We start from the raw sequence: 57,671 nt of genomic DNA, 5'->3' as shown, positions 1-57,671 counted from the left end.
GCGGTACCTATAGTAAAACTTAAGAAACCTTTTTTAGTAATATTTCTTTGATAAGTTGATGATAATATATTTGAGCATTTACCTTTTTGCATTGTGTTATTTACGACAAAAGACAAAAAATTAACACTTATATTACCAAAATCGGTATTACCACAACTAGCTGAAATGCCTATAATAAATTTCCGATTTTTAAATTATTACCCCTACTGCTCCATTATTTTTTAAAAATTCAAAATGTCCGCCGCTTGTTAAATAATCATTCATACCAAGCATATAATCAGTATTTAGAATTTATAAGCACTGCTATATATAGTAAAATCTTGTCTTTGAAAACCTGCTTAGTAAGAGAAATGTGAAAGCCCGGAACGTAATAAGCTCGGTGATGCGTAATAAGGAATAGTAATTGTCTACACTTTACCGGTTATATCTTGCGTTTTAACTATTAAATCACCTCTACCGGTGATAACCGGAATATTGGTTATATCAAAATCCCCAATATGAGCTTTAGCATTATATATAGGTATACTATTTGAAAATATCTCTATACTGCTTGGAAGTTCTGATTTCCCTCTAAAATCCAGTAACGGATAGGTAACTAAATTCGGTCTAAATGCAAAGTTAGTAGTATACTGAATACCGGCAAATCTAGTGGAGTTAGACCAAGAAGACACTTTAGTTATGCTATTATCCCCTACCCACCAATTAGTCATCTTATTCACATTCTCATATGTCCAATTTGTGTCTAAACGTGTAAATTTATTTTGGTTTTTTGTGGTATTTGTGATTTTAGAAAAATTTGATTTAACGGCTTCAGTTTGAAATAAGAAACTATAACTATACACCGTGTTCAGTGAAATAATTGAGCTCCTCTACTCCGGCTAAATAATTAATATCATCATTTGGACTAAGAGTCACATCATAGTTTAAATATACCACACTAATAAGTTTAGTATCGACGTTCTTCATAGGACCACCTGAAGCATCAAATGATTGAGGTTGAATTTTTCTGCTGGAAAAGTAATATTTAAATCTAAATTCTCAAAGTTTAAATCATATTTAGTACCCTCAAGCAAATCTAAATTAATATATGCAGTATCATGATAATTCACTAAACCCTGCTTAAGATAATCTTCTTGAACATCAAAATGTTCTATATCTTCAAGAGGAATTAAATAATGACCTTGAGCGTTGCACTATAGTCGGCAATATATCGGTTTCGGTATAATTAACTTCTAACGAAACCATAAATTCACTCTCACCCGCAATTTCATTAGCGCTATTCTCAAATTCTACTGCTAGAGGTAATTGGGGCAATAACCCTAACTCCTAATCCTCATGTACGTTTGTATCCGCTGCGATTCAAGGCGAAGTATCACCAAGAGATTCAGAGATAACTCCACCTGCAAAACTCACCGGTATAAAAAAATAATACCTATGAAAACTGATATTATTGTATTTAAAAAGCACATTGCTTTAATTTATTTAGTTTTAAAGATTTTTAACCTGATATTGTTATAGCTATACTATGCTGAACAACAAGATCTACTGTAGAGGTAACACTATTCTCTAACTTCACTCTACGAGGTAATCCTTTTATAACAATTCTATAGTCTTCTGCTTTAGTAGAATAATTCTGTGTGTTTTTTAAAGCTACCCGTATCAATTGTATTTTACCATCATGTAAGGTAAACGTTACCGGAGTTGCCACTAAATCTTGAGTTTCTTTATATTCATACCATCTTTATATGTACACTTTAAACGAATTAATTGAAACTTTTTAGGTGCATAATCATTATTTTGCACCGTCATAGTCGCTATTCTATTACTATATATTGACAGGTACGATAGTGGCACTGGCAAAAGAATTAAAAGTCAAGAATATAGATAGGATAGGTAGAAATCTTAAAAAATATTTATATCAATATGCCACGATTATTGTAATTGTATCATTATAAGTATCGGAAGGAACATTTGCTCCTTGAGGTATTTTGCCGTATATTGCGAGCGTTTGATCTAGTCCTGTTCCCATTACCCAGTCACCTGATTGATTGCCCCAATTCTGCGTTCTCCCTGCATGGGAGTAAAGATTATAAGGTAAATAACTATTAGTATTAATAAGACCAATCATTTTCGGGTACTAGTTGTAGCAGCAGGTGCAGTACCGGCATTTAATGAAACAGTATAATTAGTACCTAAAGTACACTTTATTATAATTGTATTTGTTTGCAGAGCATCGACAGTTGGAACATACGTACCGAAAGCTAAAGGAGTAGCCGAACTATACAAGACGGTAAAACCATCGTACTAACAAGGAAAAAAAGCATTAGCGGAGGAGGCAAAACTATTGCCCGTACTTATAGTTAAGATAATAAAACCGATAATATTTTGTAGAATCTTAATTTTCATAATTAATTATAAAAATAATTAATTTCTATTATTAATCTTTTACAAAGTTTAACGATTTTACAAGGCTAGTTTAAGAAATGGTTATATTTAAATATGAATTGATGATATGTACCCCACAGAATTTGTTTTGGTTTTTCTTTAAATTTTATTTTTTTACATTAAAATATTATGAATATAACCCAAATTAGCTATAAATAGATTCTTTATATAGAAAAATTACAAACAGATAAAGAATCTATTATAATTACCAAAAGCGATAGGGAAGTAGCACAAATATTACCTATAAATACTAAAAAAATCTCATTATTCGGTATGCTGCAAAACAAAGCCGAGATAAAAGCGGATATATTAGAACCCGTAGAAGAAAAGTGGAATGCAGTACAACCTTTAAATGCACCTCGTCTAGTATAATATCCGACAGTTTTTAAAAATCCCTCTGAGAAAGTGTTGGATTTCTATAAATATACTCACATAACCATTGATTATTTTCTCAATATCCAATAAAATCCTTTTTAAAATTTAAATATAAAAAGTATGCATAATACTGATGTTGTAATAATAGGTGCCGGTCCGGTTGGATTATTTGCAGTTTTTCAAGCAGGAATGCTTGGCATGAAGTGTCATGTTATTGATGCACAAGAAGTTATCGGCGGTCAATGTATTACCCTATATCCTGAAAAGCCTATTTACGATATACCGGCATATCCTAAAATTGTAGCAGAAGAGCTAATAAAACAGTTAGCACTTCAAGCAGCTCCTTTTAACCCTATATATCATTTAAATCAGCAAGCTATAGAGCTAAATAAACAAGATAATTTTTTTGAAATTAAAACCTCAAAAAATACTCTTATTAAAAGCAAAGTTATTATTATTGCAGCAGGAGCAGGTTCATTCGGTCCAAACAAACCGCCCCTTGCGAATATTGAAGATTTTGAAAGCAAGTCAGTTTTTTATTTCATCAATGATAAAAGCAAGTTTGCGGGTAAAAATATAGTTATAGCAGGCGGCGGGGATTCGGCTGTTGACTGGGCTATTTCTCTTTCAGATATTGCAAATAAAATATATTTAGTACATAGGCGGGATAAATTTACGGCAGCTCCTGAAAGCGTAAGGCAATTAAGGCATATTGCAGAAACCGATAAAATCGAGTTAATAACCGGTTATCAATTAAATGCTTTAGATGGTAATAATAGTGAACTTCAATCGGTTATAGTTAAAGATTTACAAAATAATACTCGCAAATTGGATACCAATATATTACTACCTTTTTTTGGGTTAAAACAAGATTTAGGTAGCTTAGCAAATTGGGGGTTAAATGTTAAGCTTCACCATATTGAAGTAGACTCTTCCTATTATCAAACTAATATAGAAGGTATTTACGCCATTGGCGATATTGCTCATTATGTTGGTAAGCTTAAGCTGATTCTTACGGGTTTTGCTGAAGCGGCAAGCAGTCTTCATCATGCTTATAGTAGAGTATTTGACGGTAAGGCTCTACATTTTGAGTATTCTACTACCAAAAATACGGGGAAAAGAAGTAAGAGCGTGACTAAATAAAGAGATCGTCATTGCGAACAACCGTAGAGAACATGACAATCTCATGAAACAATAACAAACTCCTGAGATTGCTTCGTCAATTACTTACGTAATTTCCTTGCAATGACGTTAAAACTGAACGGAGACAAAAATAAGAGTGAATAATATAATTGACGGTAAAGCATTAGCCAATGAGATACTAGCAAACTTAAAGCTAGAAATTCAAGAACTTACAAGCCAAACCAACGCTTCACCAAAGCTTGCTATAGTCCTAGTAGGCGATAATCCGGCAAGCATTATTTATGTAAGAAACAAAATAAAAAATGCACATCAAATAGGAATTTATACTTTATTAATAAATCTATCTGCTACTATTCATACTAATGATTTAATATCAAAAATCAATGAGTTAAACCTTGATAACGAGATTTCAGGAATTATAGTTCAGCTTCCTTTGCCAAGCTCCATAGATAAAAATAAAATTTTATCGGCAGTATCGCCTTCTAAAGATATCGATGGTTTCCACCCTTTAAATGTCGGTTACTTACATAGCAGAATTAGTCAAGGCTTTATTCCCTGCACTGCTCTTGGTTGTCTTGCAGCTATAAAAAAATACGAACCTAATTTAACCGGTAAAAATGTTGTAATTATTGGACGCTCAAATATAGTAGGCAAACCTTTAAGTGCTTTACTGTTAAAAGAAAATTGCAGCGTTACTATTTGTCATTCTAAGACACACAATTTACGCTCTATTACTTCTAAAGCCGATATTGTTGTTGCTGCAATAGGCTCACCTTTAAAATTAACTGCAGAATATTTTAATCCTGAATCTATAGTAATTGATATAGGCATTAATAGAATTAGCAGCAATAAAATTATCGGTGATGTTGATTTTGCAAATGTTCAGTCTAAAGTACGATATATTACTCCCGTCCCAGGCGGCATCGGACCGATGACTATTGCGTTTTTACTTAAAAATACGGTTAAGGCATTTAAGGATTCATTATATACTCTTGATACGTAAAAAGTAGATAGACGACGCCAATTTTTCAAATTAAACGAGTATCTTATAAACATTTGCAAGTTCTACATAATGTCTTACATTATCTTGCATATATTCTAAATCTTGATCGGTTAAATATCTAACAAATTTTGCAGGGGATCCCATCCATAATTCTTGAGATTTAATTATCTGGTTTGGCAGGATAAGACTGCCTGCAGCAATAAAGGCATATTCTTCTATTACTGCATAATCCATTATCGTAGCACTCATACCGATAAAAGCATTATTATGTATTGTACAGGCATGAATAAGAGAGAGATGACCGATAGTTATATTATCGCCTATTTCTACCGGTCCGTTAAACCTTGAAGCATGAATTACACTACCGTCTTGTACGTTAGTATTATTTCCTATTTTTATCGATTCAACGTCGCCTCTAAGAACCGTATTAAACCAAATGCTTGAATTACTACCTATTTCAACATCTCCTATTAAAGAGCTGCTTTCGGCAATATATGCACTTTTATCGATTCTTGGCGTAACTCCTTTGTAAGGGATAATGAGCATTAATTATAATCTACCCAAGAAATATTACCGTCTTTACGATAATAAACTATATTGATACGATCATTATTTATATTTTTAAATACTAATGCAGGTAAATCTTCTAAATCCATTTGCATTACCGCTTCTTTTACTGATAATTTTAATATTTCTACAGGCTTTTCAGCGATAATTGCCGGATTATCATTATCTTCGGCGTTAGAGGTTTCACTATCAGATTGCGGATTAATAATATATTTGGTACCTTCGTAAGCAATTTCTGATATTTTTACTTTACCCGCATGATGATTTTTGAATTTTGATTTATATTTTCTAAGCTGTTTTTCTAGTTTTGACATAGCTTTATCAAAAGCTACATATATATCACTACAACTATCATTACTTTTGACTATATTATGTTTACCGGAGCCATATTTTACTATAATATCACATTTAAAGTTAATTCCTTCTTTTGAAAAATGTATATCTATATTTATTATATCGGTAAAATATTTTTTAACGACTTGCGTAGCCCTCTCTTTTGAATATTCTTGTAAATTATTACCGATAGAAATATGTTGACCTGAAACTGAAATAATCATAAATAACCTTTATAATCTGAAATAATTAATATATAGGCGTTACTAAGTAACACCTATACAATTAATTTATATTTAGAGTAATTTCAAGTTTTATTACAAATTAATTTATTTAAACTTTAGCCGTAGAGTTTAGGACGCTTATCCTTATTTTGTTGAGATTTAATGAGTTTTTTAGCAGTCTTTCTTATATAATTAGGCTCAATTCCAATTTCTAAGCAGGTAGCATTAAAATTTTCATTATTTTCAACAAGCCATTTTTTAGCGTTATATTCTGCTTTTGTTGCCTCTTTCTTGGTAGAAGTATTAGTTGCATCTATTATTGCCTGCATAATAATAGCACTTCTAAGAGCAATATCGGGTATAGAATTATAAAGTGTAATACGCTCAAAAGGAGTAGTTAATTTAATGACATATGGTTTAGTCATATAAAACCTCTAATAATTATTAATAAAGTAAGATTTTATTACAATAAATGTAACTACCAGGTTTTTCTTTTTTAACAAAGGCCTTAAAAAGTATAATAATTTTCAAGGCTTCAACTAGTAGTGACTAATTTGGATTAATAGAGATATCTAGTAATTATAATATTAGGAATAAGCTAGATGTTAGGTTCTGTATATTTTTTGATAAAATACGATATTTTACTCTTGCAGAAATAGAAAAATTGTTATATACATTGTTATCTTTTACGTATACTCAAATGATTTCAAGCATTGAATTTTATTTTGAGATGTGAGTACCCGCAGCCTATACTTAATAGATGAAGATGCAATCCTTGATAAAATGAAAGAGCAATACTTAAAAGCAGGAGAGTATAAGGGGGTGTAGCTCAGTTGGTTAGAGCATCTGCCTGTCACGCAGAAGGCCGCGGGTTCGAGTCCCGTCACTCTCGCCAACCCCTTTCAGGTTTTGGGATTTCCTGTCGTTTTCTAAAAAATTCATATGCTCCTTTTATTCGCCTTTTGTTTTAATTGTTATATTAAACTCTTTTAAATTTTGAATTTTAAAATATTATAAAAAGCTAACTTTGTATATGCCTTAAAGTAACCTCAACTCATTTGTTCACACTTTTAGTTAAATTTCTATTGTATTCTTAAAACTTCTTATTATGATTCTATCTATAAGCTCATTTTTAACAAAATTTATAGAATTTAATAAGAAAATAATTATGTTTAGATGCTTTCAACCCTCAAATCAAGAATTAATAAGAACTATACAGAAAGAAAATACCGCAAAAGCACAAAAATTAATTGCCGCAATAAAATTAATTGCCGCAATGGGTATTACTGAATTAAGTAAAGTTAGGGATATTTATATTAGCATTAGCAGGGCTATTTGCAGCATCCGTACCTATGAGTTACATTACCGTCACCTATAAAATTCAATGTACCGCCTACACCGCCGGTGCTAAGTACTGCTCCATTTGCTCCTACGCTACCGGTTAGCGTAACCCCATCTGCTAAAGCTAAGATAGAGCCATTCTTATTTAAAGCTACGGGAACAAATACATTAGCTGAGAACGTAATGGGGACTGCTCCGATATTTATGAGTTTTAAGCTGCTGCCGTTAGTTCCAATCGTACCGTTAACATTACCGCTTTGTATTGTCAGTGTGCATTGGTTATTTCCTTGGTTATGTGCAGAGGTCGTAACTGAACTTGGTCACACCATTTACTATTAACTCACCATCTGCTCTAAATAATATGTTACCACCCACTCCTAGGTCTAAAACTTGGTTAAATGTTACCTGCTATTCATACTAAGTAACTGCGTAAATACCATATTATCGACTACGACATCACCTGCTTCAGTCTACTATGAAATTCTTAAGGCGATGAGTATTCTATAGTATAAGGTCCACCGTTATTTGCTATGGTTAGGTATTTTGTGATTGCTCCTATTCTCACTATTCCATATTCATCATTGCCAGATTTGTTTAAATTATTATTTTAGCAAATTTACATTCCCATTTGCTGCATCTATTGTATATATCGTATTATCCGCTATTCTAATATCACCTATATCTCCGGCACTTGGATCATTGATTGTTAAATTAGCATTTATTTGTATTTTTGCTTTTATAGCGTTTAATAATGCAACATTGAAATTAATATTAGTAGCTTTTAATATTGTAGAATTAAGGCCGCCCCAAGTAAAACGTTTACTGCGGCTAATGAGCCTATATTACCTATATCGCCTGTTATTATGTTACTACTACCAAGATCATGAGCTAGATTTAGTATCCCGTGACCGTTAACTCCGGTAGTATTATTTATATTACCTGTTAACGTTGTGATATTGCCGTCAAAAAGAGTAAGTATAGAGTTATTGTTAGTAAGATTTATATTTGCAGCATTAATTGTAATATGACCTGCTCCAGACATATAAATCTGTGCTTCCCCGTTTCCTAGATTTATTCCAGCAAAGGAAGAGAGTCTATAATAATAGGTGAGCTCAAGATAGTCAGGAATTAAGCAAGAAAAATCGCATTTTGATTGAAAAGTCAAAAAGAATTACTTTACTATAGCTTATATTAATTTAATATGTGTTGACTATTAACAAATCTCTATTTATTTATCGGTGTTCCTACCAAAGCATGCTTAAGTACTTGATCAATATTTGATACAGATATAATTTCTAGGCTTTCTTTTATATTCGGCGGTATATCTTGCAAATCTTTGACATTTTCTTCAGGAATCAACACGGTTTTAATACCTCCCCTACTTGCAGCAAGTAACTTCTCTTTAAGACCACCTATAGGTAAAACATTGCCTCTTAAAGTAATTTCACCAGTCATTGCTACAGTACGATGTACAGGTATTTTAGTCATCAACGAAACAATAGTCGTAAACAAAGCACAGCCAGCAGACGGTCCATCTTTTGGAATAGCTCCAGCCGGTACGTGAATGTGAATATCACAATCTTTATAATTGTCGTACTTTAATCCAAAATTTGTTGCTCTACTTCTAAAACAACTATAGGCAGCCATTGCCGATTCTTTCATAACATCACCGAGTTTTCCGGTGGTCTTTATTTCACCTTTCCCTGGAAATGCTAAAGCCTCTATAGTTAAAAGCTCTCCGCCTACTTCAGTGTAAGCAAGTCCCGTAGTACTTCCTATTTGATCTTCTTTCTCGGCAAGCCCGAAATTATATTTCTTAGCTCCTAAAAATGCTTCAAGATGATTACTATCTATGGCGATATGCTTAACACTTTTATCTGCTAAAATCTGCTTTAATGCTTTTCTAGTTAATGCCCCTATTTCACGCTCTAAAGCTCTTACACCTGATTCCTTGGTATAATATCTAATTAAATCCAAAATTGCCGCCTCGGATATAGTAATTTCATCTTTTTTGATTTTATGCATTTTAAATTGTTTTGGAACTAAATAATTTCTGGCAATTTGGAGCTTTGTTTCCTCTACATAACCGGAAATATATATTTTTTCCATTCTATCACTTAAAGCTCTAGGTAAATCATGAGAGTTAGCAGTAGCAATAAATATTACATTTGATAGATCATATTCTACTTCTAGATAATGATCAACAAAGTGACTATTCTGCTCAGGGTCTAATACCTCAAGCAAGGCGGATGCCGGATCACCTCTAAAATCAGAACTCATTTTATCGATTTCATCAAGCAGCATTACAGGATTACTAGTCTTAACTTTCTTAAGTTGACCTAAAATTTTACCAGGCATTGATCCAAGGTAAGTTTTTCTATGCCCTCTGATTTCTGCTTCGTCTCTAACACCGCCGAGCGCAAGTTTAGTATATTTTCTGCCCATTCCTTCGGCAATAGATTTTACAAGTGAAGTTTTACCGACCCCTGGTGGACCTATTAAACATAATATAGGTCCTCTAATTTTACTTGAACGCTGTAATACCGCTAAATATTCTATAATTCGTTCTTTAACTTTTTCGAGTCCAAAATGGTCACGATTTAAAATTTTCTCTGCTTGGTTAATATCTATTTTGCTATTATCATACTTACCCCAAGGCAGGCTAAGCAATGTCTCAAGATAGTTACGCGTTACTCCCGACTCCGCTGACATTTGGTTCATAGTACGGAGTTTCTTAAGTTCAGCCTCAGCTTTTTCTTTTGCTTCTTTTGATAATTTTAAACTTTTAATTTTTTTCTCAATATCGGCTAGTTCTGATTTATCTTCATCAAGCTCTTTTTGAATAGCTTTCATTTGTTCGTGCAGATAATAATCACGCTGCGTTTTTTCAATTTGCTTTCTTACTCTTTGCTGCAATGCCTGCTCGGTTTCTGAATTTACTATATTGGAAGTAAGGGTACTAATAACCGTAGTGATACGCTTAAAAGGACTAGTTTCTTCTAATAAATGCTGCTTTGCCTCAAGTGAAGTTATCAAATGTGAGGCTAATATATTTATAATATCTATGAAATTAGTGCTATTACTTGTTTCTTTATTGATAGTTTCAATAATTTCTGCATTAACTTTCTTATCATTAATCGCATATTTACTAAATAGTTGTACTGCATTATCAACGAGTGAACGCATGTTATTAACGTCACATATTTCTTCATCTGGAATAATTTCGTAATTTGCTTCAAAAGCTTCGTCGCCTTTGATATTGCTTAGCTTTACTCTTGCTACTGCTTCTATTAAGATTTTTGCCGTATTATTAGGCAGCTTCACTATTTGGATAATCTTGGCAAGTATAGCTGTGTTATAAAGTTCGTGTGTACTAGGGTTTTCTTGATCAAATTTTTTCTGTAAAGTTACTAAAATATATTTACTATTATCTTCCTCGGAAATGGTAGTATGAGAGAGTGCTTGCAACGATTTTGGCCTACCCACAAAAATAGGAGCAATTACTCCCGGGAATACTACCATATCTCTCAGTGCCATTAACGGAAGGGATTTTTTATGCATCAATTAAAACCTTTTAAAATTTCTAATTATTAACTATATAATATAGTATTAACCTGATTTCAAGCTACCATTATTAATTATATTTATGAATTTATTACTACAACCTCCTCAAAATGTAGCAGCCGCACATAATAGAATAAAACAATATCTACATTTAACTCCGATCGTTCACTCTGAAAGCTTAAATGAGATGCTCGGTCATGAGATTTTTTTTAAGGTTGAATCATTACAAAAAACCGGTGCATTTAAAGTTAGAGGCGTGTTAAATCATTTATTAGAATTAAAAGACCAAGGAAAATTACCTGATAAAATAGTCGGTTATAGTACGGGTAACCATGGAATTGGTCTTGCTTATGCGAGTAAATTATTCGGTATTAAAACAAGGATTTATTTACCGTTAAATACTTCAAAAGTAAAACAGCAAGCAGCTCTTTATTACGGCGGTGAAGTTATATATACATATACTCGACAAGAAGCGGAAGAAAAAGCAAAAGACGATGAAAAGCAAGAATTTTACTATATGCATCCTTCCGATAGTGATTCTACAATAGCAGGAGCAGGCACGTTATGCTATGAAGCATTACAGCAGCTAGGTTTTAGTCCTGATGCTATTTTTGCCTCTTGCGGCGGCGGCGGTTTAATTTCTGGCGCATATCTTGCCAAGGAATTAATATCACCGACAAGCTTGTTAATAGGTTCAGAACCTTTAAATGCCAATGATGCTTATTTATCTATTAAAGATAATAAAATATATAGATTGAACTATGCTCCGAATACTATTGCGGACGGTCTTAAAACCTTGAGTATATCAGCTCGTACATTTGAATATCTGAAAAAACTTGATGATTTTTATTTAGCAGAAGAATATGAAATATATTACTGGACAGCGTGGCTTACTCATTTACTTAAAGTAATATGCGAACCATCAAGTAGTATAAACATGGTTTCAGTGGTAAATTTTTTAAAAACACAATCCAAACCTCAAAAATTACTAGTACTAATCTCAGGCGGTAATATCGATCCTATTCTTTATAATGAATTATGGAAAGAGGCGTATTTAAGCATCTCACCTAAATCTTTCTGTTCTGATGTCATTTCTACGAAAGCAGCAATCTAGTAATATTTCATGTCATACTGCAACTTGATCGCGGTATCTTAGAACTCAGCTGGTGATACAAGACCCCGTGGTCACGCCACGGGGTGACAATAAAAATCTAGATTCCCGCTTTCGCGGGCATGACATAGAAGCAATGTAACAACGCCTCCTCACAATGATGAAGTTATATTAAAATTTAACCCTTTCTTCTTACTGCTTCTTGATTTTTAGTAGAAAGATTAGGAGTGATTTGCGGAGGTTTTATATTAGAACTTCTTAGTTTTATTAAATCTTCAAATATGGTTTTATCAAATGCTATTGGATTGATTTTTCTGAGTTCCGCTAAATTAAAATTATTAATTTGTTGCGGTTGAACTATAATAGGCTCACCCGTAACAGGAATTAAATTTTTAAATTCAGGATTAGTTGCTACTTTATCTTTATTTTCATTTAAAAATTTTGTTAGACCTGCAGCAATGTCAGGATTTGTTAAAGCATTTGAAAAGATTTTATCATTAATTGTCTTCACTACATATTCATCACTCAGAGTAATATATTTATCTACAACTTTTCCTAATCTTTGTTCCAAATAGTTTCTACCGGTAAATATCTGCTTAAATTTTTCCCATAAAGAAGTACCTCTATCATTAATATCTTTTAATTCAGTGGCTATTTTAGTACTATTCTCAGTGAGATAAGTAGAATCTAACTTATTTAACTTCCTTATGATTTCAGGATTCTTTATACCTGATGAGTTAGTAAGTATAATAATTTGTTCTAATTGCTTACTAATTTTATTATTTTTTTCTAATCTATTAATAACCTGCTGTACCGTATAAGTGGCTGCATTTTGTAATGCCTTAAATTCCACTTGAGATAATTGATTTACTCTTGGGATAAACTGCTTACTATTTTTATTAAATTTCTGGTTTTGATCTCCTTGCATAATAAATTTTTCATATTTCTCAAGTTTGTCTGGAGTGTTTTTAGGATCTTGTTTTAAGATTTCTATAGCTTGATCTTTTACAGCCTGTACATATTGCTCTTTAGGTATAGACTTTCCGCTTACGGCTATTAATGCTTCTTTAGTTGCTCTTATAGGATTGGCAAAGATTTCTTCTTCATCTTCTATACCCATCAATGATAATGCATCAAAAGGTCCTCCTGTATTTAGAGGAAGTACAAAACCCTTAAGTGCTGCTTCAGCCCTTGCGACATCAAACTTTAGCTTATCTGCTACACTAGGTATTAGTTTTATATCTTGTCCTAAATTGATATGCAAGTTATCTACTAATTTTTGTATATCTTTATTTTCTACAACTTCACTAATAATTTTACTGGCAAGTACTTCAAGCGTACTAGTGATATATTCTTCAGATTGTAAATATTGTTGAATAGGATCGAGAGTAACAATATTTTTATTCAAAGTATCTAATCTCCTATCTACGTTTTTTATATCAACTATTTTATCTTTTACTGCAGCCAATATCTCAGTCACTTCATCGTTTTTTTTAATAGTATCATCTATATTAGTTATAATCTCTGCCATATAATACTCATTATTAAGTTATTTGATATAATGAACAATTATCAAACTTTTTAAAAATTCGCAACTATATTATCATATAAATCACTACTTACTATGCCCTGACTGTTGCCCACTCTCTCTACTTTTATTAAGGTTTTCAACATGAGATATAGGGGGTGATATAGAAGATTTATAGCCTTGGGGTATTGTTTTATTTTGCTTTACAATATTTGGTGCTTGTTTTTCTCTTTGTGGTGCTTCCGACAAATTTTTCGTTTCTATATGTAAACTATTACTTTTTTCAAAGTTAGCAAATGCTTTATCTATATTTTTTTGAGCATAATCCGTACCGGTAAAAACTGCTACTATTCTTTGGCATAGCTTAGGTTTGGTTACTCTTTGTAATGCTAATGCTATACTTTCTCCCCCCATCCGTGTGTTCCTTAAATATCCAGGATTTAACTCTGCTAATACTCTTTTAATACCGTTAACAAGTGCAGAATTGCTGTTCTCAAGTAATGGGGCAAAATTCTTGATAATTTCTTTACCTTGCTCTATCATTTTTTCAGACGGTAGTTTACTTATCGCTGGTAATAAAGTTTTAATTATATTAGGCTCATTTACTCCTAACTCATTAATAGACGATAAAGCTTTTGCTCCTTTTTCATTTGTTTGAAAAGTAATTTTTAAAAATTCAGCTATCTTTAATGCTGCTTGTGTTAATGCTTCTACTTGTTTTGGATCATTAATTTGCTCTTGTTTATCAAGTTTAGGGATAGTATTTTTAGTAAGAAATTTTCTGTAGTTACCTAATGTTGTTTCTGAAACATTTTCTTTAAGGCTATCTAATGTTTTATCTATTAATTTCTCTCTATATTGTTCTTTAGATATTTTTTGGTTAGCTAATTCTAACATAGCTTTTTCTAATGGTTTTTTAATATCCATCACTTCATCTTCGCTTAAGCCATTATGTTTTTCGTCGTTCATCTGCTCTACTTGAGATTTACTTAAATCTATGGCAAACCAATTTAAAATTTATGAATGAAAATTAATTAAAACTTATAAAAAGAATTGTATTTTTTCATAGAAGAGGTCCTGATCGTAATTTCATCAGGGATTTCAGTTATGAACCTTGAAGGGTAAGAACGGACTATTTCATAAAATATTTTTCTGCTTTCAGCATGAGTAATGTAGAGATCTTTTTTGGCTCTCGTAATACCGACATAAGCAATGCGGCGTTCTTCTTCTAAGCCTTTTTCGCCATCTTCGTCTAGAGATCTTTGAGATGGAAATACCCCCTCTTCCCAGCCCGGTAAAAATACCACGTCAAACTCAAGCCCTTTAGCTGCGTGCAGGGTCATTATAGTAACCGAGCCACCGTAATTGGTTTCAAGCACTTCATTTTCCATAACTAAGCTTGAATGTTCGATAAAATCATGAACATCGTTAAATTCAGCAATAGCTCTAAGCATTTCGTTAATATTTTCGATTCTACCGAATGCTTCTTCGGTTTTTTCTTCTTGAAGCATTTCAAGATAACCGGAATCATCAAGTATTGCTTTAACTACGTTTATTGGAGCATCTATACTAAATCTTTCGTACCAATTATCGATTTTAGTAACCAAATCTTTTAGAGTGTCATATGATTTTGCTTTAATCTCACCTATTTCTAGCATTTCTTTAATGGCTGCGAAATTAGAAATATTTCGCTCAAGTGCATAACCTCTAATTTTACTTAAGCTAGCTGTACCTATTGCCCTTTTTGGCACATTTATAATACGCTCAAGTGCTAGATTGTCATTTTGATTCAAAGATATACGGATATAAGCAAGCACATCTCTTATTTCCATACGTTCATAGAACCGCAAACCGCCTATAATTTTATAAGGCATAGCACTATTTATAAACGCTTCCTCAAAACTTCTTGTTTGAAATCCGGCTCGTACTAATATTGCAATATTGCCGGCATTATACCGGTTTTCTCGCACTAACTTATCTATTTCACCGGCTATATATCTTGCTTCTTCTTTATCACTCCAACACGAGATAATTTTTATCTTTTCACCGTTTTCCCTATCCGTCCATAACGTTTTACCGTGACGGTTTTTATTATTATTGATAACATTGAAAGCAGCAGCAAGTATTGGCAAAGTTGATCTATAATTCTGCTCTAATTTAATAATTGTTGCACCTGCAAAATCTTTTTCAAAACGTAATATATTCCCGACTTCTGCTCCTCGCCAACCATAAATAGATTGATCATCATCCCCTACACAGCAAATATTTTTATATAAACTTGCGAGCATTCTTGCCCATAAATACTGGACAACGTTAGTGTCTTGATATTCATCAATTAAAATATATCGATATTTTTCTTGGTAATATCTTAGTATTTCAGAGTTTTTAATAAAAAGCTCATTATTATAAAGTAGCAAATCTCCAAAATCTAAAACATTAGAAATAAGTAAATTTTTCTGATATTCTTCGTATACAAGTTTTGCAACCCTCTGCAACGGTAAATTAGTATCTGATACTGATAGTTTAGTTGGTAATAATCCTTGATCTTTCCATCTAGAAATTACGATATGTATTAATTTAGGAGCATATTTTTTAGTATCAATATCTTTTAGCTTTACTATATCTTTCACTAGTTTTAATTGATCATCATGACTAATAATAGTAAATCTATTATTTAAACCAAGATTTAAATGCTCAATCTGGTCACGTAATATCCTAGCTGCCATTGAGTGGAAAGTGCCTATATTAAGACCATAGCAATTAATTAGACTATTAACTCTTTCAGCCATTTCTTTAGCAGCTTTATTAGTAAAAGTAACGGCTAGAATATTTTGAGGTGAGGCTAAATTTTGGTGAATAATATTAGCTATTCTTGAGGTAAGTACCTTTGTTTTACCTGTCCCTGCACCTGCAAGCAATAAAAGTGGTCCTTCAGTGTGAAGAACTGCTTTTTGCTGCTCTGGATTTAATGTATTTATGAAATCTTGATTTTGCATTTATTTTAAGGATGTTGTGCTATGGCTCTACTATATCATTGCCGCTTTTGTGGGAATGACATTAAAGCATTAAAATATCACCTTATTCTTCTTAGATTTTTAATAATATACGAAATAGTAATTATCGGACTACAAATAATTATTTTAAATAACCTAAAATAAGAGCTTAAATTTCTATCTTCAATAAACCAATTATATAAATCATTTATAGGTTTAATCTCAGCAGGAATAATATATTGATCTTTAAATAATGCTTTTAAAACTCTTTTTGCCTGTTTTGCTTCTACTTTACGCTCTATTGTTAAGCTTTGATCATGTACTCGGTAGAAATATAAAGATTCCGGTATATGAGCAAATTTCGTAACAAGCCCAAACCTTAGCCAATATTCATAATCATCCACTAACTGTATATTTTCATTATATCCACCTACTTGCCTTGCTAAATCGGCTCTATATAAGAAACATGCACCGACGCAATCTCTAATCGGTAAAAACTCAGGAGGTTCTTGATAAAGTCTTATTCCTACTTTACCGTGGTCATCAATCAAAGTATAATCAGTATATACAAGCCCTATCTCAGGTGAATTATCAAGTATCTTAACCATTTTTTCTAAAGCATTTTCATGGAAAAGATTATCATCTGAAGTCCAAGTAAAATACTCTCCCTTGGCCTCTTTAAAAGCAATATTAAGACTTGCCGGTAATCTTTTATTGGTCTCATTTACTATTACCTTAATACGTGAATCCTGCTCTGCATATGTCCTAGCTACTATAACGCTATTATCTTTTGAGCAATCATCAACAATAATAAGCTCAAAGTCTTTAAAACTTTGATTAAGGCAACTCTCAATAGCAAAAGGTAATAGCTTCTTTCTATTATAAACCGGTAAAACTATTGAGATTTTTGGAAGATTACTATGCATGTCCTCCTAACATATCAAAAGTATTTAAACTATTAATTATATTTTCTATTAGTTCTGATTCTTCAGCTTTACATCCATCTTCAAGGATTAATAATATATTGCTTAAAGCATTATTAAGCATTTTGGGTATTATAGTATTTTGCTCTTCAAACCTTTTAATTAGTTGCATCAAAGGATCAACATATTCAATTGTTAACGATTCTTTATATTGAGCAATAGCTCGGCAAGACAATCAGATACTGCCCATAACAAAAGATCAGCTCCTTCACTATCTATTAAATCAAATACTTCATAAATTTTTTCAAGTTGTACTTCAATATTATCTACAAGCACTAGCATAATTTTTACTATTTAGATTATTATATTTTCTATGTCATTCCCGCTTTCGCGGGAATCCAGAAAAAATAATCTTAATACTGCTACAAAGAATTATATTTTTTATATTCTTTACTAGATTTCTGCTTTCGCAGGAATGACATAAAAGGAACCATGCGGGCATGCTTAATTCTATATATTTAGATATTCAAATATCCCTTCAAATGAGCCTTCAACTCCAAAACCTGAAGCTTTATGTCCTGCAAAAGGTGCTTTTGCATTTGCAGGTAACGGGTCGTTTAATCGATACCATACCAAAATCAAGCTTAGACGCTATCATTTTGTGCCACGGGGATATATTATTTGAATATACATATCCTTGCAAGCCATATTCGGTATTATTTGCATGTTCTATTACTTCATCCAAATCTTTGAATTTATAACAAGCCACTACCGGACCGAAGATTTCTATTCTAAAGATATCCATATTATCCAAACAGTCAATAATAATAGTAGGCTCAATAAAATTATCAACAGTTTTACCGCCGCAAATTAATTTAGCTCCTTTACTTTGTGCATCAGCGAGTAACTTTTGTATTTTTTCTATGGCAGCAGAATTAATTAACGGACCTACATCCGATTCCTTATCAAATTCGTCACCAGCTTTAAGCTTAGTAAATTTAGCCTTTAGAATTTCTATAAATTTTTCATATATAGATTCTTCTATAAATATTCTGTTAGGTGAAGTACAAGACTGTCCACTATTTCTAGTTTTAGCGATTACTAAATCACTTACTACTTTCTCTAAATTATTATCTGCCGTTATAATGAAAGGAGCATTGCCGCCAAGTTCCAAAGATAAACATTTTAGAGTATTTGTGGCATTTTGATATAGAATTTACCGACATTTGTAGCGCCGGTAAATGATAATTTCTGAAGTCTAAAATCTTCACAAAAAGCCTTACCTATAATATCTGAACTACCTGTAATTACATTAAATACTCCGGCAAGCAAACCGGCATCGCTTGCAAATTTCGCAAGTACTAAAGCTGATAGAGGCGTAAGACTTGACGGTTTTAATATAACGCTGCAACCCGCAGCTATTGCAGGTACTACCTTGCAAGCAATCATTGCATTTGGAAAATTCCAAGGAGTTATAGCAGCAGACGGTCCTACAAGCTCATATTGCGTAATAATTTTATGAGTGTTACTATTACCGGGTTTGATAGTCGAATGAATATTATGTATAGCATATGTATACCAATCAATAAAAGAGGCTCCATATAAAATTTCTTTTTTTTGATTCAGCAAGTACTTTACCCTGCTCTAGGGTTAATATATGACTTAACTCCTCAATATTTTCAATTACTAAATTATACCATCTTCTAAGAATTGCTATTCTCGCTTCAAATGCACTTCGTGACCATAAAGAAAAACTAGTCACCGTATTATTAATCGCTGAATTAATTTCAGATAATCCTAAATTCGGAACTGTAGCAATTTCTTTTAAGGTCGCAGGATTAATAACGGATATTTGCTTCCCGAACTCTATAAATTCACCGTTTATATAATTCTTTCCCGTAATGTTTTTAAGTAAGTTCATATATTTTTACCTGCATGGATACTAAAATCGTCATTGCGAGCGAACATTGGTGTTGTTGCATGGCTCGAGACAAGTGTTATAAACTTATCTTAAAATTATACGGCAATACTAGCAAGAAAAATATTTATAATGAATTATTTATACCAAAATCTTCACCACCCATTTGACTTTCTAATACATCATAAGAAATATTTGCCAAATTAGCATGTTTTATAATATTAATGATATCTTCAGGAGCTATTGCATTTAATATAAGATTCAATATTTCTTGAGGAAATTTATATCCAATGTCAGATAATATAGCAGAGTTTTCAGTTATATTATAATAAAGTCATACACCTAGCTTGTTTAAGTCTTCTAGCATATTTTCTCACAATACATTTGATACTTTATCTACCTTTATAGCCTCAGCTATTTTAACCCATAACTCAGAGGGACTTATTTCTTCTTTGCCAAAAGCTATTAAATTCTTGAATGGCTCTAAATAATTACCTTTAACTCCTTTAATATTTGCCCATGCATACTCAATAACCTCAGATGAAATATCAGAGTAATATTTTTTCTTAGGATTTATTAATTGTGACTCTCAAGAGATCACAGCTGAGAGAAATACTTTTTCTAAGTTATTAAATAATCGCCTTTATTAAGATTTATACTTGCTAACAGCCAATCATTTGAGTCATCTCCATTAAAAATCCAATTCTGATGAACATATTGAGTCCAAAGTCAAATTTTTAAATATATTAGTAGTCGTAGGCTTATCTGTAGCTAACCTAAGATCAGGAGCCTTTATCACTTGATCATATCTAACTCCGGTTATTTCTAGCTCTGTAAATTTTTCACTTTGGCTATTTGGATAAAAATGATTTAAGTAAAATTTAATTGCAGAATATATTAAAAATTTTTGTGAAAATGCGGCTTCTGCTAACTCTATTTCTAAATTAGCATTTTTCAATGCTTCTAAATTTTGTATGTTAAAACTACCTCATCCAACTAAAAATTTCATAAGTAATGGATATGTATCAATATTTTGTTTTTGTGGTGGTATACTTGTTCCAAGTCATTATATATTTGTACCTAATTAAATTAATACACAATGACTATAATAAGTATATGTTAATTTACAGCTAAAAAATCTAAATTATTTATTTAGAAATTTTTCAGCCTCAAGAGCCGCCATACAGCCTGTTCCTGCAGCAGTTACTGCTTGTCTATAAATTTTATCCTGAACGTCACCAGCAGCAAAAACACCTTCTACACTAGTTCTAGTAGTGCCTGACTTCGTGATGATATAATTATCGTCATCCATTACAATTTGTCCGGTAAATAGCCCCGTATTCGGTGCATGCCCAATAGCTATAAATACACCGCTACAATTCAATAAACTAATCTCTTTGGTGTGAACATTTTGAATTTTAACTCCAGTAACGGATTTTGGTTTATTGCTACCTACAATCTCATCTACTACATGATCCCAAATTACTGATATTTTAGAATTTTTAAATAATCGATCCTGTAATATTTTCTCAGCTCTAAAACTATCTCTTCTATGCACTATAGTGACTTTGTTAGCATGATTGGTTAAGTATAAAGCTTCTTCTACTGCACTATTTCCTCCCCCTACTACAACTATTTCTTGATTCTTAAAAAAGAAACCATCGCAAGTAGCACATGCCGAAACACCAAAACCACGAAATTTCTGCTCTGAAGCTATACCAAGCCATTTTGCTTCCGCACCGGTACAAATGATTATGCTCTCCGCGTCATATTCATTTCCTGCTCCTGTAAATACTTTAAAAGGTCTTTTTGATAAATCCACCTTTTCTACGTAATCACTAACAATTTCCGTACCGACATTTTTAGCCTGCATATACATCTGCTTCATAAGCCAAGGTCCTTGCACCGTTTCCGCAAATCCTGGATAGTTCTCAACACCGGTGGTAATTGTAAGCTGCCCACCTGGCTGCATACCATTTATTAATATTGGTTTTAAAGCAGCTCTAGCTGTATAAATAGCGGCACTTAAGCCCGCAGGTCCTGAACCTATTATTAGTACTTTAGTAGTAATTTTCATAATTATTATTTATTAATTTAAATGATGCCTATGTCATTCATGCGAAAGCAGGAATCCAGAAAAACATATAAAAAACAGTTTTTTTATATGTTTATTGTATGAAATATGTAATTTTTGTACTAAGGTTAAGGTTATTTTTCTGGATTCCCGTTTCCGCGGGAATGACATCCTGAACGTTCGTACAATACAAGATCATACAATCTAAGACTTCTTTTCTAACCAAGATTTGACATAGTTAATTTCTTCAGGGTTCATTAGAGAAGGAGCATGACCGGCATATTTTATTTCATAAAGATCAAAAATTTTTGTTTCTTTCATCTTTTTAAGAGTAGATTTTGTTAAAATTTGAGATTTCACCCCATGAATTACTAATATTCTACATTTTATTTTATTCCATACAGACCATAGTTTAATATCTTCCTGGTTACTAGCATTTTGCATTCCTTTTGTTATAGCAGGATCATAATTCATTTTATATTTTCCGCCGAATGTAGAAATGACACTATATTTTGTTAAATAATCCCAATCTTCTTCATCTTTAATACCGCTTTGTGCATAAATAAGTTTTAAATGTTCTTTTGCACTAGCCAAATCATCTAAGAGTATCGTTTTTTTAGCATAACCTCCAATTTTAATTAAAGGAGCAGCATCAATAAACGCCCCTATATCATTTAATATTAAGGCTTTAAAAATATTTTTATATTTACTGGCAAGTACCATACCTATAATACCGCCCATTGAAGTACCAAGCCAAATAGGATTTTTGATATTTAGCCTTTTTAAAAAAAATAACGTATCTTTAATATAAGTCGTATAGTTATAATGATTAGCTTTTTTAAAATTTTCGCTATCACCGCGACCGGGATAATTTATTGCAATTACTCTATAATTTTTACTCAACTCTTTAGCTATTTTATCAAAATCATGAGCATTTCTAGTTAAACCGTGAGCACATACTATTATATTTTTATTTTTAGGATCACCGAATTCTAAATAAGAAATTTTATGTTTCGGTATATATTGAAGAGGTAATAAATTAATATAGGGACCAATTTTTATTGAATTAATTTTCATATGAACCTATTAATACCAATTTAGAATAAATTGTAAAAAAAATCATTGTCATCATGTTATTAATTTAAGTCACTTAAAAATATACTGACCATGGTCGGCATATATATCACTACAAAAAGCAAAGATAAAAACACAGTAGCTGCAACTTTTTCAGGGTAAAATTTCTGTAAATTAGCTATAACTATAGTATTTGCTGCGAGTGGTGCCGTAGAAAGTAGTTTTAGGGCATTATAATAATCATTGTTATACCATTTTGTTACAAAATGATCAAACATGATAAATAACCCTACTCCCAAAGGATAGAATAGAAATTTAGCAGCAAAAGTAGCAAGAGTAAATTTGATATCGACTTCAAATTTTTGTAGAGACGAAAGAGCAAGACCCACCATCACCATACCGAGTATCGAAAAAGAGCCTTTCATATTATATATAAAATCATCTAAAAAATCCGGTAAAGTAAAACCGCAAAAACTAAATAAACATCCCAAGAAAAAAGCATTTAAAATTGGTAATTTTACTACTTTTAATATACTATCGGTGGTATTAGCAAAGCTCCTCATACAAATATAAAAGCCGACGGAACATTCGTAAATATTCACTCCTATAACAACCATCATGTAAATACTTAATGTATAATCATCAAAAAGTGCTGTAGCTATAGGCAACATAAAATACCCACCATTTGCCGTACCTGCAGATAAAGCTATAATATTACGTGTATGATCCTGCCAAAATTTACCAAAAAAATAATAAGAAAAGAGCGATAAGAGTGTTGCAATTACAAATGTTACAACCGTAATGCTTAATGCCGCAAGTGTTAAGGTTGTACTAGCAGGTATCATAAAAAATACTATAGGCGATATAAAATAGAATAGTAACGAAGAGATACTATCTCTTTCAACATTTGAATATTTACCTGCTAAAAATCCTATTACTACACTTAATAATACCGAAACGGTTTTAAAAAAAACTATACTAAAGATTATCATGTAATGAGCTAAAGATATAATTACTTATAATAATATGAGGTTTTATTTTTTTCACTAAATTTTGTAAAGATTTTTACTGCATCAGACCAAAATAAATTTCTAATTAAAACTTTATGTGATTTAAGGTATCTAATTTAATATGAAATTTTCATATTTATTGGTATTGCTCGCGTGGATTCATATGTCATTCCTGCTTTTGCAGGAATGACATAAGGAATAACACACGAAGCTACTTCGGAAATTATAGGCATATGTACATTATATTTTTTTATCAAATCCAAAACTAATTTTAATGCTTCTCTTCCCTCTACTAGCTCTTTATATTCCTGTAAAAATTTCTTTTTATCGCTACTAATTCCAAGTTCATAACCAAATTTTGTATTACGTGAACCTAACGAATAACAAGTAAGCACTAAATCGCCTACTACGCCCTCTAGTAAAATATCAGAATTTTTTTGCATACCACCTAACGCTTTCGACAAAATAGCAATTTCTTTTAAGGCAGCTACTATAAGCGTTGCTCTTGCATTTTCGCCCTGCTTTCTTGCTAAATCAATCCCGCTTTTAATAGCAAAAATATTTTTTAAAGCTCCTGCTACCTGTAATGTTACAATATCGCTTGACACATTAGTAGTAAAAATTTTTGAACTTAGGTTATAAGCTATTTTATTTGCTATATCTATATCTAAACTTGCAATACTTGCCGAAGCAGGTAAATTTTTAGCAAGTTCTTTTGCTAGATTCGGACCTACAACAAACGCTGTAGGACTATGCGGTAATAGAGTTTTTAACCTATCTGAAAATAATGCGGTAGGATTACGGGCAAAGCCTTTTGTTGCAATTAGAAGAGTATTGTCTTTAGAAATGCTGTGAGTTTTTAATAATTTTATTGAGTCATCAAAAGCGTAAGACGGCACTGCAATAATAATTAATTCAAAATCCTTAATTATATCTAAGTTTGTAGTAGCCTGTAAATGAGCAGGTAATTTAATATCCCCTAAATATTTTACATTAGTTTTGTTATGTAAAATTTCCTTTGCTATTGCCTCATCACGTAAAAATAAAGTAACGTTATTACAGTTTTGTGCTGCTAAAGAAGCAAGGCTAGTACCAAAACTCCCTCCCCCATAAACCGCAATATTTTTAAATTTGTTCATGTGCTTATTTTCTCTTTGTCACTTGCAGGTTTGTAGGTATCATTGCTTGGCTTGTTTATGTCATTCTCACGAAGGCGGGAATCCAGTAAAACCATATAAAAACAAGTTTTATATGGTTTTTTTATCAAATATGTAACTTCTGTATCAATAGCGAATTTCTCAAGCCATAAAACAATACCTACTCACAATAACAATTTCACTACTCCACAGCTTTTTCAAGATTTACTATTATAACGGGTGACTTATTAATTTCTTGTTTTAAGGTTTTACGGATTGTTCCTTTTATTGCCTCGATTACTTGTTCATCTGACAATGCTTTTTTAGCCTGTTTATTTTGAATGATCACAAGTTCTTTAATGTCGTTTTTAATGAGGTTAACTAATGCCATATCCTCTTTCGGATCAAGCAGCCCGGGCATAGACAGCATTGGGTTTGCAGCAAGCAGTCCTTTTTTATTAATGACTACTGATGCTACCACGATACCCGACTCACGCATACGTCTTCTAGCTTTGAAAATCGGAGATTCAACGGGCAACAAATAATTACCGTCAACAGCTAAATAACCGTTTTCAACCTTTGAAATTACTTTTGCATTATTAGGTTCAAGCAGTACTACACTACCATTTTCAACCTCTACTACCTGTTTTATGCCGTTTTTCTTAGCAAGCTTAACATGTTCATGAATATGTACAGGCTCGCCGTGAACAGGTATACAAATATTCGGTCTAATTAGAGAATACATTTTTTGTAGCTCGTCAATCGATGGATGTCCTGAAACATGTACAAAATGGTCTCGCTCGGTAATAACTTCTACACCGGCTTTAACAAATATATTAAATAGCCTGAATATTTTTTTTTCATTACCCGGAATAATTTTTGAAGAAAAAATCATTGTATCCTTAGGAACAAGCTTTATAGACGGATGAGAATTACTAGCCAGTTTTGCGGTAGCAGCCATAGGCTCACCTTGACAACCGGTAGCAATTACTAATAATTCTTCTCTTCTAAATCTGCTAACATCACGTTCACTAATTAGAGGAGCAATATCTTTCAAATAGCCGCTTTCCTGCGCAGCAAGCATCATACGGTGCAAACTTCTACCAGTTAAGACTACTTTTCTACCCGCAAGCCCTGCAGCATGAATTATTGTATCAAGCCGTGCTAAATTAGAGGCAAAGGTTGAAACTACTACCATTTGAGGACAACCGGCTATAATATCTACTAAACTTTTTCTAACATCCCCCTCAGAACCTGAGCTTCCTTTATTAAATACGTTAGTTGAATCACAAACAAGTGCAAGAACCCCTTCATCTCCGTAAGATTTTAAAAGCTCTTCATCGGCTTTTTTCCCAAGTATCGGATCGTTATCAAATTTCCAATCCCCCGTATGTAAAATATTACCTGCATCCGTACGGATCATAATTGCTTGCATTTCAGGAGCCGAGTGAGTCAGTGGCACCATCTCTAAGGAAAAAGGATCTAGATTTATTTTACTACCGGGTTTTACTTCATGAATTTTTATATTTTTAGCAAAATCATATTCATTTAAACGAATTTTGAGAAAATTTGCTGTAAAAGTAGTAATATAAATAGGACATTTAAGTCTATTCCATAAATATTGGACTCCACCTAAATGATCCTCGTGAGCATGAGTTAAAATCAGACCTACTATATCTTTTTTATATTTCTCGATAAAGCTGCTATCAGCAATTATCATATCAACACCGGGTAAATAATCATCGGCAAAACCGCTACCACAATCAATCATTAACCATTGACCTTGATAATGGTAAAGATTAAGATTCATACCTATTTCATTAGATCCCCCTAGCGGTACAAATAGCAGATCATTTTTATGATTTTTGATGTTGAATGATGACATAATTTAACTTAATATTTATTTTATTATTTTATTCTTATAACTTATTATTAGTTAGGCGTCTATATATTAAAAAAGAAATTCATATAATGAATATAAATAAAATAGCATTGATTTATAACCACAATTCCAAACATTTAGCTATTATAGAGGAAATAAAAAAACTCTATAATTATTGTAAAATAGAGGAAGCGGAGGTCATTATCGTAATAGGCGGGGATGGAGAATTACTACATAATATTCACCACTATATGCATCTTAATATACCTTTTTATGGAGTTAATTTAGGAAGCCTCGGCTTTTTAATGAATCCTTTAGATACCACAAAATTATTACAAAATATACACGAAAGTACGGTTTCTATCCTAAATCCTCTTCTTATGCAAGTCGCAGATACGAGCGGTCAAATATATACGGCACTTGCTATTAACGAAGTATCGATATTTCGTAAAACTAATCAAGCTGCTAAATTTAGAATAGAAGTAAACGGGATAGAGAGAATGAACGAATTAGTAGCAGACGGAGCTTTAGTTGCAACACCTGCTGGAAGTAGTGCTTATAATTTATCTGCCAGCGGTCCTATTTTACCGCTTGAGTCAAACATGTTATGCCTAACCCCTATCTGCTCGTTTAGACCGCGTAGATGGCACGGGGCTTTACTGCTTTCATCTGCTACGATTAAATTTGAAATACTTAATACAAATAAACGACCGGTAAATGCTACTGCCGACTTTCAGGAGTTTAATAATATCACAAATGTTACCATTAAATCTACTAAGGATAAGCCTGTCAAACTGCTCTTTAATAAAAACCATACGCTGGAAGATAGAATTATTAAAGAGCAATTCGGTGGGTAATTATTAAAAAATATTAATAATTTTTTGACTAAGAATTAAACTAATGTATGATGCCTTGTTAAAAATAACTATGCATCATATATGAAATCAAAAAAGTCTTCTATTAACTTTTCTGAAAATACCCATATTTTATGGTTACCACGTGAAGCTCCAATATTACCTTAAATACAGCTATAGAATTGTACTCAGCAATAGTTAAGGATTTTGATATAAAAAATAATTATTTAAGAACTATTGAAGAAATAAAAAATTCAAAATTAGCTTCAGAATTTACTAATTTAGCAATTAAGAAGATAAAAGAGGTAAAAACCCCAAAAAAGCTATTGGAATGTGTATTAAAAAATACAGTTACGAAGAACTTAAGAATCATGAGTTATTTAAAGATTATGAGATTAGTGAATATAATGCTTTAATTAATAAAAATTCTAAAGTAGAAATATTTTTTGAATACAAACCTAGCTCCAATTCTTCTAAACCTATCACTAAGATTATCAACAAATTTATCGCTAAGGAAAATATTTTTCGTTTAGCCGTAGTAGAAAAGAATATTGCATTAATGGAAGAAGTAGCTAAAGATATACTTAAATCAGCACCTATAGTTTTAAATTTACTTAAAACTCAAGGAGAATGGTATCAAAATATCTAAATATTATTATTTGTAAAACCTGAATTTCAACCTGATATTATTAAACAATTAGCAAATATAGAAGATTTTGCTATTCTAGGCTCTTTTTCTGAAATATTGCTTGCTACCAAAAAATATGATGCAATAATAACATTACCTGCACCACGACCAACGAATCTAGTAAACAATGAACAAAAACAGGAAAGTAAATTTATCTATTTTTGCCGTTATAATCTATCAGTAGCCTATAATAATACAGGAAAATTATCATTAGACGAAGAACAAGGATCGACCAAACGATAGTGCTTCATCAAGCTATAGCTTATTTAATATTTATTCACTTCACAAAAGGGCAACAGCAATAACAAGTTTAATCGAAAATGCTCCTACAGATATCAAAATTTTGATAGCAATGAGTTTTAATTTAGCTGAAATTGCTGAAGCTAAATTAAATCTAATTAACCAAGACAATTTATCTAAAGATAATCAAGAACAGTTTCGATGTTTTCAATATATTGCCAAATACAATCAATATTCTGCTGCTGAGAAAATTGTGCATGAAGAAAACCTAAAGGATGCGTGAATCGAAATTAGCAACTCTATTAGTGGTGTTATATTACTATCTACAACAGCCTTATATACCAAAGTAATATGAATTAGCTAAACAATTTATACAAAAAATACCTAAAAATAAAATAACTCCATATCTCAGTAATATCTTCCAGGCAATAGAATTTTTATTCAATCCTGAAGAATATATTAACCAAATTCATAGCGAAGCTCTTGTTAGCAACCTTAATTTTGCACAAGTACAAGCTATAGAAAAAATTAATAAGATTATCACTTGTTTAATCGCAATTAAGCAATACAACTTAGGGTTAAAGCAAGTTGAGGAAATTTTACAATATGATAATAAAAATCAGGAAGATATTGAGATTAGATACGAATCAATATGATAAATTTATAAATACCTTAAAGAAAGATATAATATATAGACAACAGGAGGATAACAGCGTTAAATTTATCGATAAAAAAGTAGTTAACATTAAAATTGATGGTGACCAGCGTTTATGCACAAATATATTACATTCAAACGAACAAGGTGAATTACTGATACATTTTGATCATCAAGGAAATCATAATGATGTAATAAAATTCGCCGGCGAACATCATCTAGAATTTCATCAAGATTCACTATAACTTTAATAAAATTATTAATTTTTACTCAAAAGGTTGGCGTAGGTTAATAGCGGCAGATACGGTACCCTCGTCTAAATAATCAAGTTCACCTCCGATAGGTATACCGCTAGCAAGGCGAGAAATTTTAGCAGGATGCTCTTTTAAATATTCTGTAATAAAATAAGCAGTAGTCTGACCTTCTAAAGTAGAATTAGTAGCAATAATAACTTCTTTAATATTTTCTGCAAAACATCTTGTAAGTAGTTCAGGTAACCGAAGTATGCTAGGGTTTTGTCTACTAGCTGCCGATAAATTATGACCGAGTACATGATATAAACCTTTAAAATTACCGCTACGCTCTATTGCCCATAATTCAGCCACAGTTTCGACAATAGCAATAATTGATTTATCTCTATATTCAGAAGAACAAATACGGCAAATATTTTCCGTATCCAGATTACCGCAAATCCCGCATTTTACTATTTTCTTCTCTATCTCTACAAGATTATTAATCAGGCTTTTTAACCTTACGTCTTTATCTTGCAATAGGTAAAGCGCTATACGCCTTGCCGATCTAATACCAAGACCGGGTAATTTTGAAAAAAGATAAATTAGCTGATCTATATCATTATCATTTGTTTCATTCATAAATATACTCGTTTAATTTGAAAAATGAGCTACATCGTATTATAAGCACTGCGGTACTCACCTATTAAGTGTATATGCTCCACTCCTCGCCTTATATACTCCTTGCTCTTTTCCAAATTAAACTTCGTCTATTACTTAGGAGTATATTTAAGACTTAATAACGACGGTTCCAGCTATTTTATCATGTAATGCTTGTTTTTTAGAAGAAAAAAGTATGAAAAAAATACCGATAGGAAAAGTCATATACCCTAAAAATCTTTTAATTAACTGCTTTAAGGTTGGACGATTTAATGTTACGGCATCTACGATTTTCATACGTAAAAACATTTTACTAAGCGTTGCACCTTTATAATACCAAAGCGTTATGAAATATGAGCCTATTACTAATATATTAGTAGCAAAAATTGAAATATTAAACAAAATATATTTATTAAAATTTCCTGCTTTAAGATATTCATAAAATTCCTGACTCATAACCGAGTTAAACATTTCATTGGGATTATGAAGATTAATGTTATTGCTAAGGAAATAATCATTAAAGAACAACCATAATAAATTAAAAGAACAAAATTGTGATATTGGGATTGCTATGAAGGCAAATACTGATAAATCAAGTGCCGTAGAAAAAATTCGTGCTATAAAATCAGGATAAATAATTTGCTTTTTCATTGCCAGTTACTTTATTTTGGTGTTAGATAGTAAGGGTTATGACAATCTCAGGATTTTGGCATGAGATTGCTTCGTCAAAACTTACAGTTTTTCCTTGCAATGACGATTAATACCCCTAATCAAAATTCAATATATTACATTCATGAATCAATTTAAAGCATATAGTTTATTATTTGTTGATAGTTTTGTCTCAAATCTTATTATAGGTTTTCAGAATGAATTAATATTTCATTCTATGAAAATGTTCGGAGGCTATAATAGTTTAATAATGCTGTTAGTAGCTATTTGTGCTTCTCTTAGCGGTCATACAATCAATTATATTTTTGGAAAAATAGTTTTACATATCTTTTATGCTTCCAAAAATACACAAAATATTTTAAGACATAAAAATTTAACAAAACTATATTATAAATATGAGATATTTATAATTTTCTTAATGGCATTTTCTTTTTGGGGAAGCTGTATTTCTTTATTCTCCGGTTTTTTTAAAACAAAATTTCTAAAATTTTTAGGTATTGGTTGTTTGGCAAAAGCATGCTATTATGCCTTAGAATTGTATATATTTTTTTAACGCATGAAAAAATTAACCAAAACTCATTCTCATAGACAACAAAAATTAGCAAGCATTATAAATGAAGCATTAATAGAAATTCTAAGGCGTGGCAAAATGCTGGATAGCAGACTTTTTGATTGTCCTCTCACTATTACGAAAGTTATAGTTACTACTGATCTCAAAATAGCTAATTGTTATTTCTTGCCTTTTAACACTAAACTAACAATAGATGAAATTATGGATGCATTAAATAATTCTAAAAATGCTATCAGAAATTTTATTACTAATAAAATAAATATGAAATTCTCGCCTGATATAAGATTTCATTACGATCACGGATTTGATAATGCTATAAAAGTGGCACACTTATTAAAAGATCTCTGAATATAAGAATCTAATAATTTATTAAAAAATTATTATTAATAAATTGTTTTAATATTTAGGTTATTGTATCATGCCATATTTTAATCAGTAATGTTATAACTTAAATATGGTATAACAAAATAGATAACTTAAAAGAAATAAAAGGATTAACAGGTTTACGCGGGTATACTGCATTATGGGTATTCTTCTTAATACGCCACATATAATTTGGCCAGATAACTCAATTGGAATGAATATAGCAAGACTTGGCAGTCTTGGGATTGTAATATTTTTTGTGTTATCCGGCTTTATTTTATGTTATGTATATAATACTAGATTTTATACGCATACCGTTAGTTATAAAAGTTTTTTATTTGCACGTATTGCCAGAGTTTATCCCTTACATTTATTTATGCTTTTATAATGTGTTCCTTATTCAAGCATGGGGGTTCACGGATTTAGTATCTTGGAATCAACCTTCATGTGCAATAGTACGGCAATGTTTGCATATTAATTATTTCCTTTTTTAATATCATTGATGCAAAGATTATCAATAATTAAGTTATTGATAATCTTGTTATTTATATCTTATGGGATAATTTCTGCTCCTTATGCTTTTTCAATGGCTGCAGCCCCATATTAGTAACGAAAGAGTACAATTTGCTTACGGTAAAAGCTTAATCATGTTTTTAGGTGTATTTATTTTTGGTTGTATAACATTTTTTATTACAAAATATATAAAATCTTTGAAACTTAATTATATTATTTATAATATTATTACATTTGTAGGAATTGCTGTTTTTGCTTATATTTTTATTATAATTAATGCAGAAACACTGTGGTGGCTTGCAGTTGGCTCATCCTTAATAATTATTGGAAAATCTAATGATTCAGGATTAAGTAAACTTATTTACGGTAATCCAATAACATATTTTCTAGATCAAATTTCATATGCTTTATACCTTTCTGTTTTAACTACAGAATTTTTTGTAGCATATTACTGGATTTATCCAACTCCTTTATGGCTTAAATTTGCTAATTTGATTACAATAGCTACTATTTTGCATTATATAATTGAATTACCAGCTCGCCAGTTCATTCGTCAATTAAAAGTGAATAGATACATAGGTGCTAGGGGATAAACGTAATCATTGAAAACAATAATTACCCGTTATACTAAAAACGCTTAAAAATTAAGCTTTAGTATAACAGCCCCTAGCATAAATGGACTAAAGGCTATAAATAAATGTTTTGCAATGATGGAGTTTAAACATCATTTACAAAACGATAAATATCATAATAATTAAAATAATCAAGATATTTTAGTTATTTTTTAAATTTTAAGTATAACTCAAATAAAAATAAATCCTTATTTTTATTAAATAACTTTAAAAGATTATTTTTTTATATTAAAATATAAAAATAATCTTTTAATAAAAATAAATAGAAAATGTCTCCTCAAATAATAGAGTTATTAATTTTTGCCGTTATTGCCTTTTACATTATCAACAAATTAATTACGACTCTCGGTTCTACTTCAGAAGAGGAACAGACAAAGCAAAAATCTTATTTTGGCGAACCGGTTATTAAGGACGTAACTTACAGTATAGTTAAATCTAATAAAGAAGAAAAAAATATTCCAACAGCTCAAGATATTAAAACTTTTAAAGATATAATAGTAGAACATAATATAACTGCGGTCGTAGATGGAATGGAACAAGTCCATAAACGCCTTTACTCCTTTGATCCGGTTAAATTCATAAATAATGCTAAAACTGCTTTTCAAATGATTATAGAAGCTGCTTATAAAAAAGATGTTAAAGAATTATCTGAGCTGATAGATAAAAGATACTTGGAAGAATTTGAAAAAATAACACCGTCCTATGGTAATTTTTTTGACTCATCGGCTTTAAGTGCAAAATATTCAGAAATTTACATGTTCGGTAATAACATATTTATTAAATTACTATTTCAAGGTAAAAATGTAGTTGACAAAATCGACGATTTAAAAGAAGAATGGACATTTACACGTAATGCTAATACCAAAGAAGTTGATTGGTTTTTAAGCAATATTGAGAGAGTGTAGCAATTATATTTTATGACCTGAATGTCATTGCCGCGGAAGTGGAAATTACATCAAAAGACTATAAAACTAAATAACAAACTATTAGTAATGAGTAAAATTTTCTATATTATAGGCACTATATTAATAATAAGTGTCAGTATTTTTATGTTTCAAACGATAACGGATAACAATCAAATAATCCCCAGAAAAGTTTTATTCGGTAACCCTGATAAAGCAAGGGTTTCTCTAACCCACGACGGCAAATATATTCTATATGTTGCACCGAAAGACGATGTATTAAACATTTGGCTAGCACCCTCAGATGATATTAGTAAAGCAGAAGCCATAACCCATGACAAAGGACGCGGTATTTGGTCTTATGCTAAAGCTTATAATAATAAAAATATTTTATATACCCAAGATTTTAACGGTGATGAAAATGACCGAATTTATAGCTATAACATAGAGACAAAAGAGACAAAATTACTTACTCCTGCAAAAGGAGTTAAAGCCAAAATAGCCGGAGCAAGTCATAAGAAGCCAAATGAGATATTAATATATTTAAATGAGCGTAATCCTGAATATTTTGATATTTACAAATTAAATCTAGATACTCTAGAAAAAGAACTGATTTATAAAAATGATAGATTTACTGATTATGTAACTGATGCAAATTTAAATTTAAGATTCGGTAGCTTACTGGATAAAGACGGAGCTGTTGAATATTATGAATTAAAAGACGGAGAACCAAAGTTATTTACTAAGATATCAATGGAAGATTCTTTTAACACTGCCATACTTGGTTTTGATGCTAGCGGTGAAACTTTATATATGCTAGAGGGACGTAATCGTAATACCTCCGCACTTAAAGCTATAACACTAGCTACAGGTAGTGAAGAAATATTAGCCGAAGATGCAAAAGCCGATATCGGCTTATTTACAGTTCATCCCACAAAGCAAACTCCGCAAGCAGTATATATAGATTATGATAGAGTCTCATATAAAATATTAGATAAAGATATTGAAGATGATATTAAATATTTGCAATCTATTGATCGCGGTGATTTAATTATTAATAGTAGGACGCTAGACGATAAAACTTGGATCGTTGCTTATATGGCTGATAATACACCGGTGAAATATTATAAATATGATAGGACAAATAAAAAAGCTGAGTTTTTATTTACTAATCGCAAAGAACTTGAGCAATATAATCTTGCTAAGATGATACCGATAATTATCAAGTCACGTGACGGGCTTGATTTAGTTAGCTATATCACTTTTCCAAATGATGTAAAGCTCAATAAAAATAATATACCCGATAGAAAAGTACCTCTAATTTTAAATGTCCACGGCGGTCCGTGGGTACGTGATAGCTGGGGATACAATCCTGAGCATCAGTGGCTTGCAAATCGTGGTTACGCAGTTTTAAGTATAAATTACCGTGGTTCTACCGGTTTTGGGAAAGATTTCTTAAACGCCGGTAATTTAGAATATGCCGGTAAAATGCACACCGATTTAATTGATGGTGTTAACTGGGCTATTAAGAATAATATAGTTGATTCTGACAAAGTTTGTATTATGGGTGGAAGCTATGGAGGTTATGCAACGCTTGTAGGTCTTACCATGACGCCTGACGTATTTGCTTGCGGTATTGACGTTGTCGGTATGTCTAATTTATTAACTCATGTGCAATCTAAAGCTCCTTATATTACACCATTGTTAAGTATATATAAAACACGTATAGGACCTTGGGATACTGAAGAAGAAAAAGAATTTTTAAGACAAAGATCACCGATTAATTTTGTTGATAATATCAAAAAGCCTTTATTTATAGCACAAGGTGTTCACGATGTGAGAGTCGTGCAGGCAGAATCAGAACAGATTGTAAACAGCATGCAAGCAAAGCATATACCGATAGTTTATGCACTTTACAAAGATGAAGGTCATGGATTTGCAAAAGCCGGTAATAGAATCTCATATTACGCTCTTGCCGAGCAGTTTTTAGCTAAGGTTTTAAAAGGAAGAGCGGAACATATAGGAGATGACTTAAAGAATGCTAATCTCATTCTGAATGATAAAGAAAAAATTAGCGGTACAGAGGCAGAAAAGATTATAGATACGGCAGTTGGGAATTAAGAAGAAACTGTCATACCATGACGCGGTGTCACCCCGTGGCTTGCCCATGGGATCTAGTTAAAAATACTAATAATTTTAGTATTTTTTATTGTTTTTTAGACTCCTGCTTTTGCAGGCAAATGACACAGAAGAGCAACAATGATATTAAGTAAATTTGAGTACTATCATGCTACTTACAAATACTGAAAATTCTTACTGCTTAATTGCATAACTTTTTCACTGGATCATGAGCATTATAGTTATAGTAATGCTCATTGTCGGTGTCTTAATGGATAATTTCTTAGAACTTCTTTTAAAAGGGCAATTATACGGGATACATGAAGCAACCAGTATAGTTGTTTTATCTTTAGTAATAATAAGGCTTTTATGGAAATTCTATAATGCTAATGTTTTGCTACCGGAATATATGCCGAATTGGCACAAAAAGCCACTAATATTAATATAAATTTGCTATAACTTTTTAATGTTATTAATGCCGATAAGCGGCTTTCTAATAACTATCGTATCAAACCATCATATTGATTTTTATGGTTTGTTTACTATAAATTCTTTTGCTCCAGATTTACAATTTGCCAAAATCTTTAAAAAAATCTATAAAAAGGCTGCTTATTTACTGCTTTAATTATTTTGATATACTAGCTGCATTATATCATCACTTTATTAGGAAAGATAACGTATTAAAAGGATATTAAATGAATAACCTCATTATAAACTTATTGACATATAATAAATTGTGTTTTATATACAAAGTAAGATCAGATCACTTACTATATTAGTATTATGAGTAAAAGTGCCAGAGTAGTAATCTCATCGAAAGGACAGGTAGTTATACCTCAATATATAAGAAATAAACTTGGTTTACATTCAGGCTCTGAGTTAATAATTAACTACAAAAAAAATGAAACATTAGAATTGCTTCCTATAAAAAAAGATATCTATAGCTTTTTTGGTAAAGGTAAACATAAAGCTAAAAACGGTCCGGTGGATGTAGATGAAGCTATTAGTATTGCGGTTATCGAAAATGATAGGAATTGACACTAATGTCTTAACTCGTACTTTTCTTGAAGATGATGAAATACAAGGTAAAGCAGCTCAAAGTTTCTTAAAACATAACATCACTAATAAGATTTTTATTGCATCATATACATTACTTGAATTTGTATGGGTGCTAAAAGTAAATGAATTTACTCGCCAGGAAATTTATGAAGCAGTAATTAATCTTATTGATAATTCCAGCTTTATCATTGGGCATCAAGACATATATCAGCTACTGAGCAATATATTAAAGGTAAAGCAGACTTTGCCGATTATATGATTATTGCAGAAGGAGAAGTCAATAGTGCTAATAAGTTTAGCATTTTTGATAAAGACATAGTAAGAGAAGTTAAAAATGCATCTTATCCATAAAAATTAATAGCACTTTATAAAGTATTTAAAATGAATATTCATGAATATCAAGCAAAAGAGATTTTAAGAAAATACGGCGTACCTACTTCCACCGGGCTAGTTGTTACGAAAACCGAAAAGATTAATGAAACCATAGATAAATTAAATACGGAAGTATATGTGGTTAAAGCACAAATACATGCCGGCGGTAGAGGTAAAGCAGGCGGTGTTAAGGTTGTTAAGAGTAAAGAAGAAGCCAAAAAAGTTGCTCATGACATGTTTGGTATTAATTTAGTAACGCATCAAACAGGACCTCAAGGACAAAAAGTAAACCGTCTTTATATCGAATCAGGTTATGAGATTTTAAAAGAATATTATTTTAGTATAGTATTTGATAGATCGGCTAGCTGTATTACTTTTATAGCTTCTACGGAAGGAGGAGTTGATATTGAAGAAGTAGCAAAAAAAACTCCGGAAAAAATTATTAAATTTTCCGTTGATCCTGCAACCGGTTTACAAGATTTTCATATGCGAGGCATAGCTTATGAGTTAGGCTTTAAGGATAACCAAGCTAAACAGATGAAAGAAATAGTAAAATCAGTCTATAATGCTTTTATTGAAACCGATGCAGCACAAATCGAAATCAACCCATTAATTGTAAATAGCGACGGGAACTTATTAGCTTTAGATGCAAAAATTACTTTTGACGATAACGGCTTATTGCGACATCCGAATATTATGGCAATGCGTGATCATGATGAAGAAGATCCTCTAGAAACTAGAGCAGCAAATGCAGGACTTAGCTATGTAAAAATGGACGGTAATATCGGTTGTATGGTTAACGGTGCCGGTCTTGCCATGGCCACTATGGATATTATTAAACTTTACGGTGCTTCACCTGCTAATTTCTTGGATGTCGGTGGTGGAGCTGATCGTGAGCGTGTAAAAGAAGCTTTAAAAATAATTTTATCTGATAAAGAAGTACAAGGGATTCTAGTGAATATTTTCGGCGGTATCATGCGTTGTGATATTATAGCAGAAGGGATTATTGCCGCTGCAAAAGACATAGGTATAAAAGTACCGTTAGTAGTTCGTCTAGCCGGTACAAACGTTGAAAAAGGCGAAGAAATTTTATCAAATTCTGGTTTAGAAATAATACCGGCACATGATTTAGCAGATGCGGCAAATAAAATAGTTGAAGCGATACGGTAGATAACCGTCATGAGCTATACAGGCATTGACCTTGTTGTATAGCTCGAAAAACCAGTTCAGTGTCATACCGTGTCTTGACCACAGTATCCATAAAAAATTAAAATAAGGACTGGATCACGTGATCAAGTCGCGGGATGACATCAAAGTAAAATAAAAACAATAAACATTATTTAACATGGCAATATTAATAAATAAAAAAACACAAGTTATCTGTCAGGGTTTTACTGGTTTACAAGGAACTTTTCACTCTGAACAAGCGATAGCGTACGGCACTAACATGGTTGGCGGTGTTACACCCGGCAAAGGCGGTCATACTCACCTTGATTTACCTGTATATAATACCGTACATGAAGCAAAAGCAAAAACCGGTGCAAATGCAAGCGTTATATATGTTCCGCCCGGCTTTGCCGCTGATTCGATATTAGAAGCAATCGATGCCGAAATTGAAGTAGTAGTATGTATAACGGAAGGAATTCCAGTGCTTGATATGGTGAAAGTAAAACGTGCTTTAGTCGGTTCTAAAACTAGATTAATCGGTCCTAACTGCCCTGGAGTTATCACACCGGGTGAATGTAAAATCGGTATTATGCCTGGGCATATTCATAAAAGAGGAACAATAGGTATTGTTTCAAGATCAGGTACTCTAACTTATGAAGCAGTAGCACAGACAACAGCCGTAGGACTTGGACAATCTACGTGTGTCGGTATAGGCGGCGATCCTGTTAATGGCACTAATTTTGTTGATTGTATTGAGATGTTTTTGAAAGATGATGAAACAAAAGCAATTATTATGATCGGTGAAATTGGCGGTAATGCAGAAGAAGATGCAGCTGAGTTTATCAAGCAGTCAAAAATCAAGAAACCTATAGTAAGCTTTATTGCAGGTATTACAGCACCTCCAGGTAAAAGAATGGGACATGCCGGAGCTATTATTGTCGGAAGAACAGGAAGTGCCGAAGATAAGCTGGAAGCTCTACAAAGTGCCAGCGTAATTATCACTAGATCCCCTGCTGATATCGGTAAAACTATGTTAGATTTACTAAATAAAGGCTAAAGTTATTCAAGAGCAATTGCTGTCATTCCTACTAGGCCTTGTTGCGTGGAGACTGAAGGTCATCATTGCGAGGAAATTACGTAAGTAATTGACGAAGCAATTTCAGGATGCTTGACAAGATTGCCACGTCGCTTTGCTCCTCACAATGATGATTTGGTACCCATGCAACAATGCTTTCACGGGAATAACATAAAAAGCATTTACTGGTCTACGCAACAATTCTTAAGAACTCTTAATTATCCCTAATTTCTTTAACTATATTTAGTAATTGTGGGAAATCTATTAACCCAGGTATTAATTTTGAATCGATTATATACGCAGGTACTCCTTGAATTCTAAGACTTCTAGCTATTTTCATATTTTGAGTAATTAAATCTTTAATCTCATTACTATCGGCAATTTCTTCAATTTCCGTAGCATTTAAGCCATTCTCAGTTAATAATTCTTTTACAGATTCCTTAGAAACATCTCTTATTTTTATTAATTCATCATGAACAGCTTTGAATTGACTTGGATTAACCTTATAAACGGCTAAAACTATTCTTGCAAGATATTCAGAAACATCTCCAAGGATAGGAAGCGGTCGTAATACAACTTTAACTTTTGGATCGTTTTGCAATAATTCATTTATAGAAACATCGCCTTTTTTACAATAAGAACAATTGTAATCATAAAAAGCAATTATTGTTACATCACCGTCTTTATTTCCTATAACAGGAAAGCTTGTGCTATCTTCAATACTTAACTTATTATCTTTTATATAGTTATTAACTTTAGTCTCATTTTCCTGTACTTTACGTTTTTGCAACCCTTCTATTGATTCTATTATTATTTCCGGAGTTTTAAGCAAATAATCTTTGATTATTTCTTGTACTCTTTCCTCTTCACATTTTCTTGCATCTCCGCTTTGTTTAACCTCAACGGAAACTGGATTTGTAGAATAAGTTTTCATTGTTTTGAAAACAAATAAAACTCCTATTATAACTATAAATATAACCAATATTTTACCTATAATATGCTGCATAAATACCTTTTTTAAAATTTTATATCTTCCTAAAGTCTAAGTAATTCTATATGTCATTCCCGCGAAAGCGGGAATGACATAAAACGAGCTATGTAACAAAGCCGGCTTGTCATCCGGTGTAGTAAAGTCCATTACTTCTGTCTTATTAATCTGCTCTGATCTCTTTTCCAGTCTTTTTCTTTAATTGACTCTCTTTTATCATGTAATTTCTTACCTTTAGCAATACCAAGTTCAACTTTCACTTTATTTTTTTTATTAAAATACATAGAAAGAGCTACTAGCGTATAGCCTTTTATTCTAATTCTACCGATAATTTTCTTTATCTCTTTAGTATGCAACAATAACTTACGCGGTCTACGAGTAGCATGATTAAATCTATTCGCTTTTTCATATTCTGCAATATGGCAGTTATACAAAAATACCTCATGTCCGGTATCTGCTGCATGACTTTCTTCTATAGAAGCTTTGCCTTGACGCAGAGACCGTACTTCACTACCCTTTAATACAATACCCACTTCTAATCTTTCTTCAATAAAATAATGAAAAAGAGCTTTCTTATTTTGTGCAATAACTTTCTTATATTCAGTCATATTTTTATAGATAGTGATGTTATGATGTTTTCAATTTGTTTTTTGGTACTATCGCTTGCTTCAGTTAATGGGGGTCTAATTTCATTTTCACATAAACCTAAATAATGTGCAGCATATTTTATCGGAATCGGATTAGATTCTACAAATAATGCTGTATATAAAGGTAGTAATTTCTGATGGATTTCTAATGCTCCTTTAGTATCGTTCTTATTCCATTTTTCTAATAGCTCTTTACATATATTAGGAACAATATTAGAGGCTACAGAAGTCCACCCCACCCCACCTTGAGCGTTAAAAGCTAAGACTACTTCATCATTACCGGTTAAAATATTGAAATCCTTTTTAACTGTTGCTCTGATCCGCAATGGACGTTCTAAATCTACACCACAATCTTTTAATGCTAAAATACGTGGTAGCTTGCTAAGTCTCAATATTGTCTCATCAGAAAAATCTACTCCGCTTCTAGTTGGAGCTGAATATAACATAATAGGTAGATTACACGCTTCATGCAATGCTTCAAAATGCTTATAAATCCCGTGTTGGGTAGGTTTGACATAAGATGGTGGACTAGCCATAAAACCATCTACGCCGATTTTTATAGATTCCGCTGCAAGTGCTCTTGCATAAGTAGTATTATTTGATGAACACCCGCTTATTATAGGAATACACTTATTAACGATTTCTACGCTAGTTTGCAGTAATAATTTATATTCTTCAAAGCTTAAACTACTACTTTCTCCCGTTGAGCCTGCAATTAATACTGCATCGACTTCATGCTTTATTTGATGTTTTACAATTCTCTCTAAAGCATATAAGTCTAACTTATTATCTTTAAAAGGTGTTATAAGTGCGGTAATTAAACCTTTAAATATGTTATGCATGATTTTTTTGATTTTAATTGTTTAGCTTATTAAATCATCATTGCGAGAAGAATTACGTAGTAATTCGACGAAGCAATCTCAGGAGTTTGTTATTATTTCATGAGATTACCACGCAGTCTACAACTGCTCGCAATGACGACCCAGTATCCATACACAGGCAATACCTCCTCACAATGACGTTTCTTCTACTCCCTAACAACACGCCTATACTCTTCTTTCAAACGATCTGCAATTTTATGATCATCAAAAATAATCTTTTTATTGCCAAGATCTATAGAATCAATATTTTGTACCTCAATTGCCGTGCCTGTAACAAAACATCCGGTAAAATCCTCTATTTGCTCTAATTTTAAACGCTCTTCTTTTACTTCTAGACCTAAATCTTTTGCAATTTCAATAATAGTCTGTCTTGTTATACCGTTTAAAAACCTATCGGCAATTGGAGTATATAATATTTTATCTTTAACAAAGAAAATATTTGTTGTAGTGCATTCAGCAATATATCCTTCATAATCAAGTAATAATGCATCCTCATAGCCAAGAGCCTTAGCTTCTTTTTTACTCGTTATTGCCATATTATATTGAGCGGCGGATTTAGATTGTACTGGGGTGCTATCAGGCATTGCTTTACGCCAGCGGCTTACATGCAAATTGATACCTTTCTCAACAGACCTTGGCATAGATGGAATACCGGCAATCAAAAGATTAGTAGATAAATACTGATTAGTGATATTTAGCGACTCGTCTCCGCACCAAATAAGCGGTCTTATATATGCATCCTTAATATTATTTTGTTTTATTACACGTTCATGAGCTTTTATTATCTCGTCTACATTATAAGGTACTTTCAAACCTAATGCTTCTGCTGATTTTATTAATCTTGCCGTATGTTCTTTTAGTTTAAAAACTTTGCCACTATAAGCTCTCTCACCCTCAAATACCGATCCTGAATAATGCAGGCTATGAGTCAAAACATGAATCCTTGCAAATTGATAAGGAACTAAATCACCGTTAATCCAAACATGCCAAAAAATTTGCTCGCGTTTTACCATTGTCATTAATCTATATTTATATTAAAGTATTGTCAATCGTCATGAGCTATACGGCCGTAGTTCTTATGTCATTCCTGCGAAAGCGGGAATCCAGTAGTATTTAACGTCATCCCGCGACTTGATCGCAGGATCTCAGAACACAGCCTGCGACATAAGATCCCGTGGTCACGCCACGGGATGACAATAGTGAAATACAATTTTTTTAAATTAAACGAGTATACATGCATACATATAAAGCACATATTTTAATCGTTGATGATGATAGCAGAATATTAGCACTTTTAAAGCAATTTTTAAATAAAAACGCGTTTTTAGTATCAACGGCAAGCTCAGTCATAGAAGCTAAAAATCTATTAAAAACTTCTAATTATGATTTAATTATTTTAGATGTTATGTTACCTGAAATAACAGGGCTTGATTTTGCTACTACTATAAGGGATGCCGGTAATAATATTCCTATAGTTATGCTTACTGCTTTATCGGAAGCCGATGACCGTGTTAAAGGACTTGAAGCCGGTGCCTCGGATTATATAACTAAACCCTTTGAACCGAGAGAATTATTACTTCGGATAAATAACTTAATCAATAATTATAATAACTTTAAAAAAGAAACGAATATAATTAAATTCGGCAATAATTTTTATAATTCCGATACAAAAGAATTTACCAAGAATAATCAAATTGTATCTCTTAGCTCTACTGAACAAAAATTACTTGAGATATTAATAAAAAATTCCGGTAAATCTACTAGTCGTTTTGAACTGTCAAAAATAATGGGAGGGCTTAGTATGCGTTCTATCGATGTACAAATTACAAGAATAAGAAGCAAAATAGAAGACAATCCAAAAGAGCCGAAATATTTAAAAACTGTGCGTAATGAGGGCTATGCACTTTATATCTAAATTATTACAGCATATTTCAAAGAGCTTCAGACAAGATGAATTTAAAAGCGAGCCTACACAGCGTATAAAAATACGTGAGCACAGACGACTCTTGAAAAATTTGCTTATATCAAGCTCTTTGAAATATGCTTTACCAAGAACATTATTTGTACGGTTTATGTTTATTATAATCATTCCGATTTTAATAGGACAAATCGTTGCTATATTTTTGTTTTACGATCGTCATTGGTATAATGTTTCATATTATACTAGTACTATTATTATAAATGAAATAGAATCATTGATTAAAGAACATAGAAATAATTCAAGAGAGATAACCCATTTATCGGAAAATTATCTTAATTTATCTTATCAGTTTCAACTTAATAAAAAGTTATCTATAAAACAGCCTAAATTAGGTGAACCTTTAACTATATTCAAAAATATTTTAGCTACAAAAATCCATGAAAAAAATATAGTTAAACTAAATAAGGAAAATAAAATTGAAGTATTTTTAGAATTAAAAGATGGAGTATTATATATTACTTTTCCTGCAAAGTTACTACTTAATCCTACAGTATATATATTTGTTTTATGGATTATATCTTTAACTGTTATATTACTTTCTATTTCTATTATTTTCTCCAAAAATCAAATTAAATCAATACTCACTCTTGCGGATAGCATGGATAAATTTGGTCGAGGTGTTTTAAAAGGCAAAAATTTCAAACCTTCAGGAGCCTTAGAAATAAGAAAAGCAGGGCTTGCTTTTTTAAAAATGAAAGCTCGTATTGAAAAACAAATTACTAAAAAAACCACTATGCTTGCTATGATTTCTCATGACCTGAGAACTCCTTTAACAAGAATGAAGCTACAACTTGAATTGATGGAAGAAAGCGAAGAAATTGAAGGGTTAAAACAAGATATATTAACTATGCAGCAAATGATAAATTCTTATTTAGATTTTGCTAAAGGTGAAAGTACAGAAGAATTTGAAGACATTTTATTATTACCTTGGATGGAACGTTTTTTTAACAAATGGTCACATGTAAATATTGAATTTATAAAATCTACTAATTTAGATAAACTAGCAGTATGCATTAAGCCGCATTCTTTTGAAAGAGCCTTGTCTAATTTAATCGGTAACGCTATAAAATATGGAACTAAAATTAAGATATCCTCAAAAGATAATTCATCTACCGTAGCTATAATTATTGAGGATAACGGTCCCGGTATAGATGATACGGAAACACACCTTGTATTTAAACCGTTTTATAGATCGGATAAAGCAAGACAGCTTGATAATGCAAGTAACGTAGGGCTTGGGCTTGCTATTACTAAAGAAATAATAAACGATCATAAAGGCTCTATTTATTTAGAAGATAGCAAGGATTTAGGCGGGCTATCGGTCAGAATCGAAATACCTAAAATATGATTACCGATGTTATTCCCGTGTAGATGCCAAATCGTCATTACAAGGATAGGCAAAAAGCCGAGGACGTGACAATCTCAGAAATTTTATATTGTTTCATGAGATTGCCACGCTCCTTTTAGTCGCTTGCAATGACGGGAAAATCGATCCATGCAGCAACATCTAAAATATAAAATAATGACTAACATAAAACATTTAGCAATAATAATGGACGGTAATGCTCGTTGGGCAGATCAGCATAACTTAACAAAATCTGAAGGGCATAAAGCAGGAGCCGATAAAATTCGTGAATTACTGCCTGAGTTTCTTAACCTTAACATACCTTATATAACTTTATATACTTTCTCTTCCGAAAATTGGCAACGCTCAAGCACGGAAGTAGATTTCTTAATAAAATTATTAAGTATTTATTTAAAAACCGAATTAAATAATTTACATAAAAACGGTGTTAAAATAAAAGTAATAGGTAGGCTGACTTTATTAAGTAGCTCATTGCAAAAACAAATAAATAATGCTATAGAATTAACAAAAAATAATAATAAAATAACGCTTTGTATAGCTTTTAGTTATGGAAGTCGTCAAGAAATAGTTGATGCCTGCACAAAAATTATTACAAGCGGTAAAAAAGCAGTAAGTGACAGCGATATACAACACGCTTTATATGATCCTGAAATGCCGGATGTAGATTTATTAATAAGACCGGGCGGGGTTTATCGCATCAGTAATTTCTTGCTTTGGCAAGCAGCTTATGCTGAATTATATTTCTCATCCAAATATTGGCCTGATTTTAATAAATATGATATACAAGAAGCTATAAATGATTACTCAAAAAGGAAAAGAACATTTGGTAAAAGATAAACAAAAATCAAACATATATTTAAGAATCCTGTCCGGTATAGTTTTAGTTCTGTTATTTGTCATAGCTATATTATGGTGTAAGCCTTTATTCTATATTCTAATGATATTAGTAGGTACGGGAATGTTAAGTGAATGGTATAATATGACCTACTCTTCTATTCCTGATCTATTAATCGGGCTAATTATTATTCCGATTCCTATAAGCCTATTAATATTTTTAAGTATGGAAGACACCAATAGATGGCTTATTATGCTTTATTTTTGCATAATGTGGTCGGTAGATACTTTCGCTATGATTGGCGGCAAAACTTTTAAAGGAGCAAAACTTGCTCCGAAACTTAGTCCTAACAAAACCTGCAGCGGTTTAGTGACGGGAGTATTATCAGCAGGTTTAGTTGCGGTATTAGTTAGTTTTATACCAAACTTTCATATTGAAAATTACTATTTTTCAAATAAAATTTATTTGTTTATAATTAGTTGTATATTAGCACTAATAGCTCAATTAAGTGATTTATTTATTTCACATTTTAAGCGAAAATTTAATATTAAAGACAGCAGTCATATAATACCCGGTCATGGAGGAGTACTAGACAGATTTGATAGTATTATTTTAACCGCTCTGATATTATTTCTTATGAATATATATTTATGATAATACATTTAAATAATCATTCTAAAAAAATAATTTTAAATATCTTTTTAGCTTTACTGCTTGGATATTTTGTTTTTCATTGCATATATGGTAACAAAGGGATTATTGCATATTTAAAAGTAAATAGGCAGCTTGAAAAAGCTTATGATGAACTAAAAGGCTTACGAGCAGAAAGAGTAGAACTTGAGCATAACGTCAAATTACTGCGAACGGAATCTCTAAATAAAGATATGTTAGAAGAACACGCAAAGAAAGTTTTAGGAGTAGCTGCTCCAAATGAGCAGGTGTTTAATCACCAATAACAAAACTTTGTTGTCATCCCGCGACTTGATCGCGATATCCAGTCTTTTTTAATTTTTTTTTGATACCGTGGTCAAGCCACGGTATGACACAGAACGCGTTTTTCGATCCGTACAACAACATTATTGATTCAAAGGAATTACAAATCATTTATGACTATAAAAATTTATCAAAACGACCTACCTAATAATTTTACACTTGAAGGAGATCTAGCTATAGATACCGAAACAATGGGACTAAATCTCCATAGAGATAAACTATGTTTGCTACAATTTAGTAACGGCAATGGTGAAGCTCATCTTGTGCATTTTACAAATCAAGATTATACAGCTCCTAATGTAAAAGCATTATTACTAGATAAAACTAGATGTAAGATATTTCATTTTGCTAGATTTGATCTAGCATCCATAAAAAAATATTTAAGTATAGATTTAGAAAATATCTTTTGTACTAAAATATCTTCAAAACTAGTTAGAACTTATACCGATAGTCATGGGCTTAAGGATTTGTGCCGAGAATTGCTTAATATAAATATTTCAAAACAACAACAATCTTCTTATTGGGGTGCAGATAATTTATCTTCAGAACAAAAAGAATATGCAGCAAAAGATGTGCTTTATTTGCATCAGTTAAAAGATATTTTACAAAAAATGCTACTTAAAGAAAATAGGTATGAACTTGCCCAAGATATTTTCCGTTTTTTACCGATAAGAGCTAATTTAGACCTTATCGGTTGGAATGAAATTGATATTTTCATGCATTAGTTTATTAATACCATTTATTGACTTCAGGTATAAAATCAGACGCACTATTTAATAGTCTATCTGTAATAAATTTTAATTAATAATTGAAGACTTTTGCAGAAATAGCAGTTCCTATTTCAAAAAAATCTTATAATTTACAGCAAAAAAAATTAAATTACCGGTTAAAATTTATTACAGGCAGTCTATTAGTAGCTAATTGATTTTTTTAAATTACTGAGCCTACAATAGACTTATTGCATAATGTAGCTAATAAGAAAGCATTTGAAGAAAACACGGAAACACTTACCACCGCAGCGTACATAAAAATACGTAAGGATGTGAGTACCGGATTGACATACAAATTTACCCTGAGACGCAAGTTATACAAAAAGTTTAATTAATTAGTAACTAAAAGGGGGTTTTTATGACTAATAGAAAAAAAATAGACGTGTTAGATTCAGAGTCAGATTTAAATCTAAGTCTAGATAGTATAGCAAACCTCTGTTATCCTAGGATAATAACTTGTGAAACAGAAGAAGATACTTTTAAGTATTGATGGCGGTGTTTTTGCCGCATTTTGGTAGGCAGCTAATTATATAATAGATAAAATATTAATGCTAATAAACAATATTTACTATTACCTTAGAGAAGGGACATTATGAAACTTCATCTTATCAGAGTTATAAGGGTGCTTCACAAGGTACTTACCATAATAATTGCAGTAATTTTATAAATGAGACGAAGCAGCATTATGACTCTTCATTAGATAAACATAAGGAGGTAGTTCTAGGTTATACTACTACTTTTTTTTGGGTTAGTATGGTAGGTTATACAATAAAAGTATACTAGGTGTCATACTGCGACTTGACCACGGTATTTAAAAACAACTTAAAGTACTAATAATTTTAGTATTTTAAACTAGATCCCACGGTCGCGGGATGACAGATTCAAAAAATAATATACTTCTGATAAATGAAAAGTAGATAGACACAGTTTAATTTGGAAAGAGCAAGGAATCTGTAAGCCGAGGAGCGGAGCATATACTTAATACGTGAGCATCCAAAGACTTACCAAAACGACGTAGCCAATTTTCCAAATTAAACGAGTATATTCACAATTTTACGAGGAACGAGGATAATCTTCTGCGGCTCTTTCCCTTCTAAGAACTTTTGTATCTTTGGCAAACTGACGGTAACTTGCTTTATTTCATCTTCACTTACGGAAGTTTTAAACTCATAGGTATCACGGAGTTTGCCGTTAACCTGCACTGCCATAATATATGTATCTAACTCTAGCATTGATTCATCAAATGCAGGAAAAGACAAATTATATAATCGCTCTTTATTGCCAAGCTTTTGCCAAATTTCTTCCGTAATATGCGGGATAAAAGGATTTAGTAGCTGTACTAAAACATTAAAGCCATGCCTTACGGTTTTAACATCAATTTGATCTTTGGATATTTCAGCAGATATAGCATTAGAAAGCTCACGCATACGTGCTATTGCTCTGTTTAGGGCAAAATGCTTTATATCTTCGGCGACGTGCTTTATTGTAAAATGTACTAACCTATTAAGCTCTTTATTAACCTCGCTACTCACATCATCTTTTAAAGAATCTATCGCCTTAAACATATACTCAAGCTTATTAATAAAACGTGAGCAGCCTTCAATACCGCTTGCCGACCATTCTAGATCTTTCTCAGGCGGACTATCGGATAGTACAAAAAGCCTAATAGCATCTGCCCCATATTGCTCTTGCATTGTCTCAAGATCGATGAGATTCTTTTTAGACTTACTCATCTTTTCAATGCGTCCCTGCACTACTCTATTATTGCTTTCTTTATGAAAAAATTCATTACCCTTTTTAACTACTTCTTCAGGATATAACCAATTATTATGTTCATCTTTGTAAGTGGCATGCAGCACCATACCTTGAGTAAATAGCCCTTTAAAAGGCTCTCGAACGCTTACGTAATTCTGTTCGTTCATTACTTTTGTGAAAAACCTTGCATATAATAAATGCATTACCGCATGTTCAATGCCGCCTATATATTTATCAACCGGTAGCCAGTAATCACAAGCTTTTTTATCAGTCATCTCTGTAGCATTGCTATTGCAATATCTCGTAAAATACCAAGATGATTCAAAAAATGTATCAAAAGTATCGGTTTCACGCACAGCCGGCTTATCGCATTTCGGACAATGAACATGTTTCCAACTAGGATGATGATCAAGTGGATTACCGTGACCGTCAAAATTGACATCATCAGGTAAAGTAACGGGTAAGTCTTTGTAAGGTACGGGCACTATGCCACAAATTTCGCAGTGAATCATAGGAATAGGACATCCCCAAAAGCGCTGCCTTGAAATCCCCCAATCTTTTAGACGATAATTTACGCTGCGTTTACCTATACCTAGTTTCTCAAATTCTCCGATGACTTCTTGTTTTGCTTCGTTACTAGTTAAGCCGTTTAGAAAATCCGAATTAATTAAAATTCCATCTTCCGTATAAGCGCTCTTTTGTACATCCATATCTGCTTTAATTACTTGTTTAATAGATAAATTCATTTTAACAGCTAATTCATGGTCACATTCGTCATGAGCAGGGCAACCAAATATTGCACCAGTGCCATAATCCATTAGCACAAAATTAGTAATAATAACCGGTAAAACTATATTTGAATCGAAAGGATGAGTAACAAAAAGACCGGTAAATACACCTTCCTTTTCAGCCTTTTCTAGTTCGCTACTTCTTGTAATATGCGAGCATTGAGTTATAAAAGCAAGTATTTCAGGCGTTTTAGAAACTAACTGCTCTATTATCGGATGATTAAAGGCAATTCCTATAAAGCTAGCACCAAAAATGGTTTCAGGTTTGGTTGAGAATACTTCTATAGTAGTCTCTTCATTATCCTTAATTTTGAAATGAAAATTAGCACCTATCGATTTACCTATCCATTTCTCTTGCATAGACCGAACAGCTTCAGGCCACTCTTTTAAATTCTGAATTTCGTTTAATAATTCTTCAGCATAATCGGTAATTTTTAAGAACCATTGCTTTAAATAACGTTTTGCAACTATTGCACCTGAACGCCAACCACGCCCGTCTACAACTTGTTCATTCGCAAGCACGGTATTATCAACCGGATCCCAATTAACCAATGATTCTTTTTGATAAGCAAGATTTCGTTCATAAAGCTCTAAAAAGAATTTCTGCTCATGTTTATAATACTCAGGATTGCAACTATTTATCTCTCTAGACCAATCATAAGAAAAGCCCATAGATTTTAGCTGCTTTTTCATATTCTTGATATTAGAATATGTCCATTTTTTTGGGTAAGAATTATTGTTTATTGCGGCATTTTCGGCAGGTAGCCCGAAAGCATCCCAGCCCATCGGATGAAGTACATTAAAACCTTGCATAGTCATAAACCTTGCAATAACATCACCTATAGAATAGTTGCGTACGTGACCTACATGGATTTTACCGGAAGGATAAGGCAGCATTTCAAGTACGTAATATTTTGGCTTGCTACTCGCGTTTGATACCTCAAAAGCTTTTTCTTCTTGCCAAATGTACTGCCATTTTTGTTCTATTTGGTTCATATTTTTTTAATTTATATACTGCATCGTCATTGCAAGCAGTCGTAGACTGCACGGCAATCTTATCAAATATCCTGAGATTGCTTTGTCAATTACTCCGTAATTTCCTCGCAATGACGGCAGCACTGTTATTACCTCACACTATTAATATATATCTCTCTAGCTTTTCTTAAAATTTTATCTTCAAGCGTGATAGCAAGATTTGAGGTGTTTTCATTAAGTACCCATTGTTTATTTTTAAGCACTTCTTCAAATACTTTCACTTCGATTGAATCAGGGCTGATTACATCGTCTTTAATAAATATATTTATTTTAAATCGAAAATTAGGATTAGAACGTGGGCTATACCATTCCGTAATAATCACGCCGCCGTTTGAGTCGGCTGATGCAAGAGGAGCAACACTTATAGTCTCTAATGCTGCTTGCCAGAGATATTTATTAACTGAACCTCCTACAGCTTTAGTAGATTCATTCTTAACCCTACCCGGTCTAAAAACTAATCCTTCTTCACCTGCTATAGAACCTACTTCGTCCCATTTCTGCTCTCGTTCTGTTTTTGGATAATCACCCGCTAAAATACTAGTACTTATTGCACTCAGTATAATTACAAAAAATAATCCGATAATTTTCTTCATAACCAATATTTAATTAGTGTGCTTGAGGGAAATAATAGAGAAGCTTTAGCTATTAGTCAAAAATTATTTCTTCCCACCACTCTTTGGCATTGTTATATGGCTCAAAAAAACCCACTCGATGTCATGCCCACCTATGCGGGAATGACATAGGGCAGATTTAATTATTTCTCAGAAATAAATTCAAAACGTGGAATATTTCTGCCGTGTAATAAAACCTTTTCGTTAAACATTTCAAGCGGCCTTACCCAGAAGCTGGAAATTATCATATAACTCTTGCAAAGTTTCAGTATGTTTTGCAGTATCTATAACTTGATATAATTTTTCTTTGTAATACTTATATATTCCGGTTCTCATAACACTTACACCTTAACAGGCATGACAACAAAAATATCTTTAGGATTCTCAGGAAATTTAATAAGTACCGGTGCTGAAACATCTGAAAAATATAGTTCTACTAAATCCGATTTCACTGCTTTTAAGACATCTTCCAAATATTGCGGGTTAAAGCCTATAGCTAAAGACTCATCACTATTATATTCATAAAAACTTTCCTTATCCTGTGAAGAATTAATAACCTCTTTTGCGTTGCCTCTTGCTTCACCGACAGCACTAATCTCTAAGGTTTCACGAGATAACGATAATTTTACTGCTCTAAATTTTTCAACGGTTATTATCGCTATCCTTTCTATACTATCTGCAAACATTTTTCGATTAATGACTAATTGTGAGCTGCTGCTTTCCGGAATAAAAGTACTATAATCAGGGAAAGTACCGTCTATAAGCTTTGATAGCATAATAGTATTTTCGTTACATATAAATTTAATCTTATTGCTATTTAATAAAATTTCTATATCTTCATTTATATTTTTAGGATCTTTAACGATTTTTAAAATTTCCTCTGCACTTTTTTGGGGTAATATAACGCCAAAATTCTTTATTGGTTTTTCTAATGTTACCCATGAAATCGAAAGTCTATGCCCATCGGTACTTGCCGAACAAAACTCTTTGTCTTTTATGTGTAAATAAACACCGTTTAAATTATAACGAGTTTCATCTAAAGAAATCGAAAATTTTGTCGATTCGATTATTTTAGCAAAATCCGTGCAGGAAATTTTAAAACTTGCTTCAGGATTAATACTATCCATTGCAGGAAAAGAACTAACCGGCAAAGTAAATAAATTAAATTTACAATTTTTTCCTTTGATCTCAAGTCCCGTTGTACCGAGATCTGTTAATGTAAGCTCAGAATCCGGAAATTTTCGGACTATATCATTTAGAGTTTTCGTAGAAACGGTACATTCACCTTCACTTACTACCTGTACTGCTATTTTTTGACTTAAGTACAAATCCATATTAGTAGCACTAAGCTCTAGATTGCCGTCTTGTGCCGATAATTTAATGTTTGCATATTCAGGTATGACATTACGTTTTTCAACAACGGAACTTGCAAACCCTAGGGACTGAACTAATGTTTTTGTTTCAACTATTAATTTTAACATATTGTTATTCTCTTAATGTTCCTTGAAATTTTTGTGAGATGGCAGCAACTAAATCTTTACTGAACGAATTTAAATCAGTATCAGATAACGTCCGATCATCTGCTTGTAGCTCTATTTTAACCGCTATAGATTTTTTACCTTCAGGTAATTTATCACCGCTATAAATATCAAATAATATAACTGATTTGATAAGCTTTTTATTAAAATTATTTATATATGCTATTATTTCACCGACTCTATGATCTTGACCAACAATAAATGCGTAATCTCTAAAATTAGCTTGGAAATCCGATACTGCAAATTCGTCTCTTTTACCAAATTTAGTTTTTATCAACGGCAAATTCGTAATATTCAGCTCGAATGCAAATATTGCCTGATTAATATCGTAATATTTCAAGATTTTAGGGTGTATCTGCCCAAAATGACCTAATAAATTTTTACCAAGCCCTATATTTACTGCTCTAGTTGGATGATAATATTGTGGCAATGCTGCCCCATTTGTTGCTATACATTTATCTATAGATAGTCCTGCATAATCAGCTACCAACTCTAAATCGCCTTTAAGATCAAAAACATCATAGCCTCGTCCAAGCGAATGAGGGTTTTTATTATTATATGAACCGCTTATAATTGCCGTCAAATAAGTTGCTTCCGTATTTAAATCTATAAAACTTGGTCCAACTTCAAAAAAAGCCATATCTTTTATAGAGCGTGCTAGATTTTTACTTACTATACTTAACAAATTCGGCAATATAGTAGGACGCATATAATTGTCTCCTATGCTAATAGGATTAAGCAAAAATAACTCTTCTTTTAATTCAGCAAACAACTTTGCATCTTCACTACTCATAAAAGAGTTAGTTACTACCTCATCATAACCTTTGCTTGCTAATATCCTTTTAAAACTAGATATTCTTTTATGCTCTCTTAGCTTATTATTATCTTGGTCTAGTTCAGGTAATTTTATACTCTCTATTTTATCATAGCCGTAAATACGAGCGATTTCTTCAGCTATATCTTCTAAAATAGTTATATCGTGACGCCAAGAAGGAGCTATTACCTTTATAATCTCACCTTTAACATCCGTAATAAATCCTAGTTTATTTAATATGGCTTCTATCGCTTTGATATTTAGTTTAATTCCTGTAATTTTTTCTAAATAACATGCTGAAAAATCTAAAGGTTTTTTTTGTGACTCTTTTTCACCGACTTTCACTACTTCCGATACTTCACCGTGTCCGCATATTGACAAAATAAGATTAGTTGCTATATCCAAAGCCTTTTCCGTAAAATTTCTATCGATATTACGCTCATTACGATATCTAGCATCCGTATCAATTTGGAACCTTCGCCCGCTAGCTGCAACCATTTTAGCATTAAAACAAGCAGCCTCGAGTATTATATTAGTCGTACTATCAGTACAACTACTATCAGCCCCGCCAATAACACCGGCCAGACCTTGAATACCGCTTTCATCTTTTATAACTAAATCATTTTCTGTAAGTAAATATTCTTTGCCGTTTAGGGCGTGGCATTTAGCTACGTCATTGCGAGGCTGCAAAGCAGCCGTGGCAATCTCATTTTGTTGTCCTAAGATTGCTTTGTCGCTACGCTTCTCACAATGACGTGCTACAGTAATTCCCCCTTTTATCCTATCTGCATCGTAAGCATGCATCGGCTGCCCAAAACTATAGGAAATATAATTTGTTACATCCACTAAGCTTGAAATAGTTTTTACCCCAACATTTTTTAATAATTTCTGTAACCAATCAGGGCTTGGTTTATTTTTTAAATTTCTTATCTCTCTAAAAGTAAATAACGGACAGGCTTCCTTATCTTGCACGTTAAGCTTCATTTTAGAAAAAAATGTACTCTTTATTGCCGAAATTTCTAGCTCTTTAAGTATGCCTATTCCTTTAGCTGCTAAATCTCTTGCGATGCCGTAAACTCCAAGTGCATCACCACGATTAGGAGTAACGTTAATAACAAATATAGGATCATCTAAACCGTAATATTTAGTAAAATTCTCTCCAACTACGGCATCTTCAGATAGCTCTATAATCCCTTCAGACTCTGAAGCTAGCAGTAATTCCTCTTCAGAGCAAAGCATACCACAGCTTTTTTCGCCTCTAATAACAGATTCCTTAATCTTAAATTTACCGTTTGGTATTTCTATTCCGATATTTGCAAGTACTACTTTTATACCTGCTCTTGCATTACACGCACCACAAACTATTTGCAACATACCACTTTTAGTCTCAACATCACAAAGCTTTAATTTATCAGCTGATGGGTGAGGTTTAATATTTGTAATATATGCTACTTCAAACTTTTGTAATTCCGCTGCTTTATCTATCACCTCTTCCACTTCAAGGCCAATAGCTGTTAGGGCTTCGGCAATTTCAGTAATTGAAGCCGATGTCTCTAAAAATTGTTTTAACCATGATAACGTAAATTTCATTTCGTAAGCCCTCCTGCTAAATTCGGTATATCAAAGCTCCCAAAATTATAATGTTTAAGCCAACGCATATCTCCTTCAAAAAATTGTCTTAAATCTTTGATATTATATTTTAACATTGCAAAACGCTCTACTCCAAGCCCAAAAGCAAAACCTTGATACTCGCTGCTATCGATACCAACATTTTTAAGAACGTTTGGATGAACCATCCCGCAACCGAGGACCTCAAGCCATTTATCGTTTTTATTCATCCGAATATCAACTTCGGCAGAAGGTTCGGTAAATGGGAAAAAGCTGGGTCTAAAACGTAATTCAATATTAGCATTTTCAAAAAAGCTTTTTATAAATGTCGTGATAACATATTTTAAATGCCCCATATTGATATTTTTATCCATAACAAGCCCTTCTATTTGGTGGAACATTGGCGTATGCGTCATATCCGAATCCGATCTATAAGTCCTACCCGGTGCTATAAACCTAAAAGGCGGTTTGCCGTTTTTCATAGCTCTAATCTGCACTGTTGAAGTATGAGTACGTAATAACAGCGGCTTATTATTTTCCTGACTTTTCAAATAAAAAGTATCATGCATTTGCCTTGCAGGATGATCATCTTCAAAATTGAGAGCGGTAAAATTATGAAAATCATTCTCGATATTCGGTCCGTTTTCTATAGTAAAACCAAACTGCGAAAATACTTGTATTAACTCCTCACTACATTGTGTTATTGGATGAATAGAACCTTGTTTATATCTCCGTGCAGGGATTGTTAAATCAATTTTATCGGCAGCAAGTTTAAAATTTAGTTCCTGCTCCTCTAAAATTTCTGCTTTTGCTTTTATTATATTCTGTATTTTATCTTTTAATTTATTGATTTTTAAGCCAAATTCTTTACGTTCCTGTTCATTTAAACTACCTAATTTTTTAAGCTCACCGGTCACTATACCGTTCTTGCCTAAAAATTCTACTTTATATTCTTGCAGAGCTTGTAAGTTTTGTACTAATAAGATTTTGTCCTCAGCAAGCCTTAATATTGTTTCTATATTTTCCATGATTGTTTTTTTTGTTTTTGATTTTTTATTGTACGGTAGAACGTCATTGCGAACGGGCATTGTTGCGTGGACCTGTTTATCCGTCATTGCATTGATGAAGCAATCCAGTTAAAATTCTGTACATCAGAATTTTTTTAATTATTTTCTGGATTGCCGCGTCACCTACGGCTCCTTACAATGACGACCTTCAGTATCTACGCAACAATACCTCCCTGCAATGACGTTAAACCAACATACACTTCATATAATTCTCTTCTATTGCCACCAACTTCGCTTTAAATATCTGCCCTATTTCTAAAGGTTTATCTAGCTTTACCGGAATAAAATTTTCGGTATGGGCAATATTATTATTCTCTACTAATAACTCCAATTTCTGTCCTATATGTTTTTTAAAGAATGCGGTCAACTGGTTTTGCCCTTCTTGCCTTAAAATTGCTGCCCTTTCTTTTCTTATATTTTTAGGTACTTGTGGCATACGTGCTGCAGGCGTTCCTTCTCTTTCCGAATAAGGAAAAACATGTAAATATTGTAATTCCGCTTCTAAAATTAATTTTCTTGTATTTTCAAACATTTCAGGGGTTTCAGTCGGGAAACCAGCTATAATATCCGCACCAAAAGATA

Annotated in this window: 62 protein-coding genes, 1 tRNA gene and 8 pseudogenes (1 of these 71 cut by a window edge); 30 read left to right on the top strand and 41 right to left on the bottom strand. The window is 32.2% G+C overall.

The annotated features are described in order from the left end of the window. The 8 genes and pseudogenes from BG75_RS07375 to BG75_RS09820 all read right to left on the bottom strand — a co-directional run. Nucleotides 1-116, bottom strand: partial view of a hypothetical protein gene (locus tag BG75_RS07375; RefSeq protein ID WP_252903640.1) — the 5' portion only. Its footprint begins 184 nt before the window's first position; 116 of the gene's 300 nt are visible here — the first part of the coding sequence; its start codon is at nucleotides 114-116; the stop codon falls past the left edge of the window. Nucleotides 117-407: 291 nt separating this feature from the next. Beyond that, nucleotides 408-842, bottom strand: a complete 435-nt coding sequence (locus BG75_RS03775) for a hypothetical protein (protein WP_062811496.1) — start codon at nucleotides 840-842, stop codon at nucleotides 408-410. Next, complete coding sequence (locus BG75_RS03770) at nucleotides 835-966, bottom strand: hypothetical protein (protein WP_062811495.1); 132 nt, start codon at nucleotides 964-966, stop codon at nucleotides 835-837. The genes BG75_RS03775 and BG75_RS03770 overlap by 8 nt, the downstream gene beginning before the upstream one ends. Then, nucleotides 963-1,109 carry a hypothetical protein gene (locus BG75_RS09835; RefSeq protein ID WP_252903639.1) on the bottom strand — a complete coding sequence of 49 codons (147 nt, stop codon included), beginning with the start codon at nucleotides 1,107-1,109 and terminating at the stop codon, nucleotides 963-965. Before BG75_RS09835 ends, BG75_RS03770 begins: the two co-directional genes overlap by 4 nt. A 49-nt stretch (nucleotides 1,110-1,158) precedes the next feature. After that, complete coding sequence (locus tag BG75_RS09830) at nucleotides 1,159-1,314, bottom strand: hypothetical protein (RefSeq protein WP_252903638.1); 156 nt, start codon at nucleotides 1,312-1,314, stop codon at nucleotides 1,159-1,161. Nucleotides 1,315-1,498: 184 nt separating this feature from the next. After that, nucleotides 1,499-1,809: pseudogene (locus BG75_RS03760) on the bottom strand (fimbria/pilus periplasmic chaperone). 109 nt (nucleotides 1,810-1,918) lie between these two features. Then, nucleotides 1,919-2,128, bottom strand: coding sequence for a spore coat protein U domain-containing protein (locus BG75_RS09825; protein ID WP_084777213.1), 210 nt, complete (start codon nucleotides 2,126-2,128; stop codon nucleotides 1,919-1,921). Next, the gene (locus tag BG75_RS09820; RefSeq protein ID WP_252903637.1) at nucleotides 2,125-2,286 is read right to left on the bottom strand and encodes a spore coat protein U domain-containing protein; all 162 of its coding nucleotides are present in this window, start codon (nucleotides 2,284-2,286) and stop codon (nucleotides 2,125-2,127) included. Before BG75_RS09820 ends, BG75_RS09825 begins: the two co-directional genes overlap by 4 nt. 318 nt (nucleotides 2,287-2,604) lie before the next feature. On the opposite strand from BG75_RS09820, the gene BG75_RS09815 reads away from it, so the two are divergent. From BG75_RS09815 to folD, 3 genes and pseudogenes are all read left to right on the top strand, one after another. Continuing rightward, nucleotides 2,605-2,817, top strand: coding sequence for a hypothetical protein (locus tag BG75_RS09815; RefSeq protein WP_062811493.1), 213 nt, complete (start codon nucleotides 2,605-2,607; stop codon nucleotides 2,815-2,817). Between the two features lie 123 nt (nucleotides 2,818-2,940). Beyond that, nucleotides 2,941-3,947: pseudogene (locus BG75_RS03745) on the top strand (NAD(P)/FAD-dependent oxidoreductase). Between the two features lie 152 nt (nucleotides 3,948-4,099). Beyond that, on the top strand, nucleotides 4,100-4,966 hold the full coding sequence (gene folD / locus BG75_RS03740; protein ID WP_062811491.1) for a bifunctional methylenetetrahydrofolate dehydrogenase/methenyltetrahydrofolate cyclohydrolase FolD: 867 nt from the start codon (nucleotides 4,100-4,102) through the stop codon (nucleotides 4,964-4,966). A 30-nt stretch (nucleotides 4,967-4,996) separates the two neighbouring features. Here the strand turns inward: folD and BG75_RS03735 are convergent, their stop codons facing one another. From BG75_RS03735 to BG75_RS03725, 3 genes are all read right to left on the bottom strand, one after another. Further along, a complete protein-coding gene (locus BG75_RS03735) occupies nucleotides 4,997-5,512 on the bottom strand; it encodes a gamma carbonic anhydrase family protein (protein ID WP_062811490.1) in 516 nt (171 codons plus the stop codon). Continuing rightward, entirely contained in the window at nucleotides 5,512-6,090 is a 579-nt protein-coding gene (hpf, locus tag BG75_RS03730) for a ribosome hibernation-promoting factor, HPF/YfiA family (protein ID WP_062811489.1), read from the bottom strand. Before hpf ends, BG75_RS03735 begins: the two co-directional genes overlap by 1 nt. Before the next feature lie 116 nt (nucleotides 6,091-6,206). Then, nucleotides 6,207-6,515 (bottom strand): hypothetical protein, encoded by a 309-nt coding sequence (locus tag BG75_RS03725; RefSeq protein WP_062811488.1) that lies wholly within the window; start codon nucleotides 6,513-6,515, stop codon nucleotides 6,207-6,209. Nucleotides 6,516-6,908: 393 nt separating this feature from the next. Here BG75_RS03725 and BG75_RS03720 point away from each other — a divergent pair. The 3 genes from BG75_RS03720 to BG75_RS08990 all read left to right on the top strand — a co-directional run bounded on the left by BG75_RS03720 (nucleotide 6,909) and on the right by BG75_RS08990 (nucleotide 7,770). After that, nucleotides 6,909-6,985 (top strand) — tRNA-Asp (locus BG75_RS03720). 273 nt (nucleotides 6,986-7,258) lie between these two features. Continuing rightward, entirely contained in the window at nucleotides 7,259-7,468 is a 210-nt protein-coding gene (locus BG75_RS03715) for a hypothetical protein (RefSeq protein ID WP_252903636.1), read from the top strand. Nucleotides 7,469-7,494: 26 nt separating this feature from the next. After that, nucleotides 7,495-7,770 (top strand): hypothetical protein, encoded by a 276-nt coding sequence (locus BG75_RS08990; RefSeq protein WP_217284877.1) that lies wholly within the window; start codon nucleotides 7,495-7,497, stop codon nucleotides 7,768-7,770. A gap of 442 nt (nucleotides 7,771-8,212) precedes the next feature. On the opposite strand, the gene BG75_RS09810 is transcribed toward BG75_RS08990, so the two are convergent. Together BG75_RS09810 and lon are read right to left on the bottom strand one after the other, a co-directional pair. After that, nucleotides 8,213-8,596 (bottom strand): hypothetical protein, encoded by a 384-nt coding sequence (locus BG75_RS09810; protein ID WP_252903635.1) that lies wholly within the window; start codon nucleotides 8,594-8,596, stop codon nucleotides 8,213-8,215. 59 nt (nucleotides 8,597-8,655) lie between these two features. Continuing rightward, the gene (lon, locus tag BG75_RS03700) at nucleotides 8,656-10,992 is read right to left on the bottom strand and encodes an endopeptidase La (protein WP_062811486.1); all 2,337 of its coding nucleotides are present in this window, start codon (nucleotides 10,990-10,992) and stop codon (nucleotides 8,656-8,658) included. Between the two features lie 85 nt (nucleotides 10,993-11,077). Here lon and BG75_RS03695 point away from each other — a divergent pair, with 85 nt between their 5' ends. Next, nucleotides 11,078-12,109 (top strand): serine/threonine dehydratase, encoded by a 1,032-nt coding sequence (locus tag BG75_RS03695; protein WP_062811485.1) that lies wholly within the window; start codon nucleotides 11,078-11,080, stop codon nucleotides 12,107-12,109. 175 nt (nucleotides 12,110-12,284) lie between these two features. On the opposite strand, the gene BG75_RS03690 is transcribed toward BG75_RS03695, so the two are convergent. The 13 genes and pseudogenes from BG75_RS03690 to BG75_RS03630 all read right to left on the bottom strand — a co-directional run bounded on the left by BG75_RS03690 (nucleotide 12,285) and on the right by BG75_RS03630 (nucleotide 26,647). Beyond that, nucleotides 12,285-13,637 (bottom strand): hypothetical protein, encoded by a 1,353-nt coding sequence (locus tag BG75_RS03690; protein ID WP_062811484.1) that lies wholly within the window; start codon nucleotides 13,635-13,637, stop codon nucleotides 12,285-12,287. An 84-nt stretch (nucleotides 13,638-13,721) separates the two neighbouring features. Beyond that, entirely contained in the window at nucleotides 13,722-14,603 is an 882-nt protein-coding gene (locus BG75_RS09805) for a hypothetical protein (protein ID WP_252903634.1), read from the bottom strand. Nucleotides 14,604-14,668: 65 nt separating this feature from the next. Then, on the bottom strand, nucleotides 14,669-16,630 hold the full coding sequence (gene pcrA / locus BG75_RS03675) for a DNA helicase PcrA (protein WP_062811482.1): 1,962 nt from the start codon (nucleotides 16,628-16,630) through the stop codon (nucleotides 14,669-14,671). Between the two features lie 77 nt (nucleotides 16,631-16,707). Continuing rightward, nucleotides 16,708-17,553, bottom strand: coding sequence for a glycosyltransferase (locus BG75_RS03670; protein WP_062811481.1), 846 nt, complete (start codon nucleotides 17,551-17,553; stop codon nucleotides 16,708-16,710). Then, nucleotides 17,546-17,892 (bottom strand): annotated as a pseudogene (locus BG75_RS10600) (hypothetical protein). The gene BG75_RS03670 and the pseudogene BG75_RS10600 overlap by 8 nt, the downstream one beginning before the upstream one ends. Nucleotides 17,893-18,060: 168 nt before the next feature. After that, nucleotides 18,061-19,471, bottom strand: a pseudogene (locus BG75_RS03660) (NAD-dependent succinate-semialdehyde dehydrogenase). Nucleotides 19,472-19,595: 124 nt separating this feature from the next. Next, nucleotides 19,596-19,733 (bottom strand): hypothetical protein, encoded by a 138-nt coding sequence (locus tag BG75_RS08250; protein ID WP_012262387.1) that lies wholly within the window; start codon nucleotides 19,731-19,733, stop codon nucleotides 19,596-19,598. A gap of 397 nt (nucleotides 19,734-20,130) precedes the next feature. Then, a pseudogene (locus BG75_RS03655) lies at nucleotides 20,131-20,426 on the bottom strand (hypothetical protein). 186 nt (nucleotides 20,427-20,612) lie between these two features. Beyond that, the gene (gene trxB, locus BG75_RS03650; protein ID WP_062811480.1) at nucleotides 20,613-21,545 is read right to left on the bottom strand and encodes a thioredoxin-disulfide reductase; all 933 of its coding nucleotides are present in this window, start codon (nucleotides 21,543-21,545) and stop codon (nucleotides 20,613-20,615) included. A gap of 201 nt (nucleotides 21,546-21,746) precedes the next feature. Continuing rightward, the gene (locus BG75_RS03645; RefSeq protein WP_062811479.1) at nucleotides 21,747-22,619 is read right to left on the bottom strand and encodes an alpha/beta fold hydrolase; all 873 of its coding nucleotides are present in this window, start codon (nucleotides 22,617-22,619) and stop codon (nucleotides 21,747-21,749) included. A gap of 59 nt (nucleotides 22,620-22,678) precedes the next feature. Next, a complete protein-coding gene (locus tag BG75_RS03640) occupies nucleotides 22,679-23,608 on the bottom strand; it encodes an AEC family transporter (RefSeq protein WP_062811478.1) in 930 nt (309 codons plus the stop codon). A gap of 134 nt (nucleotides 23,609-23,742) precedes the next feature. Beyond that, a complete protein-coding gene (locus BG75_RS03635; protein ID WP_062811477.1) occupies nucleotides 23,743-24,765 on the bottom strand; it encodes an NAD(P)H-dependent glycerol-3-phosphate dehydrogenase in 1,023 nt (340 codons plus the stop codon). A gap of 199 nt (nucleotides 24,766-24,964) precedes the next feature. After that, nucleotides 24,965-26,647, bottom strand: coding sequence for a ribonuclease J (locus tag BG75_RS03630; protein WP_062811476.1), 1,683 nt, complete (start codon nucleotides 26,645-26,647; stop codon nucleotides 24,965-24,967). An 86-nt stretch (nucleotides 26,648-26,733) separates the two neighbouring features. On the opposite strand from BG75_RS03630, the gene BG75_RS03625 reads away from it, so the two are divergent. Together BG75_RS03625 and BG75_RS09790 are read left to right on the top strand one after the other, a co-directional pair. Next, complete coding sequence (locus tag BG75_RS03625; protein WP_062811475.1) at nucleotides 26,734-27,501, top strand: NAD kinase; 768 nt, start codon at nucleotides 26,734-26,736, stop codon at nucleotides 27,499-27,501. 328 nt (nucleotides 27,502-27,829) lie between these two features. After that, entirely contained in the window at nucleotides 27,830-28,147 is a 318-nt protein-coding gene (locus BG75_RS09790; protein ID WP_252903630.1) for a hypothetical protein, read from the top strand. A gap of 26 nt (nucleotides 28,148-28,173) precedes the next feature. Here the strand turns inward: BG75_RS09790 and BG75_RS08980 are convergent, their stop codons facing one another. Beyond that, nucleotides 28,174-28,314, bottom strand: a complete 141-nt coding sequence (locus BG75_RS08980; RefSeq protein WP_217284876.1) for a hypothetical protein — start codon at nucleotides 28,312-28,314, stop codon at nucleotides 28,174-28,176. A gap of 224 nt (nucleotides 28,315-28,538) precedes the next feature. On the opposite strand from BG75_RS08980, the gene BG75_RS08700 reads away from it, so the two are divergent. Beyond that, nucleotides 28,539-28,709 carry a hypothetical protein gene (locus BG75_RS08700; RefSeq protein ID WP_196242476.1) on the top strand — a complete coding sequence of 57 codons (171 nt, stop codon included), beginning with the start codon at nucleotides 28,539-28,541 and terminating at the stop codon, nucleotides 28,707-28,709. 323 nt (nucleotides 28,710-29,032) lie between these two features. Then, nucleotides 29,033-29,326 carry a hypothetical protein gene (locus BG75_RS03615; protein WP_062811474.1) on the top strand — a complete coding sequence of 98 codons (294 nt, stop codon included), beginning with the start codon at nucleotides 29,033-29,035 and terminating at the stop codon, nucleotides 29,324-29,326. Between the two features lie 21 nt (nucleotides 29,327-29,347). Here BG75_RS03615 and recR read toward each other — a convergent pair whose 3' ends face one another. Both recR and BG75_RS03605 read right to left on the bottom strand, forming a co-directional pair. Continuing rightward, nucleotides 29,348-29,953 carry a recombination mediator RecR gene (recR, locus tag BG75_RS03610; RefSeq protein WP_062811473.1) on the bottom strand — a complete coding sequence of 202 codons (606 nt, stop codon included), beginning with the start codon at nucleotides 29,951-29,953 and terminating at the stop codon, nucleotides 29,348-29,350. Between the two features lie 147 nt (nucleotides 29,954-30,100). Then, the gene (locus BG75_RS03605; protein ID WP_004995736.1) at nucleotides 30,101-30,622 is read right to left on the bottom strand and encodes an RDD family protein; all 522 of its coding nucleotides are present in this window, start codon (nucleotides 30,620-30,622) and stop codon (nucleotides 30,101-30,103) included. Nucleotides 30,623-30,764: 142 nt separating this feature from the next. Between BG75_RS03605 and BG75_RS03600 the strand changes: the two genes are divergently transcribed. The 12 genes and pseudogenes from BG75_RS03600 to sucD all read left to right on the top strand — a co-directional run bounded on the left by BG75_RS03600 (nucleotide 30,765) and on the right by sucD (nucleotide 39,394). After that, a complete protein-coding gene (locus BG75_RS03600) occupies nucleotides 30,765-31,193 on the top strand; it encodes a YqaA family protein (protein ID WP_062811472.1) in 429 nt (142 codons plus the stop codon). A gap of 3 nt (nucleotides 31,194-31,196) precedes the next feature. Next, a complete protein-coding gene (gene rbfA, locus BG75_RS03595) occupies nucleotides 31,197-31,559 on the top strand; it encodes a 30S ribosome-binding factor RbfA (protein WP_012736396.1) in 363 nt (120 codons plus the stop codon). A 175-nt stretch (nucleotides 31,560-31,734) separates the two neighbouring features. Next, nucleotides 31,735-31,962, top strand: a complete 228-nt coding sequence (locus BG75_RS10595; RefSeq protein WP_062811471.1) for a hypothetical protein — start codon at nucleotides 31,735-31,737, stop codon at nucleotides 31,960-31,962. A 187-nt stretch (nucleotides 31,963-32,149) separates the two neighbouring features. Beyond that, the gene (locus BG75_RS03585) at nucleotides 32,150-32,680 is read left to right on the top strand and encodes a hypothetical protein (RefSeq protein WP_062811470.1); all 531 of its coding nucleotides are present in this window, start codon (nucleotides 32,150-32,152) and stop codon (nucleotides 32,678-32,680) included. A gap of 308 nt (nucleotides 32,681-32,988) precedes the next feature. Further along, nucleotides 32,989-33,624, top strand: coding sequence for a Tim44 domain-containing protein (locus BG75_RS03580; protein WP_062811469.1), 636 nt, complete (start codon nucleotides 32,989-32,991; stop codon nucleotides 33,622-33,624). An 87-nt stretch (nucleotides 33,625-33,711) separates the two neighbouring features. After that, complete coding sequence (locus tag BG75_RS03575) at nucleotides 33,712-35,742, top strand: S9 family peptidase (protein ID WP_062811468.1); 2,031 nt, start codon at nucleotides 33,712-33,714, stop codon at nucleotides 35,740-35,742. Nucleotides 35,743-35,968: 226 nt separating this feature from the next. Continuing rightward, nucleotides 35,969-36,187, top strand: a complete 219-nt coding sequence (locus tag BG75_RS03570) for a cytochrome b (RefSeq protein ID WP_252903629.1) — start codon at nucleotides 35,969-35,971, stop codon at nucleotides 36,185-36,187. Between the two features lie 18 nt (nucleotides 36,188-36,205). Beyond that, nucleotides 36,206-36,364 carry a cytochrome B gene (locus BG75_RS09785; protein ID WP_252903628.1) on the top strand — a complete coding sequence of 53 codons (159 nt, stop codon included), beginning with the start codon at nucleotides 36,206-36,208 and terminating at the stop codon, nucleotides 36,362-36,364. Between the two features lie 158 nt (nucleotides 36,365-36,522). Then, nucleotides 36,523-36,777 (top strand): AbrB/MazE/SpoVT family DNA-binding domain-containing protein, encoded by a 255-nt coding sequence (locus tag BG75_RS03560; protein ID WP_014364695.1) that lies wholly within the window; start codon nucleotides 36,523-36,525, stop codon nucleotides 36,775-36,777. Continuing rightward, nucleotides 36,764-37,149, top strand: a pseudogene (locus tag BG75_RS03555) (PIN domain-containing protein). Before BG75_RS03560 ends, BG75_RS03555 begins: the two are co-directional and overlap by 14 nt. Nucleotides 37,150-37,179: 30 nt before the next feature. Then, a complete protein-coding gene (sucC, locus tag BG75_RS03550) occupies nucleotides 37,180-38,340 on the top strand; it encodes an ADP-forming succinate--CoA ligase subunit beta (protein ID WP_062811466.1) in 1,161 nt (386 codons plus the stop codon). Between the two features lie 175 nt (nucleotides 38,341-38,515). Further along, complete coding sequence (gene sucD, locus BG75_RS03545) at nucleotides 38,516-39,394, top strand: succinate--CoA ligase subunit alpha (RefSeq protein WP_062811465.1); 879 nt, start codon at nucleotides 38,516-38,518, stop codon at nucleotides 39,392-39,394. Between the two features lie 232 nt (nucleotides 39,395-39,626). On the opposite strand, the gene BG75_RS03540 is transcribed toward sucD, so the two are convergent. From BG75_RS03540 to BG75_RS03525, 4 genes are all read right to left on the bottom strand, one after another. Then, the gene (locus BG75_RS03540) at nucleotides 39,627-40,418 is read right to left on the bottom strand and encodes a DsbA family protein (RefSeq protein WP_062811464.1); all 792 of its coding nucleotides are present in this window, start codon (nucleotides 40,416-40,418) and stop codon (nucleotides 39,627-39,629) included. A gap of 131 nt (nucleotides 40,419-40,549) precedes the next feature. Beyond that, complete coding sequence (gene smpB / locus BG75_RS03535; protein WP_062811463.1) at nucleotides 40,550-41,008, bottom strand: SsrA-binding protein SmpB; 459 nt, start codon at nucleotides 41,006-41,008, stop codon at nucleotides 40,550-40,552. Beyond that, nucleotides 41,005-41,889, bottom strand: coding sequence for a 4-hydroxy-tetrahydrodipicolinate synthase (dapA, locus tag BG75_RS03530; protein WP_062811462.1), 885 nt, complete (start codon nucleotides 41,887-41,889; stop codon nucleotides 41,005-41,007). Before dapA ends, smpB begins: the two co-directional genes overlap by 4 nt. A gap of 185 nt (nucleotides 41,890-42,074) precedes the next feature. After that, nucleotides 42,075-42,947 (bottom strand): branched-chain amino acid transaminase, encoded by an 873-nt coding sequence (locus BG75_RS03525; RefSeq protein ID WP_062811461.1) that lies wholly within the window; start codon nucleotides 42,945-42,947, stop codon nucleotides 42,075-42,077. Between the two features lie 215 nt (nucleotides 42,948-43,162). Between BG75_RS03525 and BG75_RS03520 the strand changes: the two genes are divergently transcribed. The 7 genes and pseudogenes from BG75_RS03520 to BG75_RS09780 form a co-directional block, all read left to right on the top strand. Then, the gene (locus tag BG75_RS03520) at nucleotides 43,163-43,843 is read left to right on the top strand and encodes a response regulator transcription factor (RefSeq protein ID WP_012150784.1); all 681 of its coding nucleotides are present in this window, start codon (nucleotides 43,163-43,165) and stop codon (nucleotides 43,841-43,843) included. Next, nucleotides 43,827-45,257: an ATP-binding protein gene (locus tag BG75_RS03515; RefSeq protein WP_217284875.1), complete on the top strand. Its 1,431-nt coding sequence runs from the start codon at nucleotides 43,827-43,829 to the stop codon at nucleotides 45,255-45,257. The genes BG75_RS03520 and BG75_RS03515 overlap by 17 nt, the downstream gene beginning before the upstream one ends. Nucleotides 45,258-45,404: 147 nt before the next feature. Further along, the gene (uppS, locus tag BG75_RS03510) at nucleotides 45,405-46,112 is read left to right on the top strand and encodes a polyprenyl diphosphate synthase (protein WP_217284874.1); all 708 of its coding nucleotides are present in this window, start codon (nucleotides 45,405-45,407) and stop codon (nucleotides 46,110-46,112) included. Beyond that, nucleotides 46,072-46,764 carry a phosphatidate cytidylyltransferase gene (locus tag BG75_RS03505; RefSeq protein WP_062811459.1) on the top strand — a complete coding sequence of 231 codons (693 nt, stop codon included), beginning with the start codon at nucleotides 46,072-46,074 and terminating at the stop codon, nucleotides 46,762-46,764. Before uppS ends, BG75_RS03505 begins: the two co-directional genes overlap by 41 nt. Next, entirely contained in the window at nucleotides 46,761-47,066 is a 306-nt protein-coding gene (locus BG75_RS03500) for an FtsB family cell division protein (protein ID WP_062811458.1), read from the top strand. The genes BG75_RS03505 and BG75_RS03500 overlap by 4 nt, the downstream gene beginning before the upstream one ends. 150 nt (nucleotides 47,067-47,216) lie before the next feature. Beyond that, nucleotides 47,217-47,828, top strand: coding sequence for a ribonuclease D (locus BG75_RS03495; RefSeq protein WP_012150780.1), 612 nt, complete (start codon nucleotides 47,217-47,219; stop codon nucleotides 47,826-47,828). 983 nt (nucleotides 47,829-48,811) lie between these two features. After that, nucleotides 48,812-48,908, top strand: a pseudogene (locus BG75_RS09780) (palindromic element RPE5 domain-containing protein); the annotation flags it as partial. Here the strand turns inward: BG75_RS09780 and leuS are convergent. The 8 genes and pseudogenes from leuS to BG75_RS09765 all read right to left on the bottom strand — a co-directional run. After that, nucleotides 48,905-51,412 carry a leucine--tRNA ligase gene (gene leuS, locus BG75_RS03490; RefSeq protein ID WP_062811457.1) on the bottom strand — a complete coding sequence of 836 codons (2,508 nt, stop codon included), beginning with the start codon at nucleotides 51,410-51,412 and terminating at the stop codon, nucleotides 48,905-48,907. The pseudogene BG75_RS09780 and the gene leuS sit on opposite strands and share 4 nt — an antisense overlap. Nucleotides 51,413-51,540: 128 nt before the next feature. Further along, nucleotides 51,541-52,044, bottom strand: coding sequence for a DUF3576 domain-containing protein (locus BG75_RS03485; RefSeq protein ID WP_062811456.1), 504 nt, complete (start codon nucleotides 52,042-52,044; stop codon nucleotides 51,541-51,543). Between the two features lie 161 nt (nucleotides 52,045-52,205). Continuing rightward, complete coding sequence (locus tag BG75_RS09775; RefSeq protein ID WP_252903726.1) at nucleotides 52,206-52,274, bottom strand: hypothetical protein; 69 nt, start codon at nucleotides 52,272-52,274, stop codon at nucleotides 52,206-52,208. Between the two features lies 1 nt (nucleotide 52,275). Then, nucleotides 52,276-52,398 (bottom strand): DUF1653 domain-containing protein, encoded by a 123-nt coding sequence (locus tag BG75_RS09770; protein ID WP_062811455.1) that lies wholly within the window; start codon nucleotides 52,396-52,398, stop codon nucleotides 52,276-52,278. A 5-nt stretch (nucleotides 52,399-52,403) separates the two neighbouring features. Continuing rightward, nucleotides 52,404-53,543 (bottom strand): DNA polymerase III subunit beta, encoded by a 1,140-nt coding sequence (gene dnaN, locus BG75_RS03475; protein WP_062811454.1) that lies wholly within the window; start codon nucleotides 53,541-53,543, stop codon nucleotides 52,404-52,406. A 4-nt stretch (nucleotides 53,544-53,547) separates the two neighbouring features. After that, the gene (gene pheT, locus BG75_RS03470) at nucleotides 53,548-56,004 is read right to left on the bottom strand and encodes a phenylalanine--tRNA ligase subunit beta (RefSeq protein WP_062811453.1); all 2,457 of its coding nucleotides are present in this window, start codon (nucleotides 56,002-56,004) and stop codon (nucleotides 53,548-53,550) included. After that, nucleotides 56,001-57,050, bottom strand: coding sequence for a phenylalanine--tRNA ligase subunit alpha (gene pheS / locus BG75_RS03465; RefSeq protein WP_062811875.1), 1,050 nt, complete (start codon nucleotides 57,048-57,050; stop codon nucleotides 56,001-56,003). The genes pheT and pheS overlap by 4 nt, the downstream gene beginning before the upstream one ends. A 223-nt stretch (nucleotides 57,051-57,273) precedes the next feature. Continuing rightward, nucleotides 57,274-57,671 (bottom strand): annotated as a pseudogene (locus BG75_RS09765) (tRNA (N(6)-L-threonylcarbamoyladenosine(37)-C(2))-methylthiotransferase MtaB); the annotation flags it as partial.

Source organism: Rickettsia endosymbiont of Proechinophthirus fluctus, from assembly GCF_001602635.1.
In the GTDB taxonomy this organism is placed as follows: Bacteria; Pseudomonadota; Alphaproteobacteria; order Rickettsiales; family Rickettsiaceae; genus Rickettsia; species Rickettsia rickettsii.
Note: the sequence above shows the minus strand (reverse complement) of the source record. Positions and strands in the feature narration are given on the sequence as shown.

Coding starts and splice junctions, on each gene's coding strand:
- BG75_RS03585 (WP_062811470.1), top strand. CDS start 32,150: ATGCTTTTTCAATGGCTGCAGCCCCATATTAGTAACGAAAGAGTACAA.
- sucD (WP_062811465.1), top strand. CDS start 38,516: ATGGCAATATTAATAAATAAAAAAACACAAGTTATCTGTCAGGGTTTT.
- BG75_RS03515 (WP_217284875.1), top strand. CDS start 43,827: ATGCACTTTATATCTAAATTATTACAGCATATTTCAAAGAGCTTCAGA.
- BG75_RS03570 (WP_252903629.1), top strand. CDS start 35,969: ATGAGCATTATAGTTATAGTAATGCTCATTGTCGGTGTCTTAATGGAT.
- BG75_RS09770 (WP_062811455.1), bottom strand. CDS start 52,398: ATGAGAACCGGAATATATAAGTATTACAAAGAAAAATTATATCAAGTT.
- BG75_RS10595 (WP_062811471.1), top strand. CDS start 31,735: ATGGGTATTCTTCTTAATACGCCACATATAATTTGGCCAGATAACTCA.
- BG75_RS03725 (WP_062811488.1), bottom strand. CDS start 6,515: ATGACTAAACCATATGTCATTAAATTAACTACTCCTTTTGAGCGTATT.
- hpf (WP_062811489.1), bottom strand. CDS start 6,090: ATGATTATTTCAGTTTCAGGTCAACATATTTCTATCGGTAATAATTTA.
- lon (WP_062811486.1), bottom strand. CDS start 10,992: ATGCATAAAAAATCCCTTCCGTTAATGGCACTGAGAGATATGGTAGTA.
- BG75_RS03605 (WP_004995736.1), bottom strand. CDS start 30,622: ATGAAAAAGCAAATTATTTATCCTGATTTTATAGCACGAATTTTTTCT.
- BG75_RS03560 (WP_014364695.1), top strand. CDS start 36,523: ATGAGTAAAAGTGCCAGAGTAGTAATCTCATCGAAAGGACAGGTAGTT.
- BG75_RS03670 (WP_062811481.1), bottom strand. CDS start 17,553: ATGCATAGTAATCTTCCAAAAATCTCAATAGTTTTACCGGTTTATAAT.
- BG75_RS03540 (WP_062811464.1), bottom strand. CDS start 40,418: ATGCAGCATATTATAGGTAAAATATTGGTTATATTTATAGTTATAATA.
- dnaN (WP_062811454.1), bottom strand. CDS start 53,543: ATGTTAAAATTAATAGTTGAAACAAAAACATTAGTTCAGTCCCTAGGG.
- BG75_RS03735 (WP_062811490.1), bottom strand. CDS start 5,512: ATGCTCATTATCCCTTACAAAGGAGTTACGCCAAGAATCGATAAAAGT.
- BG75_RS03600 (WP_062811472.1), top strand. CDS start 30,765: ATGAATCAATTTAAAGCATATAGTTTATTATTTGTTGATAGTTTTGTC.
- BG75_RS03495 (WP_012150780.1), top strand. CDS start 47,217: ATGACTATAAAAATTTATCAAAACGACCTACCTAATAATTTTACACTT.
- BG75_RS09785 (WP_252903628.1), top strand. CDS start 36,206: ATGTTATTAATGCCGATAAGCGGCTTTCTAATAACTATCGTATCAAAC.
- smpB (WP_062811463.1), bottom strand. CDS start 41,008: ATGACTGAATATAAGAAAGTTATTGCACAAAATAAGAAAGCTCTTTTT.
- trxB (WP_062811480.1), bottom strand. CDS start 21,545: ATGAAAATTACTACTAAAGTACTAATAATAGGTTCAGGACCTGCGGGC.
- leuS (WP_062811457.1), bottom strand. CDS start 51,412: ATGAACCAAATAGAACAAAAATGGCAGTACATTTGGCAAGAAGAAAAA.
- BG75_RS08700 (WP_196242476.1), top strand. CDS start 28,539: ATGAGTTTTAATTTAGCTGAAATTGCTGAAGCTAAATTAAATCTAATT.
- BG75_RS03615 (WP_062811474.1), top strand. CDS start 29,033: ATGATAATAAAAATCAGGAAGATATTGAGATTAGATACGAATCAATAT.
- BG75_RS03645 (WP_062811479.1), bottom strand. CDS start 22,619: ATGAAAATTAATTCAATAAAAATTGGTCCCTATATTAATTTATTACCT.
- BG75_RS09825 (WP_084777213.1), bottom strand. CDS start 2,128: ATGATTGGTCTTATTAATACTAATAGTTATTTACCTTATAATCTTTAC.
- uppS (WP_217284874.1), top strand. CDS start 45,405: ATGCAGCAACATCTAAAATATAAAATAATGACTAACATAAAACATTTA.
- sucC (WP_062811466.1), top strand. CDS start 37,180: ATGAATATTCATGAATATCAAGCAAAAGAGATTTTAAGAAAATACGGC.
- BG75_RS03525 (WP_062811461.1), bottom strand. CDS start 42,947: ATGACAATGGTAAAACGCGAGCAAATTTTTTGGCATGTTTGGATTAAC.
- BG75_RS03485 (WP_062811456.1), bottom strand. CDS start 52,044: ATGAAGAAAATTATCGGATTATTTTTTGTAATTATACTGAGTGCAATA.
- pcrA (WP_062811482.1), bottom strand. CDS start 16,630: ATGCAAAATCAAGATTTCATAAATACATTAAATCCAGAGCAGCAAAAA.
- BG75_RS03630 (WP_062811476.1), bottom strand. CDS start 26,647: ATGTCATCATTCAACATCAAAAATCATAAAAATGATCTGCTATTTGTA.
- pheT (WP_062811453.1), bottom strand. CDS start 56,004: ATGAAATTTACGTTATCATGGTTAAAACAATTTTTAGAGACATCGGCT.
- BG75_RS03520 (WP_012150784.1), top strand. CDS start 43,163: ATGCATACATATAAAGCACATATTTTAATCGTTGATGATGATAGCAGA.
- rbfA (WP_012736396.1), top strand. CDS start 31,197: ATGAAAAAATTAACCAAAACTCATTCTCATAGACAACAAAAATTAGCA.
- dapA (WP_062811462.1), bottom strand. CDS start 41,889: ATGCATAACATATTTAAAGGTTTAATTACCGCACTTATAACACCTTTT.
- BG75_RS03695 (WP_062811485.1), top strand. CDS start 11,078: ATGAATTTATTACTACAACCTCCTCAAAATGTAGCAGCCGCACATAAT.
- recR (WP_062811473.1), bottom strand. CDS start 29,953: ATGAATGAAACAAATGATAATGATATAGATCAGCTAATTTATCTTTTT.
- BG75_RS03715 (WP_252903636.1), top strand. CDS start 7,259: ATGTTTAGATGCTTTCAACCCTCAAATCAAGAATTAATAAGAACTATA.
- BG75_RS03625 (WP_062811475.1), top strand. CDS start 26,734: ATGAATATAAATAAAATAGCATTGATTTATAACCACAATTCCAAACAT.
- pheS (WP_062811875.1), bottom strand. CDS start 57,050: ATGGAAAATATAGAAACAATATTAAGGCTTGCTGAGGACAAAATCTTA.
- BG75_RS03635 (WP_062811477.1), bottom strand. CDS start 24,765: ATGAACAAATTTAAAAATATTGCGGTTTATGGGGGAGGGAGTTTTGGT.
- BG75_RS09790 (WP_252903630.1), top strand. CDS start 27,830: ATGTGTATTAAAAAATACAGTTACGAAGAACTTAAGAATCATGAGTTA.
- BG75_RS03580 (WP_062811469.1), top strand. CDS start 32,989: ATGTCTCCTCAAATAATAGAGTTATTAATTTTTGCCGTTATTGCCTTT.
- BG75_RS03690 (WP_062811484.1), bottom strand. CDS start 13,637: ATGGCAGAGATTATAACTAATATAGATGATACTATTAAAAAAAACGAT.
- BG75_RS03770 (WP_062811495.1), bottom strand. CDS start 966: ATGAAGAACGTCGATACTAAACTTATTAGTGTGGTATATTTAAACTAT.
- BG75_RS03505 (WP_062811459.1), top strand. CDS start 46,072: ATGATTACTCAAAAAGGAAAAGAACATTTGGTAAAAGATAAACAAAAA.
- BG75_RS09805 (WP_252903634.1), bottom strand. CDS start 14,603: ATGAACGACGAAAAACATAATGGCTTAAGCGAAGATGAAGTGATGGAT.
- BG75_RS03575 (WP_062811468.1), top strand. CDS start 33,712: ATGAGTAAAATTTTCTATATTATAGGCACTATATTAATAATAAGTGTC.
- BG75_RS03640 (WP_062811478.1), bottom strand. CDS start 23,608: ATGATAATCTTTAGTATAGTTTTTTTTAAAACCGTTTCGGTATTATTA.
- BG75_RS03500 (WP_062811458.1), top strand. CDS start 46,761: ATGATAATACATTTAAATAATCATTCTAAAAAAATAATTTTAAATATC.